A 56,233-nucleotide genomic window follows, 5' to 3' on the forward strand; every position below is an offset into this window, starting at 1 on the left:
AAAAATGATTTAGATGGGTCGTTAGCTCAGTCGGTAGAGCAGTTGACTTTTAATCAATTGGTCGCTGGTTCGAATCCAGCACGACCCACCATCATTTCAAGAATCCCAGGTCGTTTAGCTCAGCTGGGAGAGCACCTCCCTTACAAGGAGGGGGTCACTGGTTCGATCCCAGTAACGACCACCAGTTTGTAAAAAATGATTTAGATGGGTCGTTAGCTCAGTCGGTAGAGCAGTTGACTTTTAATCAATTGGTCGCTGGTTCGAATCCAGCACGACCCACCATCATTTCAGAATCCCAGGTCGTTTAGCTCAGCTGGGAGAGCACCTCCCTTACAAGGAGGGGGTCACTGGTTCGATCCCAGTAACGACCACCATATTCGCAAGCGAGGCTGAGATATCAGCTGCAATTGCAGAGAAAGTCCCCATTCAGATGGGGATTTTTTTTGCCCGCAATTCAGTACTTCAACTTCTTCTATTGCTGGTGTGGCGAGCCGAACGCCACCTCTTATTGCGCCACTCTGCCACTCCGATCCTTCTTCATCCTGCTCTTCCGAGATTGTTCGACGGCCACTGACTTCACTCCTGTCCATCGTGATGCTGCTTATATGAACGCCTGTTAAAGCAAACGCTAGCAATAAAAAGGGCAGGCCAAAGCCTGCCCGCACGGATGCGCAAGGTGTTACATGATCCCGCGGATCAGGATCCCGCTGATCAGCAGCGGCGCCACCACGCGCCAGCACCAGAGCAGCGCCAGACGCAGGGCGGGTGACAGGCCCGCAGGCAATATGGCATCACCCAATCGCCAGCCCAGCAGCAGGGTCAGTACCAGACCAAACAGCGGCATCATCAGGTTGGAGGTCAGATAGTCGAGCAACTCGAAGATGGTCTTGCCAAACAGGGTCAGATAGCTCCATGGGCCGAACGACAGGCTCACCGGAATGCCGGAGACCATGATAAGCAGGGTCAACACCCGGCAGGCACCACGGCGCGACCAGCCCCACTCCTCGGTGGTGAAGCGCACCAGATGCTCAAGCATGGAGATGGAGGAGGAGAGGGCGGCGACCAGCAGCAACAGGAAGAAGACTACCCCCAGCCCCTGACCGAGCGGCAGATGACTGAACACGGCTGGCATGGTCATAAAGGTGAGTCCTGGGCCTGCGGTAGGGTCGATACCGGTGGAGGCCAGTGCCGGGAAGATCATCAAGCCCGCCAGCACCGAGATAAGGCTTGCCAGTGTGACCACCCAGACCCCGGAGCGCAGCACCCCTTCGCTATTGGGCAGGTAGGCGCCATAGGTCGTGTGTACCCCGAGCCCGATGGAGAGGGAGAAGAAGGCCAGTCCCAACGCGTCCAGCACGCTCTGGCCGGTCAGCATGGAGAAGTCCGGCAGCAGCAGCTGGCGTACACCCGCCATGGAGCCCGGCATGGAGAGGCCAACCCCCACCAGCAGCAGCATCATGATGAAGAGCGCGGGCATCATCCAGCGCAGTGCCCGCTCAACCCCTTTCTGAATACCCCCCTGCACGAACCACCAGGTCAGGCCTGCGAAGATCAGATGGGTCAGCACCGGCCACCAGGGGTTGCTGACATAGCCGTTGAACAGGGCGGTGAGGGCGCTCCCCTCGCTCAGGTTGAGCTTGCCAGCCATCGCCAGCGCGGCGTAACCCACGGTCCAGCCGCCCACCACGCTGTAGAAGCTGTAGATAAAGAAGCCGCAGGCGATCCCCATATACCCCATCCAGCGCCAGTTCGGCCCCACCAGTTTGCGAAAAGCGCCTAGCACCCCGCGCTGGCTATGGCTGCCGAGCAGGGTTTCGCCGACCTGTACCGCTGCCCCCAGGGTGAAGCTGAACAACAGAAACACCAGCAGAAAAGCGCCACCGCCATTGGTGGCGGTCACATAGGGAAACTTCCAGATGGCACCAAGGCCAATCGCTGTGCCTGCTGCGGCCAGCACATGACCGAGACGGGAAGACCACTGAACCTGGCTCATACAACCTCCGGGTAACACGACATCGAAGCAATACTCCTGAGTAGCAATAAACGACAGACCATAAAAAAGGCCGCCTGAGGCGACCTTTGCAATGAACATTCAGAAAAACTGTGCGTGCAAGGTCACCTCTCTTGCGAGCTAAAAAATCGACCAAACAGCACGAGGATGGCAGACATGAGGTGACAACCTGACTAATGAATGGGGAAACAGCCTAAACCATGGAAAGAATAATTGACACATAAAATCAAAATTTTTTATGTGTGCCGCTGTCACCACTCTGGCTATACGTACAACTCAGTGGGGGAAAACCTCGCCGGGCCGTATCTTTTCTACCTTGTGGCTATTTACTGGGCGATAATCGACGTAGCTTCTTCTGGAACTAGTGGCCGCGACATGGCGCCGACGGGAACAACGATGAGACAGGATGTCGTATGAGATGGATGGTGCTGCCCTGGTTACTGATCAGCCTGAGTGTGTCGGCGCAGCCCGGATTAACCCTGCTGAGTCACGACTTACCCCCCTTTACCGAATACCGCGACGGCAAGCTCGACGGATTTGCCATTCGCCTGATCGATGAGGTGCAGGAGGAGCTTGGCACCCGTTATCCGGTGCGGATTTACCCGCTCAAGCGGGCGCTGGCGCTGGCACGGGTCGAGCCCGGCTATGGACTGTTCGTGGTACAGCGGCTCCCGGAGCGGGAGTCCCATTTCAAATGGGTTGGCCCGCTTTTTATCAATAGGGTCTTTATCTATCAGGCGCCGGATAGTCGCCACCCGCTGACCTCGCTGGCACAGCTGCGAGATCTGCCCAGAGTGGGGGTAGTGCTGGGCAATGCCGATGATGTGCGGTTGACCCATGAGGGCTACACCAATCTGGTGCGCTACAAGACAGTCGGGGAGGCGATAGAGCGGCTGATGCTGGGCAAGATCGATGCCTTGCCGATGGCGGAGCTGGTGATGGAGGCCACCCTCGACAAGATGGGGTTATCCCGGCGCAGCATTGTCAGCAGTGGTGTACTGCTCCATCAGGCCGGTCTTTATATCGTCTTCTCCAAGGGAACGGATGATGCCGAGATCACCCGCTGGCAGCATGCCCTGGAGGCCGTCAGAGCCGCACAGGGGCGGGCCGATGAGCCCACCCGCGAAGAGTAACCGTCACACCAGACCGCGAATCAAGATCCCGCCGATCAGCAAGGGGGCAATCCAGCGCCAGCAGTTCATCAGCAGGTGATGCCAATGGCTGGCAATCCCCTGCGGCAACGCCTTGCGTCCCAGCTTCCAGCCCAGCAGCAGCGTCAGCATCAGGCCGAACAGCGGCATCATCAGGTTGGAGGTGACAAAGTCCAGCAACTCGAAAATGGTTTTGCCAAACAGGGTGGCGTGTTGCAGCGGGCCAAACGACAGGCTGACCGGAACACCGCTAACCATGACGAATCCAGTGATGGCGCTGCAGGCCGTGCGCCGGGACCAGCCCCAAGTCTCGCACAGGAAGCATTGCAAATGCTCCAGCAGAGAGATGGCGGAGGAGAGCGCCGCAAAGACCAGCAGGGCGAAGAAGATCACCTCAAGCACCTGACCGAAGGGCAGCAGCTGAAATACCGCCGGCATGGTCATAAAGGTGAGACCGGGGCCGGAGGCCGGGTCGATACCGGTCGAGGCCAGCACCGGGAAGATCATCAAACCCGCCAGCACAGCCACCATGCTGGCCAGCAGCACCACCCAGAGGCTGGAGCGACCAACCCCTTCGCTGGTCGGCAGATAGGCGCCGTAGGTGGTGTGGATGCCAAGACCGATGGAGAGGGAGAAGAAGGCCAGCCCCATGGCATCGAGCACGCCGGACATCCCCAGCTTGCTGAAGTCGGGCATCAGGAAGTGACGTACTCCCGCCATCGCATTGGGCAGGGTGAGGCCAAAGGCGACCAGCATCAGGATCATCAGGAACAGGGCTGGCATCATCCATCGCAGGGTGCGCTCCACCCCTTTCTGAATGCCCCCTTGCACCACCATCCAGGTGAGGACGGCAAACAGCAGGTGAGTGAGGATTGGCCAGACGTCGCCGCTGACATAGTCATTGAAGCGGGCGGTGAGGGCCGCCGCATCCCCATGGTTGAGCTGGCCTGAGATGGCCATGCCGGTATAACCCAGGGTCCAGCCGCCCACCACGCTGTAGAAGCAGTAGATGAGCAGGGTAGAGATCACCCCCATTACCCCAACCCAGCGCCACTGTTTGCCGAGCAGATCGGAGAAGGCACCCACTACCCCGCGGCGACTCATGCTGCCGAGCAGGGTCTCCCCCATCAATACCGCCACCCCCAGGGTGAAGCTGAACAGCAGAAAGACCAGCAGGAAGGCGCCACCGCCGTTGACGGCGGTGACATAGGGGAATTTCCAGATTGCGCCGATACCGACCGCGGAACCCGCTGCGGCGAGGATGTAGCCGAGTCGGGATGACCATTGGGACTGCTTCATAAGAACTCCAATCGAGCGCCCCTTGGCAGGGGCAGAATGGCGCTCATGTTACGGAGGTCACGACGCAATCACTACGACGGTTATCAGGTGTAAATGCGATTTATTGGCATGATTGGCTAATTTAATTCTGTTTTTTGCCCAATCCTGCCACCAAATAAAAACCGGAGCGAGATTGCTCCGGTTTGGTCTCTGACAACTGCTCGTCGGCGGACTAGATCACCCCGAGCTCCCGCAGCCGCTCCATCAGGTAGCTGTGGGCGGTATGACGCTCGGAGAGCACTACATCCGGGCGCGGATGGAGGAACAGCGGCAGGGAGATACGCGACTTGCTGGCACTGCCACCGGTCGGGTTGATGACGCGGTGAGTGGTGGAGGGGTAGTAGCCGCGAGAGGCCTCCTGCAGCATGTCACCGATGTTGATGATGAGGGTGCCAAAGTCGCACGGCACGTCCATCCACTCGCCATCGGAACCCTTCACCTGAAGCCCTGGTTCGTTGGCGGCGGGCAGAATGGTAAGCAGGTTGATATCTTCGTGGGCGGCGGCGCGGATGGCGCCCGGCTCCTCGGTACCATCGAACGGCGGATAGTGCAGCACCCGCAGCAGGGTCTTCTGGCTCTCTTCGATCATCGAGGAGAGGGGGCTGCTGTAGTTGGCGGCGATATCGGCCGGGGTGTACTGCTCGACCCAGCCCAGCAGCTCGGCGGCCAGACCGTTGGCGAGGCGATAGTATTCCATCGCCTGCTCCTTCAGCTCTTCCGGCATCTGGCCCCAGGGGTAGATGTGGAAGTACTCCTTGATGTCTTTCTGGCTATGGCCTTTGGCCACCTCGGAGACCGAGGGTGGGAAGTAGCCATCCTGGGTCTCGCGGTTGAACAGGAAATCCTGCTTCTGCTCGCTCATGAAGAAGCGATACCAGTTGTCGTAGATGGACTGCACCAGCTCTTTCGGGATGGGGTGGTTGGTCAGCACGCCAAAGCCGGTGGTTCGCAGGGATTCGGTGAAGCGTTGGGCCGCATCGGGTGAGCGGTAATCGACGGTCAGGACTTTCATTGTTTTTGTTGCGCGCCAGTTAAAAGATGGGGCAGTTTACCTTGCGCCTGATAACAAGGAAAGCGGGTTGGCCGCCCGTCTGGCACGGCGTTTAATAGTGACAAAAACATCAAATAAACCGCGCCAGACCGCACGGGAGCGCATCCCTTGTTATGGCCTTTTATCCTCTCTAGAATGCCGGTCACTATCTTTTCCGGAGTCTGTTCATGTCCCCCAAAATCCTGTTGCTGACCCTGCCGGTATTGCTGGCGGGATGCAGTGCCCTGTCAGAAGATGAGTGCCGCACCATGAGCTGGTACAACCTGGGTTATCAGGATGGATCGGAAGGCAAAACCCGTCAGGCGACCCGCGATTACGTTTCGTCTTGCAGCGAATATGGCCTCAAAGTGGATGAAGCCGAGTGGAAACGGGGCTACGACAAGGGGCTGGAGCTCTACTGCATTCCCGAGCTGGCCTACAGCAAGGGCAAGGAGGGGCAGGCCTATCTGGGGGTATGCCCCAATAATGCCAGCTTCCTCAAGCAGTATCAGCGTGGCTACGAAGAGTACAAACTGGCTGCCCGCCTGCGGGAGATCAGCGACGAGCTGGAGCGTACCGAGCGGGATATCGATACGCTGGAGCGCAGCATCCGCAACGAAACCAACACGGAACAGCGCGACTACTACCGCGCCAAGCGCGATCGGGCCATTCGCCACTACGAATCCCTGCGTCGGGAGTACAACCGTCTGCGTTATCCGGATCGGGTGATTCAGTTCTCCTTCGGCGGTTAATCCCTCTCTTCATGGCCAGCCCGCGTGCTGGCCATGTTGCACCTTGTCAGCTCAGGGCAGTACCCAGCGCTGTAGCGCAAGTGCGATGCCATCTTCGTTGTGGTCGGCCGTGACCCGATGGGCATGGCTCTGGATCTGCGGCGCCGCATTGCCCATGGCCACCGCCAGCCCAACTTGCTCGAACATGCTGATGTCGTTGTTGTTATCCCCAAACGCCACCACCTGCTCCATCGCAATCCCTTCGCTGGCTGCCCACTGGGCAAGCCGGTTGCCCTTGCTGCAACCGGGCTGTACCAGCTCTACCGCATAGGGGGCCGCCCAGTCGCGGGTAAAGGGCATCTGCTCGACCACCTCGCCCATAAAGGTGTGCAGGCGTGCCGGATCCTGATTGAACAGCTCCAGCTTCCAGACCGGGTTGTCGAGCCAGCCTGCCAGCTCCTCAACCGGGTGGAGGGCGATCTTGAGGTGGTCCGGCTGATTGGCCGACCAGTGGCGGATGCGGGTGACATGCTCTTCGCAGCCGATGTAGCCGATCCCCTCGCTCAGGTGGAACAGGGCGCCCATCTGCTGCGCCTCGACCGCGGCCAGCAGCTCGGTAAGCGGGGCGGCCGCCAGCGGGTCGCCGCTGAGGATCCGGTTCTGCACCGGATCATAGAGATAGGCGCCGTTGCTGCAGATGAGGGGGGTATCGAGGGCCAGCTCGTGGTGGAAGGGACGCGCCGTCATGTAGTGGCGCCCCGTGACCAGCAGCACCTTGATACCGTGGGCGCGGGCCTGCGCCAGGGCTGCCCGGGTGGCCGACGAGATCTTGTGATCCCGGGTCAGCAGGGTGCCATCCATATCGAGCGCGATGGCCTTGTACTCACTCATAGCTCCTCCAGCATCGAACAAATCCGCAAAGAGCCTTACCGTCCCAGACCCGGCGCCCCGATGCAAGTCTTGCCCGCGGCCGAAGCGCCGAACTGTGATCCCTTCGTGGCTCAGGTGCAGCTTGCCAGCTGTTGACGACGGTCGGCACGGCGACGCAGCAGATAGAAACCGGCGGCACTGGCAAGGGAGCAGAGGGTGGCGAGATAGAAGGGCCACTCGGTACCGGCCAGCAGCACCAGACTGCCGAGCAGCACCGCCAGGATCTCGCTGCCCACGGCGAGGGCTCGGTAGAGCCCCATCGCCTGCCCCTGCTGCTTCGGGTGACTGCGGTTGGAGATCGCCACCGAAGTGGCCAGCTCTCCCAGACTCATTCCGATGCCAGCGGGAACGAAGGTAAGCGCCAGTCCCCACCAGTGCACGGGCAGGATAAAGAGCAGCATACCGCTCGCCATCACCAGATGGCCGACAATGCCGAGGGAGCTGCCGCGCCAGTGACGGGCGATGCGGGAGCCGAGCCAGGAGCCCGCCATCATGGGCAGGCTCACCAGCACCGCCGCCTGCGCCAGCTGGGCCGGATCCCAGGCCAGCCGCTCCACCAGCCAGATATTGAAGTAGGTGAAATAGAGCTGCACGGCGCCATAGCTGATCAGGGTGAGCGCGAAGTAGGGCAGCAGGGCCGGTTGCAACAACAGCTGGCGGCTGGAGAGGGTCGCTGCCTGACGGGTGGCCGCCACCGGCGGACGATAGGGGATCAGCCAGTAGACCAGCAACAGGTTGAGCAGGGTCATTCCTACCGCCAGCCAGGCGGCCAGACTGTAATCCCCCGAGATCACCGCGGCGTAGCCCCCGATCATCGGCCCCACTACCCAGCCCAGATTCATACCGATGTTGATCCAGGCGAAGCTGCGTGCCTTGTGCTCCTTGCCGGCGAGATCCGCCGCCATCGCCTGCACGATGGCTATGTTGCCGTTGCATAGCCCCTCCACAATCCGGCTGAGCAGCAGCAGGGGGAGGGAGCGCCAGGCGATACCGAGTGCCATCAGGGCATAGCCTGCCAGTACCCCCGCCAGCGAGAGCAACAGCAGTGGCTTGCGGCCATAGCGGTCGGAGAGGTGCCCGAGCCAGGGGCTGCCCACTAGCTGGAACAGGGGATAGAGCCCCATGATGACCCCCAGCCACACCTTGCGGCTCCAGTCGGAGGCTTCCGGCGTCAGCATGCCGTGGGCCGGATCCAGCAGCAAGGGTGCCAATACCGGGGAGGGGAGACTGAAGCCTGCAACTGCCAGCGTGACCGTCATGACCAGCACCCAGAGGGGATTTTTGTGCCCGTGTTTCTCCATGTTGCACCCATTAAGTAAAGTTATTGGTTTATTTATGCTGATTCATAGGCGGGATTAAGTAAAGTGAATTGTTGATTTAATAAAGGGCGATCCCCATAATGAGACCATGAACGCAAGCACCGACAAGATCCTGTTTCTGCTCAAGAGCCATGGCCCGCAGAGCGCCGCCGCGCTGGGGGAGCAGTTACAGATGACCTCCATGGGCGCCCGCCAGCACCTGCTCACGCTGGAGCAGGAGGGGTGGGTCACATTCAGCGACGAGGCCCGCGGGCGCGGTCGTCCCGTGCGGCTGTGGCAGCTCACCGAGCAGGCCTGGCAGCGCTTCCCCGATAGCCATAGCGACCTGACCGTGCAACTGATCGACAACGTGCGCGAGCTGTTTGGCGAGGAGGGGATGGAACGGCTGATCCAGCAGCGGGAGCAGCAGATGCTTGCTCGTTATCAGGAGGCGCTGGGGTCCCATGGTCTCTCTGGCCGGCTGGCGGCGCTCAAGGAGCTGCGCACTCGCGAGGGCTACATGGCGGAGATCCGCCGCGAAGAGGATGGCAGCTGGCTGCTGTGGGAGAGCCACTGCCCCATCTGTGCGGCGGCGCGCACCTGCCGCGGTTTCTGTCGCAGCGAACTGACGCTGTTTCGCCAGCTGCTGGCGCCGGCGACGGTGGAGCGGGAGCAATATCTGCTGGAGGGGGCGCATCGCTGCCTCTATCGCATCACGCCGCCCGCGCTCTGATTTCGTCAAACGCCCAAAAACAACAAAGCAGGCGCCGGGATGCCTGCTTTGTTGCCTTCGGGGAGGGGGTTCTCTCGTTCCAGCCCGTCGTTTCCCGATAAGGTAAGACGGCTGATGGGGCTCTTGACCCGGTAAGGTCCTTCACCGCAGAGACCCGGTCAGGTATCTGCTTTGCCACCGGAAGATGTAACCATAGTATCCCTCCCGTGCCGGTGAGTGGTTGCAAAGTAACCACTTATTTCGGTTGTTTTTGCAATAGTTCACCCTTAATCTAGAAAAAGTAGATTAGTCATTGCAACGAGGAAGGGTAAATGCTGAAACTTGATCGCATAGACAGACATATTCTCGAGCTGATGCAGGAGAATGGCCGCATCAGCAATCTGGAACTGGCCGAGTTGGTCGGGCTCTCCCCGTCCCCCTGCTCCCGCCGGGTCAAGGCGCTGGAGGATGCCGGTCTCATCGACACCCACGTTACTCTGCTCAACGCCCGCCAGCTTGGCCTCACCCTCACCGCCTACATTCACATTTCCATGGACAGACACACGCCCGAGCGGTTCGAAAACTTCGATCGTGCCATCAGCGAACTGCCCGAAGTGCTGGAGTGTGATCTCATCACCGGCAATGATGCCGACTACCAGCTCAAGGTGGTGGTGCGCGACATGGAGCACTATCAGCACTTCCTGCTGGACAAGCTGACCCATATTCCGGGGGTAACCGGGGTGCGCTCCAGCTTCGTGTTGCGCCGCATCAAGCACAAGACGGCGCTGCCGCTCAACCATCTGGGGTGAGCCCGCGCAAGCCGCTTATATAAACAGAAAGAGGAGGCCAGTGGCCTCCTCTTTTGCTATTCGCTCTTGGTTATTCGGTAGTGGTTATCGGGTCTGGATTAGCTGTCGCGGTGACGGGGAATGGCGACTGCCGTGGTCAGACGCTGACCTGGCTGATGTCTTCCACCTGCAGCAGCCAGCCGCTCTGCTCCTGCTGCGGTTCACCGCTGACTCGCAGCCGCTCGCCGGTCGGCACCCACTGCCCCTCGGGCAGGGAGACCAGCAGGCTCTCGCTGCCGTTATCGAACACCCAGCGATCTTCGCCAAGCGATTCAATCAGATAACCTTCCATCTCCACTCTGGACTCGGCTTGCCAGGATGGCGCAACGGAATCACGGCTCTCGATGAAATCCCCCTGAACACCAAAACTGGCTAGCCCCCACAGAATGGAGAGCCCAACGATGGATGTTTGCATCTTGTCTCTCCTCTTTTGGAACTGTAGGGCCAGTATGGGAACAGAAAACTGAGCGCACCATGAACAAGGTGGCAAAGTGCTGGCGAGATCGCGAAAAAATCCGGCCAATTGGCCGGCAGCGTCATTTTATGGTGCCTGGATCACACTATTTGGCGGCTTCTTCTGCCATCCGTTCAGCTCTTGGCTTATTCGTCCACATGGCTACCCCGCGATGATCCCCACAGATCCCCTCTGCCACCACGGCGCGAACCCGGGTGCCATCTTTGCAAATGGCCTGCCAGGCGTCGGCATCATCGATGGCGAGCGAGTTGGGAGGCGGCGTGGTTTGGCAAGCCGTGAGCAGCAGGGCGCACAGGGGGAGCAATTTTTTCATGGCGGACTCCTCGGGGTGATGGGGGACTGAGAGGATTGGAATGGCCTCTCCATCCGGGCTTCACTCCCCAGCATCAGTGATAACCGGTTAAGGGGCAAGGGGAGGGGCCACCGACAGGCGCAGGTGCCGTGCAGCCGGGGCTTGCCCTGTGCCCTCCTTGGGCCTAAGGTGGGGCCGTTTTATTGCCTGATTGAAGGAGCGTTTTCATGTCCACTCTCTATCCCCGCGTCGGGGTCGGCGTCATCCTGACCAACGCCCAAGGCCAGGTGCTGCTTGGCAAACGCAAGGGAAGCCATGCCCCCTACTGGTCGATCCCGGGTGGTCATCTGGAGTTGGGGGAGAGCTTCGAGTCGGCGGCGATCCGCGAGGTGGCCGAGGAGACCGGACTTGAGATCCATGGGCCCGAGGTGGTGGCGGTGACCAACAATCTGGAGACCTGGCGCGAGAGCGGGTTGCACTATATCTCGGTGACATTGTACGCCCAGGCCGATGGCGAACCGCAACTGCTGGAGCCGGAGAAGTGCGAAGGCTGGGTCTGGTGCGATCCGCGCGCGTTGCCCGAGCCCCATTTCGACGCCAGCCGTCAGTCCATCGCCTGCTGGCTGGCGGGACGCTGCTATCTGCCGGGTGATGTGCCCATGGTGTCGGCCTAATCAGTCTGATAGTCATAAAACGATCATCGCGCTGTCATAATATCCCCTCTCCATCGGGAGAAGAGGGATGAGGGAGAAGAGCGTGGGACAGGTATTTATTCAGTTTTTATGGCTGGGCTGCATCAGCTTTGGTGGTCCGGCCGCTCATATCGGCTATTTCCAGCGCACCTTCGTCCAGCGGCTCGGCTGGCTGACACAGGCCGAATTTGCCCGCTTGCTGGCGCTGTGCCAACTGCTGCCGGGGCCCGCCTCCAGCCAGCTTGGTTTCGCCATCGGTCGTCATCGCGCCGGTCTGGGCGGGGCGCTCTCTGCTTTTCTTGGCTTCACGCTGCCCTCATTTCTGCTGCTACTGGCGGCCGCGATCGGCATCGGCCAGCTGGGCAGCAATCTGTGGCTCGATGCGGCGCTGCACGGCCTCAAGCTGCTGGCGCTTATCGTGGTGGCCGATGCGGTGTTCACCATGAGTCGTCAGTTCTGTGCCACTGGAGTGACCCAAGGGATCATGGTGGTGACCGCTGCGGCACTCTGGTGGCAGCCCGGTCTGCTGACTCAACTGTTGATGCTGGCGGGAGCGGCGCTTATCTGCGCCCGCAGCCAGCGCGGAGCGGGTAGTCGCCCAGCCTCCGCCGAGTTGCTTTCTGCCGCCAGCAGTCAGCCTCATTGGCCGACCCTGCTGCTGTTTGGCATCCTTTTTATCGGTCTGCCGCTGCTCGGTAGTCCGCTTGGCCAGCTGGTTGCCGACTTCTATCGCGCCGGTAGTCTGGTGTTTGGTGGTGGCCATGTGGTGTTGCCGCTACTGCAAGAGAGCGTGGGCCACACTCTCAACGAGCAGCAGTTTCTGACCGGTTACAGCCTGGCCCAGTTGGTGCCGGGCCCCATGTTTACCCTCGCCACCTATCTTGGTGCCCAGTTGCAGCCCGAGATGCCGATGATCGGGGCCCTGTTGGCGACCCTGGCGCTGTTTGTGCCCGGTTTTCTGCTGCTCTGGGCGGTGGGCCCCTGCTGGCAACAGTGGCTGGCCCGGCCCCGTCTGGCGGGGGCTGTCACCGGCATCAATGCTGCCGTAGTGGGCTTGTTGCTGGCGGCCCTCTATCAGCCGGTGTGGCAGAGTGCGGTGCTGGCGCCGACCGATCTGGCGCTGGCGGCCATCGGCTTTTATCTGCTGCGGGTGTTGAAGTTGCCGGTGCCGGCCATCGCGGCCCTGTTGGTGATGGCTGCTATCCTGCTGGCGTGAAGCCGGTGAAATCCCGATAAAAACGGCGCCTCCGTGATGGAGGCGCCGGTTTTATTGCAATGGGTAAGCCGTTCAGACCTCGGGATCGAAATCCAGACTCAGGCTGTTGACGCAGTAGCGCTGGCCTGTCTCGGTCGGTCCGTCGGGGAAGACGTGACCGAGGTGAGAGCCGCACTGGCGGCAGGTGATCTCCACCCGCTTCATGCCGTGGCTGTTGTCTTCGGTGTACTCCACCGTCCCCTCGATGGCCTTGTCGAACGAGGGCCAGCCGCAGCCGGAATCAAACTTGGCTCCTGAGTGAAACAGCACGCTCTTGCAGCAGACACAGAGGTAGTCGCCGCTCTTGCGATTGTGGAGCAGGGCGCCGCTGTAGGGGCGCTCTGTGCCCTTCTCCCAGCAAACGTGAAACTGCTCGGGGGTCAGTTTGCTGCGCCACTGTTCCGGATTGTTACTGCTCATACCGACTCCTTGCCATCCATACCGGAGCCCAGCATAGCGGCTCCGTAAAGCTGACTCCAGCATGCCTCTTATGCTTTGCCTGTATCTGTGATCGAGGTGGCAACCATCTCCTCACCGGATGCAGGGAGAATTTCCTGCTGCGGTGGTTGGGCATCCTCCGCCGTGCTGGCCAGCGCCACCCGCTCCAGCAGTTTGAGGGAGTGGGCCCGGCCGACTGCCACCTGCCGTTTGATGTCATCCGGCAGGAAGGGCAGCCCATCGTTGGTGGCGGTGTCGATGGTCTGGATCCACTCCAGCCCTTCCCCCGGCGGCGGCAGGCGGAACTGGATATCGTAGTCGCTGGCGTTGAACAGCACGTACCAGCGCTCGCCGACACAGTTGATCATGCCGATATCCATGGCGAACGCCTGCCCCATGGGGGCGTGCCAATCCTGATCGGTGAGCTGGTGGCCGTCCGGGTGATACCAGTTGACCTGATGGCAGTTGGACGGGGTGCCATTCCAGCTGTCGTCGCTCAGCTGCAGGTTGGAGAAGACGCAGGACTCCGCCCGCAGCGCCATCATCTGCTGGGTGAAGGCGAACAGCCGCTCATCCTCCGGTCGCCACTGCCAGTTGACCCAGCTGATCTGGTTGTCCTGACAGTAGGCGTTGTTGTTGCCAAGTTGGCTGCGGCCCATCTCGTCCCCGGCGAGGAAGTGGGGAGTCCCTTGGGAGAGCAGCAGGGTGGCAATCAGATTGCGCTTCTGCTGCTGGCGCAGGCTGTTGACCCGCGGATCCAGAGTCGGCCCCTCTACCCCGTGGTTATAGGAGAGGTTGTTGCCGTGGCCGTCCCGATTGTCTTCACCGTTGGCCTGATTGTGGCGCTGGTTGTAGGAGACCAGATCCTCCAGGGTGAAACCGTCGTGATAGCAGAGGTAGTTGACGCTGCTGTGAGGCGAGCGCCAGTTCTTCGGGAAGATATCTCGCGAGCCGACCAGACGGGTGGCAAAGTCCCCCATCTTGCCCGCATCACCGCGCCAGAAGGCGCGCACAGTATCGCGGTAGCGGTCATTGATCTCCTGCCACTGGCTCGGGAATTGACCCAGCCGGTAGCCGAAGGGGCCGATATCCCAGGGTTCGGCGATGAGCTTGACCTGTGACAGCACAGGGTCGGCCATCACCGCCTTGAAGAAGGCTCCCATGGGCTCGAACTCTCCCGCTTCCCGCGCCAGCGTCACCGCCAGATCGAAACGGAAGCCGTCCACCTGCATCTCGGTGACCCAGTAGCGCAGGGCATCGAGCACCAGTCGCAGGGTGTTGGGGTGATCCAGATTGACGCTGTTGCCACAGCCGGTCACGTTGGCGTGACGGGTGTAGTCCGGGCCGTGGGGGCCTGCTTCGAAGGCGTAGTAACCGGCGTTGTCAAAGCCCTTGAACGAGAGGGTAGGGCCGTCGAAGCCAGAGGCGGCAGTGTGGTTGTAGACCACATCCAGGATCACCTCGAGCCCGGCCCGGTGCAGCTCGCGCACCATGGTCTTGAACTCGGTCACTGCCTCGTCTGCTCGGGTGCTGTAACGCGGCTCAGGGGCGAAGAAGGCGATGGGGTTGTAGCCCCAGTAGTTGGTCAGTCCCAGCTGCTCCAGTCGCGGTTCCGACATGAAGGCGGCCACCGGCATCAGCTGCACCGAGGTGATGCCGAGGTTCTTCATATGCTCGATAACCAGCGGGTGACTGATGCCAAGGTAGGTGCCCTGCAGCGCTTTTGGGATCCCCGGGTGCTGCTTGGTAAAGCCCTTGACGTGGGTCTCGTAGATAATGGTGCGGGCCGGGCTGATCCCGGGTTTGCCAACCCCTTGCCAGTCAAAACTGTCATCCACCACCACCGACTTGGCAATCATCCTAGCACTGTCCCCCTGATAGAGGGCTTCATCCCAGTAGGTGGGACGGCTGAGCGCCTTGGCGTAGGGGTCGATCAGCAGTTTTTGCGGATCGAACAGCATCCCCTCCTGCGGGGTACCATAGACCCGGTAGCCGTAGCGCTGACCGGCCTTTACGCCGCGTACGTAGCCAAAGCGATACTGGCCACGGCGGCCGGGCAGCTCGAGGCGCGCCAGCTCCTGCTCCTGCTCGTCGTACAGGCAGATCTCCACCTTGTCCGACTGGGGGGCCCAGACGCAGAAGTGGCAACCGTTCTCGTCAAGGCGGGACCCCAGTGGGTGGCCCACCCCTTTTTCCATTACAAGCATCAAGACTCCTGTTTGATAAACAAGGTCGCCAGCGGCGGCAGATCCAGCACTATGCTGTGTGCCATCCCCTGCCAGGGGGTCGGCTCGGCAGCGAACACCAGACCTACATCATAGTTACTGCCCCAGTAATACTCGCTGTCGGTGTTGAGCACCACCCGATAGTGGCCTGCCGCAGGGACGCCGATCCGATATTCGATACGGGGCACCGGGGTGAAGTTGCAAGCCACCACAATAGCCTGCTTGCCCTCTTTGTCCGCCCGCAGCCAGGCAAAGATGCTGTTGTCGGCATCGTTGTGATCCAGCCAGCGGAAGCCGGTCTGCTCATAATCGGCCTGATACAAGGCAGGCTCATGACGGTAGAGGTGGTTGAGATCGTGGATCAGCCGCTGCTGACCGGCATGCTTGGGATATTGCAGCAGGTGCCATGGCAGCTGGGCGTCGTGGTTCCACTCGTTGCTCTGAGCGATTTCGGTGCCCATGAAATTGAGCTTCTTGCCCGGGTGGGCGTACATGAAGCCCATATAGGCCCGCAGGTTGGCAGCCTGCTGCCACTCGTCACCCGGCATCTTGTAGAGCATGGAGTGCTTGCCGTGTACCACCTCGTCGTGGGAGAGCGACAGGATGAAGTTCTCGTCATAGTGGTAAACCATGGAGAAGGTCATGTCATTGTGGTGGTAGCGGCGGTGGATCGGCTCTTTCTGCATGTAGGTGAGGGTGTCGTGCATCCAGCCCATATTCCACTTGAAGCCAAAGCCGAGGCCGCCGAGGAAGGTGGGGCGGGAGACACCGGCAAAGGCGGTGGACTCTTCGGCGATGGTCATGGCGTGGGGATACTTACCGTAGACCTCCTCGTTGGTCCACTTGAGCAGGCTGATCGCCTCGTAGTTGTGGTTGCCGCCATCGACGTTCGGTACCCACTCACCAGCGTTGCGGGAGTAGTCCAGATAGAGCATGGAGGCGACCGCATCCACCCGCAGGCCGTCGATGTGGAACTTGTCGAGCCAGAACAGGGCGCTAGCTACCAGGAATTGGCGCACGGTGTCGCGGCCGAAGTCGTAGATGTAGGAGTTCCAGTCCGGGTGCCAGCCACGGCGCGGATCCTCGTACTCGTAGAGCGGGGTGCCATCGAAGCGGGCCAGGCCGTGGGCATCGGACGGGAAGTGGGCGGGTACCCAGTCCAGAATGATGCCGATGCCGGCCTGGTGGCACTGGTCGACGAAGTATTTGAAATCATCGGCGGTGCCGTAGCGGCTGGTGGGGGAGAACATGCCCACCGGCTGGTAGCCCCAGGAGCCGCTGAAGGGGTGCTCGGAGACCGGCAGCAGCTCGATGTGGGTGTACTCCATCTCCTTGACGTAGGCGACCAGCTCCACTGCCAGCTCGCGCCAGCTCAGGCTGTCGCCGTTGGGGTGGCGCTTCCAGGAGCCGACATGGAGCTCATAGATGGAGAGGGGTTGCTCACGCTTGTCGTTGTGCTGGCTGGCAATCCACTCGGCATCCTGCCACTGATACTGGGCGTGGTCATAGACCACGGAGGCGAACGACGGATACTGCTCGCAGTAAAAGCCGACCGGATCGCTCTTGTGGGGCAGCCGGTTGCCCATGGGATCCTTGAGCTCGAACTTGTAGCGATCCCCAGCCTTGAGGCCCGGCACAAACAGCACCCAGTGACCGCAGAGGCTGCGCTGCATCGGGTGGCGGCGGCCATCCCAGAAGTTGAAATCGCCGATGAGGCTCACGGCGGTGGCGCTCGGCGCATAGACCGCAAAACGCACCCCTTCCACCTGCTGGCCAAGATGCTCCACGGTGCGCAGCTGGGCGCCAAGGGTGTGGTAGAGGTTTTCCGGCTGGGCGGTCAGTTCGGCCAGGCCTGCCCAGGCGGCATCCTGAAACTGATAGGGGTCGATGACCTCGGTGGTGGCATCTTGGTAGCTGGCGATCAGCTGATAGGGGAAGGAGTTTTTGCGGCGGGTGAAAACAGTTTCAAAAAGACCCGATTCATCGGTGGGCGCCAGGGTGGCAACGACTTTGCCCGACTTGAGATCCTTGACGCGAACTTCGAGGGCATCAGGCAACCAGGCGGTCAGTTTGAGGCCGGGTCCATCCGGATTGGCCTGCAGGCCTAAGTGAGAGAAGGGATCGGAACAGCGGGCAGCAACCAAACGTTCAACGAGCATCGAGATTTCCTTTCATGACAGAGCATCCACTCCGGCCGAAGCCGGAGTGGATTTAGGTGAGTGCGCTGTGGGAGACAGCGTCTCAACGACTGGCCTCATCACGGGCTTGGCTCATCTTGCCAGCCAGTGCCTTGAGTGCCTCATTGGCAAAAATATCTTCCAGATCAGCGGAGAGCTTGCGGCGCCAGTTGGGGTATTCGTAACTGGTGCCCGGTACGTTGACCGGCTTGTCCATCTCCAGCCAGTCTTCCAGCTGGGTACTGAATAGGGCGCAGCTGCCGCGGGACATGTGGATCTGCAGACCGTGGTTGAGTTCGGTGTTCATGCCGACCCAGTTCACGTCATGACTGATGTTGTCAGAGATGACCTTGTGGGCATGCAAGCTGTCGAGGATCCGCTGTTTGGCCTGGTGGCGATCAGCATACAGAGTCTTCAAAACATCTTCATCCGGATACAGCCCCAGTTGACGACCGAGCGCCAGGTCGTCGCAATGCCAGAAGCCCTTGAGGGTCGGCATGTCGTGGGTGGTCAGGGCCGACATCGCCTGCTCGGTGTAGTGCGCCGGAGAGATAAAGCCGCCATCTTCCTTGGAGCGCTCGAAGAAGAACACCTTGTAGGAGTGGACGCCGTTCTCTTTCAGAGTCACGTCGATCCCCTCCGGCACGGTGCCCAGATCCTCGCCGATCAGCAGGCACTGATTACGGTGGGATTCGAGGGCCAGAATGCCCAGCAGATCGTTGACCGGATAGTAGATGTAGGCGCCCTTGGCGGCGGACGCTCCGGGCGGTACCCACCACAGGCGCAGCAAGGCCATCACGTGGTCGATGCGCAGAGCGCCACAGGAGCGCATGTTGGCACGGAACAAGTCCACCATCGGCTGGTAGGCCGCTTCAAACAGCTTGTTCGGGTTCATCGGGGGCAGGCCCCAGTTCTGACCAAGCGGGCCGAGGATATCGGGCGGCGCACCGACCGAGGCTTTCGGGCAGTAGAGATCCTGGTTGGCCCAGATCTCGGTGGAGCCTTCGGAGACGCCCACTGCCAGATCCCGGTAGATCCCCATCACCATGCCGGCAGCCTTGGCACGGGCATCGGCTTGCGCCAGCTGCTCGTCGGCCAGGAACTGCAGATAGAGGTAGAAGTTGACATCTTGCGGGTGCGCGGCCATCCAGGCGGCAACGGCAGGATTGTGGTAATCGCGCAGCTCCTGCGGCCATACCGGCCAGCCCCAGGCATTTTCGCCTTTGGCATAGAAGTGGGCCTGCAGGGCATCAAATGCTGCCTGCTGTTGCAGGCTGTCGCCACCGGCGGCCACGAAGGCATCAAAGGCGGCCTGACGCTCGGCGCTCAGGGTGGCTTCATCGAACACCTGACGCAGCATGCCGAGTTTGGTCTGGATCACGCCGGTGTAATCGACGTTCTCTTTGGCTCGCAGATCGGCCAGATGTTGCTGGAAGGCTGGGCTTGCCACTTCCGCTTTCAGGCGATCGCTCTGCTGGAATTCGGGCACCGCTTCCACATTGATATAGGCTACGTTGAGCCAGCGACGGGAAGAGGGGCTATAGGGACTGGCGCTCTCCGGATTGGCCGGATAGAGGGCATGGATAGGGTTGAGGCCGACGAAGTGGGCACCCCAGGCGGCGGCTTTCTCAACCAGTTGGCCCAGATCGCTGAAGTCACCGATACCCCAGTTGTGGCGGCTGCGCAGGCAGTAGAGCTGCACGCTCGGGCCCCATACCTTGCGGCCATCGGCAATTGGCGCCTGCTTGTAGCAGGCCTTGGGGGCGACGATGAGGCGCATGGTGGCCAGCGGCTCGTCATTGCCCTCTTCCAGCAGCACCAGCTGGTGATAACCCAGCTCAGGGGCCATATCCAGCGTGACGCGATAGGCCTGGCACTCCATCTCTTCAAATTCGGCCACGCCGACCAGCTCACCCTCGATGGGGGTGAATTGACCGGACAGCACAGCACCCTGCTCCTGCTGGAGCTGCCAGGTGAGGGCGTCGTTGACGAATTCGATGGGGAGGCGAACCTCAAGGGTAACGGCGTCGCCGGTGCGAACCACCATCACAGGATCCAGCGCCCGCAGCCAGTGCTGGCGATGCTCCTCTTCCAGCTGCTGCACCAGTGCGGCCTCGTCATCGACGCGGTAGCCCATGGCGCCCAGCATGGCGGCCTTGCTCTCTTCTGATACCTGGGCCGGGTGGCCCCAGGCATCGACATACTCGCTGGCGATACCTTTTGCGGCAGCCAGCTGTTCAATCAGGGTGGTCATAGTTTGAGAATTCCCGCTGTGGATTCTATCTATACTATTTTGTTTGATTTTTATGGGGTGGTACTTGAACAGTGGCTCTTTGGCCATGCTAAACCGCGCACATTTTTACATATCTCTGTGAATGGTTGTGTGACCGAGTAGGCACTATTGTTGATATCTGCGCGATGCCACGATCTGGCACTTTTTTCGTCAAAACGTGGTAATCAGTTACATAAACAGAAAATTAATTTCACAGTTTTTCATGATATAGCGCAATTTCAGACAGAATGTTGGTTGACTCACCGGAGAGTTCTAGTAAATTTACAAGCGGAATTTTCTTTGACTACTGAACAGTTAGGTAACTAAATATGACTATCAAAGTAGGTATTAACGGTTTTGGCCGTATCGGTCGTTTCGTATTCCGTCTGGCTTGCGAGCGTGCAGACATCGAAGTTGTTGGTATTAACGACCTGATCGATGTTGACTACATGGCTTACATGCTGAAGTACGATTCAACTCACGGTCGTTTCAACGGTACCGTTGAAGTTAAAGACGGCAACCTGGTTGTAAACGGCAAAACCGTACGTGTTACCGCTGAGCGTGACCCGGCCAACCTGAAGTGGGGCGAAATCGGTGTTGACGTTGTTGCTGAAGCTACCGGTCTGTTCCTGACCGACGAGACTGCTCGTAAGCACATCGCTGCTGGTGCCAAGAAAGTTGTTCTGACTGGCCCGTCCAAAGACGCCACCCCGATGTTCGTAATGGGTGTTAACGACTCTACCTACGCTGGCCAGGACATCGTTTCCAACGCTTCCTGCACCACCAACTGCCTGGCACCGATCGCCAAGGTTCTGAACGATACCTTCGGTATCGAGTCTGGCCTGATGACCACCGTTCACGCTACCACTGCTACCCAGAAGACCGTTGATGGTCCGTCTGCCAAAGACTGGCGCGGTGGCCGCGGTGCGGCTCAGAACATCATCCCGTCCTCTACCGGTGCAGCCAAAGCTGTTGGCGTAGTTATCCCGGAACTGAAAGGCAAGCTGACCGGTATGGCTTTCCGTGTTCCGACTCCGGACGTGTCTGTTGTTGACCTGACCGTTAACCTGAAGAAAGCTGCCACCTACGCAGAAATCTGCGAAGCGATGAAAGCTGCTTCCGAAGGCGCTATGAAAGGCGTTCTGGGCTACACCGAAGACGAAGTTGTATCTACCGACTTCCTGGGTGAGCGTCAGACCTCCGTATTCGACGCCAAGGCTGGTATCCAGCTGAACGACAAATTCGTTAAAGTTGTATCCTGGTACGACAACGAAATGGGCTACTCCAGCAAAGTGCTGGACCTGATCGCTCACATCTCCAAGTAATTTGGGATGCGCAATCGCGTAGCTTGAAAAAGGCGGCCATTGGCCGCCTTTTTGTTTTTCGGTTTCCCCTGATGACAGGAGTCCACATGCAATCCATTCGTCCCCTGACAGCCAATTGCAAGCTTGCCAACAATGCGGCCGGCCTGCCGGTTCTCACCATTAATAACGACTATGCCAAGGCCGAGATCAGCCTGTTTGGCGCCCATGTGCTGAGCTATCAGCGTCATGGCGAGCCGGCCTCTATCTGGCTGAGCGACAAAGCGGTGCTGGATGGCAGCAAGCCTGTTCGTGGTGGTATCCCGATCTGCTGGCCCTGGTTTGGCCCGGCGCCCGCCCGCGTCGGTAGCGGCAAGCCCTCCCACGGTTTTGCCCGTACCACCCTCTGGATGCTGGATGGGGTCTCCGATCACGCTGACGGCACGCTTGTTCATCTTTCCCTGCGCGACAGCGATGCAACCCGCGCCCTGTGGGATCACTCCTTCGAGCTGGAACTGGACGTGCTGGTGGGCAAAGAGCTTTCGCTGGTGCTGACCACTCGCAACACAGGTGCTCAGCCATTGACCTATAGCGGTGCGCTGCACACCTATTTGCAGATCAGCGCACCAGAGGCGGTAAGCGTCACCGGCCTGGGCGAGCCCTATGCCGACAAGCTGACCGGACAGGATGCCAAGCAGCAGGGGGCATTGACCCTGAGCGGGCCGCTGGATCGGGTCTACTGGCAGCCAGAGGCGCTGGTGAGCGTGCAGGATGGTGAGCGCGAGATCCGGGTTGTCAGTGGCAACCACGACAGCGTGGTGGTCTGGACCCCCTGGCTGGAAGGGGCCACCGCCATGGCCGACATGAGCGACGATGGCTATCGCACCATGCTCTGCGTCGAAGCAGCCATCGCTGGCGAGGCGGGTGTGACCGTTGCGCCGGATGAAGAGCACAGCCTCTCCACCGTGATCATCTGAGCAGGATGAGGTTCAGATAAATAAAGAGGGCTCCCGCGGGAGCCCTCTTTGCATCTCGTGACGGTGGCAATCAGGCGTTGCCCTGGGTCTTGAGCTTGAGTTCGGCGGCGAAATTGAGCATCCGGTCGAGGGGGATCAAGGCTTTGACCCGCAGCGCTTCATCGACATGGATCTCGTGGCGCTCGGCACCGTCGGTGAGCGCTTCCTTGATCGCCACCAGACCGTTCATCGCCATCCAGGGGCAGTGGGCGCAGCTGCGGCAGGTAGCGCCATCGCCACCGGTCGGTGCTTCCACCATCTCTTTCTCCGGACAGGCCTGCTGCATCTTGTAGAAGATGCCCCGATCGGTCGCCACGATCAGCTTTTGCTGGGGCAGCTCTTTGGCGGCCTTGATCAGCTGACTGGTTGAGCCGACCGCATCGGCCAGCTCGATCACCGAGGCGGGGGACTCCGGATGAACCAGCACGGCGGCATCCGGATTCTGCTCTTTCAGCTCGCGCAGGGCGCGGGCCTTGAATTCGTCGTGGACGATGCAGTGGCCCTGCCAGCGCAGCATCTGCGCGCCGGTCTTCTTCTCGATATAGGCACCCAGATGGCGATCCGGGCCCCAGATGATCTTGTGACCCAGACTGTCGAGGTGCTCGACGATCTCCAGCGCAATGCTGGAGGTCACCACCCAGTCAGCCCGCGCTTTGACCGCAGCCGAGGTATTGGCATAGACCACCACGGTGTGGTCGGGATTGGCATCGCAGAAGGCGGAGAACTGCTCGATGGGACAGCCCAGATCGAGGGAGCATTCGGCCTCCAGAGTCGGCATCAGCACCCGCTTGTGGGGGCTCAGGATCTTGGAGGTTTCCCCCATGAAACGTACCCCGGCGACGATCAGGGTTTGTGCCTCATGATCGCGGCCAAAACGGGCCATCTCCAGCGAGTCACCGACGAAACCGCCGGTGGCTTCGGCCAGCGCCTGGATCTCGGGATCCGTGTAGTAGTGGGCAACCAGTACCGCCTTGCGCTCCTTGAGCAGCGCCTTGATTTCTGTGGTCAAGGTCATTCTCTGCTCGTCACTCAGGGGAAGAGGTTTGGCCGGAAAGGGGTAGTCCATTGCGACTACCGGCGGGACACTGCTCAGTGCATTGCTCATTGCGACTGTTCCATCAACGCTCGGGAAGGCAAAAATTATAACCAGAAGCCTGCCACAAACCCATCAACAAATCGGGTGAAGCGCAAGTGGGCGAATATACTCAAGTAATTCGTTGTTATTCTGCCATAAGGAGTTGTCGCATGAAGCAACGTTCCCTCAAGTTCAAGTTGTTGTGCCTTACCATGGGGCTCTTTCTGCTGACCGGGCTGGCCATGACCCTGTTGCAATCGGCCTCTTTCAGCTCCCTTCGCAATATGGTGATGACCCAGACCAGCGATGCACTGGAAGAGGAGGTCTCCCGCAGCCTGCAGTATCAGGCAGAGCGCTATGCCATCCAGATTGCCTCGCTGATGCAGAACTCCTATCAGATCCCCCTGACCGTGACCGCCCAGATTGAAGCCGGGATGGTCAAACCGGAACTGCGCTTGTCGCGGCCCCAAGTGGAGTCTCTGCTCGGCAGCAGCCTACAGCAGGCGAGCGGGATCAGCTCCATTTATGCCCAGTTTGAACCGGATGGCTATGATGGCGAGGATGGCAACTGGCTGGGCGGGGCCAGCCACTCGGTGGCAAGCAAGGGGAGTCTGGAGGTCTATTTCACCAAGGATCAGGGAGGGGCCGTCGCCCAGCAAGCGGTGGACGCCGCTGCCAGCGAGGCCAAGTTTGATACCTCCCTCAACGAGTTCGGCATTCGCAACAGCGAGTGGTATCTCTGTGGCCGCGATACCCGCCAGCCCTGCCTGATGGAGCCCTACCTCTACGAAATCAGCCCGGGCAACAAGATGCTGATGACCAGCCTGACGGTGCCCGTGCTGCGTGACGGCAAGTTTGTCGGGCTGGCCGGAGTGGATATGAACCTGCCCATCTTCCAGCAACTAGCTGAAAACCTTGGCAAGAGCCTCTATGACAACAAGGCGGATGTGACTCTGGTCAGCAAGATGGGGCTGATTGTGGGCAGCAACCGCTATGCCGACAAGCTGGGCCGTCCACTCAAGGAGGTGGGCCTGACCCTGCCTGACGGTCAGCCGGTCAGCAGCGACAGTGACTTCATTCTTCATCAGCCCATCCGGGTTGAGGCAGCCAATACCCAGTGGTGGTTGATGATCAAGGTGCCCAAGGCGCTGGCGCTGAGCAAGGCGCACGCCATCAGCAATGAACTGGGCACCCTGCTGGTGGATGCCCAGCGGCAGCAGATCATCGCCATGGGCGGGATTACCCTGTTGGTGTTGGGGTTGCTGGTCTGGTTTATCCAGACCATCACAGCGCCACTTTCTCTTATCAGCCGCCATGTGGGCCACCTCTCCAGCAACGAGGGGGACCTGACCCAGCAGATGGAGATCGACACCCATCAGGAGCTGATCGATCTGGGGGCCCAGCTCAATGCCTTCCTCGGCAAGCTGCGGGGCATGGTGCAAATGAGCAAGGGGATTGGCCAGCAGGTCTACCAGCAGGCGCGGGAGATGAAACATACCGCCGACACCATGCGCAGTAGTCTGGACGAGCAGAATCTGGAGCTGGAGAGCGTGGTAAGCGCCATGCATCAGATGAGCACCACGGCAGTCAGCGTGGCGGGTTATGCCGAGCAGGCGGCGCAGGAGTCGGAAGCGGCGACCCACCACATCAATACCGCCCAGCAGACCCTCAGCAATGCCCGCAACGAGATCCATACTCTGGTCGGCGATATGCATGAGGCGGACAAGGCGGTGGCGCTGGTGGCCCAGCGCAGCACCAATATCAGCCGGATCCTCGATGTGATCCGCGCCATTGCCGAGCAGACCAATCTGCTGGCCCTCAACGCCGCCATCGAGGCAGCACGGGCAGGTGATATGGGCCGCGGCTTTGCAGTGGTGGCAGACGAGGTGCGGGCGCTGGCCAACAAGACCCGTGAATCGACCGACGAGATCGGCCAGCTGATTGGTAGCCTGCAAACAGAGGTGAGCAGCAGTCAACGTCTGATGAATACCGGCATCGAGCGCTCCACCACCACGGTGCAGGGCACCGAGCAGGCGTTCGAGGCGCTCAATCGGGTGGTGGCGCAGATCCAGCAGATCCACGACCACATCAGTCAGGTGGCTACCGCCGCCGAGCAGCAGAGCGCCGTCAGTGACGATATCAACAAGAATTTGATGCGGATTGGTGATACCGCCAACGTGATCGGGCAGGAGGCCAGCTCCAGCCATCAACTGAGCGAGGCGCTGGAGCAAGCGGCCACGGCTCTCGCCAGTCAGCTCGATCGGCTGCGTACCTGAGTGGCCGCCAGAGAGACAAAAGCCCGCGAGCGATCGCGGGCTTTTTTATGACTCGATGGCAGAGTTGCGTTAGTTGCGGGGTTCAACCAGCAGGATGTGGGAGTCGGCCCCGACCACCCTGACCTTGCTGCCCGCAGGCAGCGACTCGTCACAGCGCACCGTCCAGACCGTGTCGTCCAGATGCACCCGGCTGGTGCCCTGGGTCACATCATCCAGAAGGGTCAGCTCGCGGCCCATATAACTCTGCATCCGCTCGTTGATGGTGCTGGCGGCATCCTGACCCGAGTTGTCACGCTGGTGCTGCCAGCGCCACCAGGCCCAGGTGGTGAGCAGGGATTGCACCGCAAACAGCAGCAACTGCGCCTGCCAGCCAAAGGGCCAGATCAGCAGCAGCAGGCCCACTTCCAGCGCAGCGATGCCGGTCCAGAGCAAAAAGCCCACCGAGCCGAGCACCTCGATGGCCAGCAGAATAAAGCCGAGCCCCAGCCAGTGCCAGTGGGTCAGCCCCTCTAACAGGGCTGTCATGACTTGCTGCCCTTGCCATCTTTGTTGAACAGCTCGGCCATGCCAGCCACAGAGCCAATCAGGCTGCCTGCTTCCAGCGGCATCATGATGATCTTGCTGTTGGGGCCTTCACCGATGCGGGCCAGTGCTTCGGTATATTTCTGAGCCACGAAGTAGTTGATGGCCTGCAGGTCTCCTTCCGCAATCGCCTGGGAAACCATGTGGGTTGCCTTGGCTTCCGCCTCGGCAGCCCGCTCCCGCGCTTCGGCGGCGAGGAAGGCGGCCTGACGCTCACCTTCGGCTTTGAGGATCTGGGACTGCTTCTCCCCTTCCGCTTTCAGGATCTTGGACTGGCGCACCCCTTCGGCCTCCAGTACCTCGGCCCGTTTCTGGCGCTCGGCCTTCATCTGGGCGTTCATCGCTTCGACCAGCGCCAGCGGCGGGCGCACATCTTTAATCTCGATGCGGGTCACCTTGATGCCCCAGGGGGCGGTGGCGGCATCCATGGTGCGCAGCAGTTTCTCGTTGATGGTGTCGCGCTGGGAGAGCATCTCGTCCAGCTCCATGGCGCCGAGCACGGTCCGCATATTGGTCATGGTGAGATTGCGGATAGCGCTGGTGAGATCGTTGACCTCGTAGCCCGCTTTGCGGGCATCCACCACCTGCACAAAGCTGATGGCGTCGATGGTGACGTTGGCGTTATCGCGGGAGATCACCTCTTGTGCCGGGATATCCAGCACCTGCTCCATCATGATGATCTTGTGGCCGACCCGATCCACGTAGGGGATCAGCAGGTTGAGACCCGGGGTCAGGGTGCGGGTGTAGCGGCCGAAGCGCTCCACCGTCCAGTTGTAGCCCTGGGGCACTATCTTGATGCCCGCACTCAGGGTGGCGAGCACCAGGAACACGAAAATCCCTAGCACAATCAATGATTCATTCATCATTTAGCTCCTTATGAAACACAGTCCCTAGCCTATGGTGTGGCGTCAGGTACCACAAGTGACTTTGTACGCCTTTGTCATGAATTGGCTTTTCTAATTACCAAAACGCATTAAAAAGCATTTTTTATTATTTTGAGGGATAAGCTGCCCTGCCTATAGTCGCCCCATATTAGTCGTGTTCCGAGGGATGGGCCGAAATGGATTATTTACCTATGTTTGCCAAGTTGGAAGGCCGCCCGGTACTGCTGGTGGGCGGGGGCGAGGTTGCCCTGCGCAAGGCGCGCCTGCTGCTGGCGGCCGGTGCCAGACTGACCATCGTCTCCCCAGAGCTTGAACCCGAATTTGCGGAATTTGCCGGTCGTTTTACCCATCTGGCGGAGCGCTTCACCCCGGCCCATCTGGCTGGTCAGATTTTGGTGGTGGCGGCGACCGACAACCTCGAAGTCAACGCACTGGTTTATCAAAGTGCCAATCAGCTGGGCCTGTTCGTCAATGTGGTGGATGACCCCAAGCGCTCCAGCTTTATCTTCCCCTCGATCATCGATCGCTCGCCGCTAATGGTGGCGGTCTCCAGCGGCGGCAAGGCGCCGGTGCTGGTGCGCCTGTTGCGCGAGCGGCTGGAGAGCCTGCTGCCGCGCCATCTAGGCGGGCTGACCGAGCTCTCCGGCCGGGTCCGTGACAAGGCCAAGCGGGTGCTCTCCTCGATTTCCGATCGCCGCCGCTTCTGGGAGCGCGCCTTTGCCTCCAACACCCTCGCCAGCCTGATTGAAAAAGAGGATTGGCAAGGAGCCGAGCAGTGGCTGAGCGATGGCCTCGATCAGGCGAAAAGCGAAGTGGGCGAAGTGGTCTTGGTCGGCGCGGGTCCCGGCGATCCGGGCCTGTTGACCCTCAAGGCGCTGCAACAAATTCAACAGGCTGAAGTGGTGCTCTACGACCAGCTGGTCTCCGCCGAGATCCTCGATCTGGTGCGCCGCGATGCCACTCTGGTGTCGGTTGGCAAGAAGGCGGGTGCCCACAGCGTGCCGCAGGAGGAGACCAATCGCCTGCTGGTGGAATACGCCAAGGCGGGCAATCGGGTAGTGCGGCTGAAAGGGGGCGATCCCTTTATGTTTGGCCGGGGTGGCGAGGAGCTGGAAGTGCTGGCCGACGAAGGTATCCCCTTCTCTGTGGTGCCCGGCATCACGGCCGCTGCCGGTGCCACCGCCTATGCCGGCATTCCGCTCACTCACCGTGATTACGCCCAGAGCGCCGTCTTTATCACGGGTCATTGCCAGAAAGAGGGCAAAGAGCCCGACTGGCAACAGCTCGCCGCCACCAGTCAGACCCTGGTCATCTACATGGGGCTGATGCGCTCCGAGCATATCCAGCAGCAGTTGGCGGATCACGGCCGAAGCCAAGCCACCCCCATCGCCATCATCGAGCGCGGCACCACATCCCGTCAGCGGGTGCTGACCGGCACGCTGGCCGACTTGGCTGAGCTGGCCAAACAGGCGGTGAGCCCGTCGCTTATCGTCATCGGCGAAGTGGTCGCCCTGCGCGATCGGCTCGCCTGGTTTGGAGAGCTGGGCTGCGAGCAGCAGCGCGCTAACCCGGATCTCGATGGCTGCGACCTCAAGCTGGTGCAGCTGGCCTGACCGAGAAAGAGATATTTGATGCGGCTGCCGATGCGGCCGCGCACTGAACCACCCAGCGCCCCGAGCAGGCGCATAAGCAATGACCCGAGGACCAACATGGACCGTGAAAGATTGACGCACTTGCAGCAGCTGGAAGCCGAGAGCATCCACATCATCCGCGAGGTGGCTGCCGAATTTGAAAACCCGGTGATGATGTACTCCATCGGCAAGGACTCCTCCGTCATGCTGCATCTGGCCCGCAAGGCCTTCTATCCGGGCAAGATCCCCTTCCCCTTGCTCCACGTCGACACCGACTGGAAGTTCAAGGAGATGATCAAATTCCGCGACGAGACCGCCAAAAAGTACGGGCTGGATCTGATCGTCCACAAGAACCCGGAAGGGCTCGCCATGGGCATCAACCCCTTCGTCCACGGCAGTGGCAAGCACACCGACATCATGAAGACCGAGGGGCTCAAGCAGGCGCTCAACAAATACGGCTTCGACGCAGCCTTCGGTGGCGCCCGTCGCGACGAGGAGAAGTCCCGCGCCAAGGAGCGTGTCTACTCCTTCCGTGACAAGTCCCACCGCTGGGATCCGAAGAACCAGCGTCCGGAGCTGTGGCGGGTTTACAACAGCCAGGTCAACAAGGGGGAGAGTATCCGGGTGTTCCCGCTCTCCAACTGGACTGAGCTGGATATCTGGCAATACATCTATCTGGAAAAGATCGACATAGTGCCGCTCTACTTCGCCGCTTACCGTCCGGTGGTGGAGCGCAACGGCATCAAGATCATGGTGGATGACGAGCGTATGCCCATCGGCCCGGAAGACGAAGTGAAGCAGGAGCTGGTGCGCTTCCGCACCCTCGGTTGCTACCCGTTGACCGGGGCCATCGAATCCGATGCCACCACCTTGCCGGAAATTATTGAAGAGATGCTGCTCACCACCTCGAGCGAGCGGCAAGGGCGGCTGATTGACCACGATCAGGCCGGCTCCATGGAGCAGAAGAAGCGTCAGGGATATTTCTAAGGAGTCGTCAGCATGAACAGCCATATTCAGACCGCCATCACCGAACAGGGCATCGAAGCCTATCTGCATGCCCAGCAGCACAAGAGTCTGCTGCGTTTTCTCACCTGCGGCAGCGTGGATGACGGCAAGAGCACCCTTATCGGTCGCCTGCTGCACGACTCCCAGCAGATTTATGAAGATCAGCTAAAAGCGCTGGAGTCCGACAGCCAGAAGCTCGGTACCACCGGCGAGAAGCTGGACCTGGCACTGCTGGTCGACGGTCTGCAGGCGGAGCGCGAGCAGGGCATCACCATCGACGTGGCCTACCGCTATTTCTCCACCGCCAAGCGCAAATTTATCATCTCGGATACCCCGGGCCACGAGCAGTACACCCGCAACATGGCCACCGGCGCCTCCACCTGCGATCTGGCCATCATATTGATCGACGCCCGCAAAGGCGTGCTGGATCAGACCCGCCGCCACAGCTTTATTGCGAGCCTGCTCGGCATCAAGCAGTTCGTGGTGGCGGTCAACAAGATGGATTTAGTGGAGTTCAGCCAGGAGGTGTTCGATCGTATCAGCGCCGATTATCGCGAGTTCGCCAAGAAGCTCAGCGTCGACACCATCCATATCGTACCGGTTTCGGCGCTGGACGGTGACAACGTAGTCAACCAGAGCGACAAGCTGGCTTGGTATCAGGGCGAAACCCTGCTTGCGCTGCTGGAGTCTGCCGAGGTTGAGCGCGAGCTGGAACGCCATCCGGTACGCCTGCCGGTGCAGTATGTGAACCGCCCCAACCTCGATTTTCGCGGCTTCGCGGGCACGCTCGCCTCCGGCATCCTGCGGGTGGGCGACAAGCTGGCGGTGCTGCCGTCGGGCAAGGAGAGCACAGTCACCCGCATCGTCACCTTCGACGGGGATCTGGAGCACGCCCTGCCGGGTCAGGCCATCACCGTCACCTTCGCGGATGAAATCGACATCAGCCGCGGCGACCTGCTGGTGGATGCCGCCAACCGTCCGCAAGTGACCCAGAACCTGCTGGCCCATATCGTCTGGATGGGGGAGGAGTCCCTGCAACCGGGCCGGGTCTACGACGTCAAGCTGGCCACCAAGAAGAGTCGCGGTCAGGTGGAGGCCATCCGTCACCGCATCGAGATCAACAAGCTCGACGAGCTGCCCGCCAGCGAACTCAAGCTCAACGAGATCGGCCTGTGCGAGCTGAGCCTCACCGACCCGGTGGCGTTCGACCCGTATCAGGAGATCCGCGATACCGGCAGCTTTATCCTTATCGACCGGCTGACCAACGTCACCGTCGGCGCTGGCATGATAGTGGAAGGCTTGGCCTCCAAAGCGGTAAAAGGGCACTACAGCGAGTTTGAGATCGAGCTCAACGCCCTGGTGCGCAAGCACTTCCCGCACTGGCAAGCCCTTGCCATCGGTAACGACACAAACAAGGAGTAAGCCCATGACCTGGCAACAATTCCTGGTGCTGGGTCTGCTGGCTGCTCTCGTGGCCCTGCTGATCCAGGGCAAACTCCGCCCGGCGCTGCTCTTCTCGGGCGCCGTGCTCATCACCTACCTGAGCGGGTTGGCGGATATCAACGCCGTGGCGGCGGGCTACACCAACAGTGCCCTGCTGACGCTGGTGCTGTTGCTGCTGGTGTCGCTGGCGGTGGAGAAGACCCGCATCATGAGCTGGTTCGCCAATCTGGTGGGCACGGGTTCATTCAACAAGGTGCTGGTGAAGGTGTGGTTCTCCACCGCCTTCCTGTCTGCCTTCGTCAACAACACCGCCGTGGTGGCCTCCATGCTGGGAGCGGTCAAACGCAACCCCAACCATGCGCCATCGCGGCTGCTGTTGCCCATGTGCTTCGCGGCCACCTTCGGCGGGGTGCTGACCCTGATCGGCACCTCCACCAACCTGATCGTCAACAGCTTCCTCATCAAGATGGGGGCGCCGCCGCTCGGCATGTTCGACTTCTTTATGGTGGGGGCGGGCACCTTGCTGACCGGTCTGGTGGCCGTGCTGCTGTTTGCCCGTCACCTGCCGGTGCAGGATACCGAGATGAGCCGCGAATCCGGCTACTTTCTCGAGGCCAAGGTGGGCGCCGGTTCGCCGCTGGCGGGGCGCAGCGTCAAGGAGAACGGCCTGCGCAGCCTGAAAAGCCTCTATCTGGCGGAAATCATTCGCGGCGATGAGGTGATCTGCCCGGTGCAGCCGGAACACGAGCTGCACGAAGGGGACGTACTGCTGTTTTGCGGCGATGTGGAGAGCGTCGGTGTGTTGCAGGAGATGAAGGGGCTGGATCTCTACGGCCAGCACCGCCTCAACGGCCAGCATCTGGTGGAGGTGATCGTCAGCCACAGCTCGCGGCTGGTGGGTCAGACCATCAAGGATGCCGAGTTTCGCACCCACTTCGATGCGGTGGTACTGGCGGTGCGCCGCGGTGAAACCCAGCTTACCGGTGGCCTCGGCCAGATTGAGCTGCATGCCGGTGATACCCTGCTGCTGGCCCCCGGCCCCCAGTTTGCCCGCAACAAATCGCTGGGACGGGAGTTTGTGGTGGTGAGCGGGCTGGAAGCTTCCACCCGTCTCGATGGCAAGCGTAGCGCCGCCGTGGTGCTGGGCTTTCTCGGGGTGTTGGCGCTCTCGGTATTCGATCTGGTGCCGCTGTTCAAGGGCTTGCTGCTGATGCTGGTGGCGCTGCTGCTCACCCGCATTCTGACCCTGGACGAGATCCGCCGCCGCTTCCCGCTGGATATCTGGCTGGTGGTGGGCGGGGCGCTGGCCATCGCCGATCAGCTGGAAAAGAGCGGACTGGCCAAGCTTATCGCCGACTGGCTGATGGGAGAGTTTAACGGTGCCAGCCCCATCATCGCCTTTATCGGTATCTATGTGTTTACGCTGGTGTTGACCGAGCTGATGAGCAACAACGCCGCCGCCGCGCTGGCCTTCCCCATGGGTTACCAGCTGGCGCTCAGCATGGATGTCTCGACCATGCCGTTTATTCTGGCGGTGCTGTTCGGGGCGAGTTCCAGCTTTATCCTGCCCTACGGCTACCAGACCAACCTGATGGTCTATGCCGCGGGCAACTACAAGATGCCGGACTACCTCAAGCTGGCCCTGCCGGTCTCGCTGGCCTATAGCCTCGGGGTGATTGTGATGGTGCCCCTGCTGTTTCCGTTTTAAGGCGTAAGCGCCAAGCAAGGAGTGTTGGATGAGCAATACCATGGCATCAGCACATTGGCGGCTGGTAGTTCGAGGTGGCTCCCCGTGGTGCCGGACCGTTTAAGTTTTGAGGCGTGAGCGCCAATCAAGGAGTGTGGGATGAGCAATATCGTGTGGCACAAACATGCCGTGGACAAACAGAGCCGGGCCGAGCTTAAAGGGCAAAAACCGCTGGTGATCTGGTTTACCGGGCTCTCCGGGGCGGGCAAATCGACCCTGGCGGGGGCGCTGGAGCAGGCGCTGGCGGCACAAGGCAAGCACACCTATCTGCTCGATGGGGACAATGTACGCCACGGCCTCTGCGGCGATCTCGGTTTCGATGACGCCGCGCGGCAGGAGAATATCCGCCGGGTCGGCGAGGTGGCAAAACTGATGGTGGACGCGGGCCTGATCGTGCTCACCGCCTTTATCTCGCCATTTCGTGCCGAGCGGGCGCTGGTGCGGAGCCTCTTGGGTGAAGGGGAGTTTGTCGAGGTGTTTGTCGATGCGCCGCTCGCCGTCTGTGAAGAGCGCGACCCCAAGGGGCTCTACAAGAAGGCTAGGGCAGGGGAAATTCGCAATTTCACCGGTATCGACTCCGCTTACGAGGCGCCGGAGCAGCCGGAAATCCATCTGCTGAATGCCGGTAAACCGGTGGATACGCTGGTGGATGAGCTGCTGACCGCCCTGCGGCAGGGGAACTATCTGTAATTGGATCGGAAGAACCTAAAACAAGCGCCCAGTGGTCTGCCACTTGGCTACCACAGGCGCAGCTGGGTTGGCAGCAGCCACTATAAGCAAAACTTGGGTCATTATCGGAAAACCTATAAATCCAGATTATAGTGGCACCAATGAGCCTTGAGCTGTTCCAAGGCGGCAGATAGCAATCCCGCAAGGGGATCTTCCGATCCTTGCGTATATCGCGGCGGGGTTATTCGCGATTATCCAAATACGCTGCGCTATTCGAACCTACGGGCTATATTGCGCCCAGGACTATGGGGCGAAAATCAGTTATTTTTTGAGTTTTTTTGTAATGCTTTGAGATATCTCAGTCATTTCAAATACAAATTCTGTCTCAAGAAAATCATTTACAAACGAGGGTTTGATATTATCTAATTTCCTCCATTCCTCATGTTTATAGATGAAGTCAAGATAATTTTTAAGTAAAGCCTGGTTTGTTGTTTTTCTTGATAACTGCTTTTTTAGTGACTCAGCCGTCAGCTTTGATTTATATGAGTGATACTTATCGTACTCTATAACGAAATCATTAAGGCTCCAGCCGATTTTTGACATTTCCGTCTTGATTGTTATGGCAAAATTATCTGGTTTCATTTTTGTCCCCAAATGTCCCCCCAATTATCGCTAACCTTTACATGTCCAGACTGATTCTGGATATGTTAACTAATATATGGAGTGTTGAAAATGGCAAAAGGTAGTGCTTCTAATTCAAGTAATTCAGGTAAGGGCGGTAGTAGTCGAGGTCCTTCTTCACACACTGGGACCGGTGGTAACTGGCCGTCAACGACTGGGAATCCCTCTGGGGGAGGAAGAGGAAACGCCCCTTCAAAAGGTGGCAAATAACTCTAAATAAAAATGGGCGGTGAAGCTAGCCTTCCCGCCTTATACACTCATTAGTATTTTTTTGAAAAGCTGATAAAAAACTTTTTTTATCAACATTGTATCTAATGTATGAAATTTCATTCATGGTATCTTTCATTGCGCATAAACAAACATCTTTTCTGTGAAGGTAAATGGTTTTACTTACCAACTCCGGATCTGCATTCGTGCATGCATCAACAATAGAATACTCGACTGACATAGGGTAGCGATTATCAAGTAAAGCATAGTCAGCAACTTGCCCACTTATAATTCCAATCGCTAGTATCGTGCCGCCTGACATAATCTTTTTTTTGAAAGTGTGCCCTGTTAGTTCCTCTTGGCAATGGCCACATTTTACTTTTGCCTCTATATGTAAATCATTTTTTTTAGAACACTTTGGGCATTCAATTATCATATCTGTTCCATGATAAATAATTAATGTTATTGGATCCGTAGTAAGTTCAGGCTGTCACTATTTTCATTCAGATGGGCTTTTTGCTGCCAGCCATTGTTGGCTCGTATAAGCCGAATGGAGGTCACAAGACAGTGCCACCATTGGCAATGACACCTTCGCCAAGTCAGAGAAAACTGACGGATTTAGTTGACCATCATAACAGGCGCTTGTGAGATGGCGGAAGCAACTATAAGCAAAAATGGGGTCATTATCGGAAAACTCATAAATTTAGCTTATAGTGACACCGGCGAGCCTTGAGCCAACCCAAAGCGGTCGATAGCAACCCCGCAAGGGGATCTTCCGATCCTTGCTTATATCGCGGCGGGGTTATTCGCGATTGTCCGAATACGCTGCGCTATTCGAACCTACGGGCTAACGCTCGCATTAACAGCTTGCTTGATTCCCTGCGTATGCACGTCTGACCATAGCCGATGGTTAAATTTATCACTGCTCGTTGAGGCGGATTCTATCCAATATAAAATCGGCTATCTGCTCGGGTCTAAATCTATTCATGTCAATATATCCATCGTGTGAAAATACTCCTGGTATTTGTGCGTTATCTGATCTAATGAACATAACAGAATGATCGCTTTTATTGTTAATGATTCCCCGAATAGCTCGCCATTCAATGCCGCACCACATTTTTCTTTCATAGTCTCCTGAAAGAAAAACTACGATCAAATCTGAATTTTTGAGGTAAACAGTTTGAAGTAGGCTATCGAGATTTGGACGCGCAAGTTGAGCTGTAAAGTCATCATCGTAGAAAATACTGCCTGCTGGTAAAGCGCTTTTCAATCTATTTACAATAGAAAGAACGGATTTTCTAACTTCACCCGGGAATGAAAAGGCAACCTTAAATCTAAGTTCTTCCAGCTTACCCGTTCGTCCTACTGGGTTAATGAATTTCCGATCAATGAGCCCAGCTGAATGCAACCGACCAAACAAGTCTTCATCCTTTACTGCCCAGTGAGTTCGATTCATTTCCCATTCGCCAATATCTAGCAAGTTGCTAATTGGTGCAATTTCTGAAAATGGAATTGGAGGAATTTCGTTCTCAAATTCATACTCGATCATAATCGAACGGCTTCTTTCTTTGAGAGAACGAATGTATCCGACTCTCACCGGTTCGCTCTTACCTTCATAAGCAAATAGGCAAGGGAACGATTTCAACAACTCAATGTGCTCAGCGGTGAGAACCTTAAATAAAGTTTTTTCTTTGTCGTTAGTATGCTCAAGAAATCTATCTCTAGTGTACTCATAGGCTGGAAGGTCCCATGCACCATCATGGGCAGTAACTAAAAGGTTGTACATTACTAACAGTCCCCTTGAAAAATATAAAAATGACTCGGTGTAAGGTGGTATTCACATCTTAATACCGCCTTTAATCTAACTTATCTCGTATTTTTGGCTAAAAATCGTAGGTTGGTGCTAAACGAAGTGAAGCCCAACATTTACCGCAGAAACGTATCTGCAAATTTGTGAGCAACCCAATCCATGTTTATCCGGCTCTGGTTGGCATAATGATGCTTGTCTGTTGGACTTCCTGCGCTCTGCACCAACCAGCAAAAACCACGCTACCGCCCCTGAATTTCAGCCTCCAGCTTGCTGCTTTTACCTGTGATTTGGCACTGGTTTGGCTCATGGCTGACTCCGACGAGGGGTTGCCAAGCGGCTATGTTACCGAACGGGGCTGGGGTGAAAAGCGCAAGCGGGTGGTTTTCTGAGCAAGATCAATAAATTAATAAATAACGGACGGTGATATAACCGCAGCACCGCAGCAGCCTATCCGCGCAGAGTGAGATTGGAAGGTGAAAGCGAGAGTGCCGCCCTCTTGTTGGCGGGCATTAAAAAACCCTATGGACCCTAAGGCCCATAGGGTTTTGCTGAGGTGATTGTTTGGGTAGTGGTTATCTGGCTTGGCGAACCGGCACGGCGCGGGTGGTGGCCACTTCGTAGCGGCTCTGGGTTGCCGGAGCGCCCTTCTGGAACTGGCGTACCAGCCGGTCTAGATCGCTCAACTGGTTTACCAGCTGGGTGATGCCGTGCACGGCGTGCTGGCTGCCGACGCTGGAGTCATCGGCCAGGGTCTTGATGCTGAGCACGTTGCGGTTGATCTCGGCGGTGACGTGGAACTGCTCCTGCACCGCCTGGGCAATCTGGCCGCTGCCGGAGGCGACCTGCTGCAGCATATCGTTGATCTGCTGGAGAATGGTGCCGGTTGCCGAGGCTTTTTGCTGGCAGCTCTCGGAGAGTTGGCAGCCCTTCTCCATCGCCTGTTCTGCATCCCCGGCGCTGGTTTGCAGCTCGGTGATCATCTTCTGGATCTCGCTGGTCGAGGATTGGGTCTTGATGGCGAGGGTGCGGATCTCGTCGGCGACCACCGAGAAACCCCGACCCGCTTCGCCAGCCCGGGCCGCTTCGATGGCGGCATTGAGGGCCAGCAGGTTGGTCTGGTTGGCGATGTTGTTGATCACATCAAGGATGCCGTCGATATCGCGGCAGTGGCCGACCAGCGCACTGATCACGCTCTTGGAGGTGATAAGTTCGCTGTTCATGCCCGCCACGGCGGCCACGGTTTCGGCCACGCTGTGGTTGCCGCTCTTGAACAGCACGGCCGTTTCATCCAGCAGGCTGGAGGAGTCTGTCGAACTTTGCGACACCTCGCGAATGGATTCCGACATCTCGGTCACGGCGGTCGCTACCTGATTGGTCTCGGCCTGCTGCTGTTGCAGGTTGTCAGTGATGGATTCGGCGTTGCGCAGATCCCCCTCGGCGGCTTGCAGGATCTTGCTGCAAGTCTGTTGGGTACGGGCCAGCACGGCGTTGAACTCGGCCTGATTCATCACCATCAAGAGTTCGATGGCGGCGATGTTGTCCACCTTGTTGGTGTAGAGCAGCTGCATCAGCGGGTTGTCAAAGCGGCTGCGGGCCATCTTGTTGAGCTTGCCGAGGCGGCGGGAGAGGGCATTCAGGGTGATGGCCGCTATCGCCAGCGGCAGGGCGACCAGCGCCAGTTGCCAGTTCATGTCGTGGTTGTAGCCCAGGGCAAACATGACGAGCAGGCTCAGCAGCAGGCAGAGGTTGATGGTCAGGGTATGGGAGAAGGTGGGCAGCTTGAGCGCCAGCGGCAGCTTGTTGTTGCGAAGGTCGGCATAGACCTTCTCGGCCCGCTGTTTGATCTCCTCGCTCGGGGCGGTGCGCACCGACTGATACTCCACCACCCGGCCGCTGGCATCCTTGATGGGGGTGACAAAGGCGCTGACCCAGTAGTGATCGCCACTCTTGCAGCGGTTCTTCACCGGCCCCATCCAGCTCTTGCCTTCGCGGATATGGTTCCACAGATCGGCAAAGGCCTGTTTCGGCATGTCAGGATGACGTACCAGATTGTGGTGTTCCCCCAGCAGCTCGTCGAGCTGGAAGCCTGCTATCTCGCAGAACTCATCGTTGGCGTAGGTGATGCGGCTCTCCAGATCCGTGGTGGAGATCAGGCTCTGGTGGTCTGGATAGAGACGTTCTCTTTGGGTAACCGGTTGATTGATTCTCATAGCCATGCTTCCGGGCTGTGGTGGTTGAAAATTGATCTGCACCAAGCTTCAAAGCAAAGGGCGGGCCATCAATCACGTTAAGTGATTTTTGTGTCAATAAAGGGGCGCAGCCACTGAATGTGGCGCTGCTGTCGTTGCAATGTGCAAAAAGCGGCGGCAAGGTGCGAGGGGAGCTGCATTTTGCACCTCACTTTGCTGAGTGAGGTGCTGTGAGCGGGATCTGTGGCGCGTCGGTGGGCGTGTTCCCCCATCGACGATCAGGGCGCGGCGTCAGGGGGGGGCGGTGTGGTCTCACTGACCTGATGCTGGACCTCGATCTGGATACTCTGCACCAGCACGGTTTTCAGATCCTGCAGGTACTCCTCCAGCGGCGACTCTTGCAGCAGCTGGGCGAGCTCGTTGCCCACCGGGGTGAGGCGGTAGTAGAGCAGGGTGATGTTGTGCTGCTTGCACTGCAGCCGCCAGCGCTGGTTGCCGAACTCCAGCTCGACCCCATCGGCGGGCAGCGGGCCGGACTCCAGCTCCGCGCGATGCAGCAGCCCGAGCTCAAACAGTTGCAGCAGGGCGTTGTAGGGGAGGCGGTATTTGCCAAGGCCGAGCCGCGTTGCCTTGGCGCGGCTCAGCAAGCTGGCCCCCTTGTGCAGCCCCAGCAGCAGTCGCTGCTCGTCGCTGCCGGTGTAGTGGCAAGTCAGTGAACAGATGCGCTGGAACAGCTGGGCCTCGCGCTGAGTCATCTCTTTGAGGGTGGCGAGCGCCCGGATGGAGAAGCGGCCCGGGGTGGCTACTTCCAGCGCGAAGATCCGCCCCCACAGCTGCTGCATCGGCACCATGCTGATATCTTCCGCCAGTTGCAGGAAGCGGGTCAGCCAGTCGCTGTCCATCTCGCCGCCAGCCGCGGTCTCTTCGCAGTGGCGGGAGGCCATCACCATGATGGCTTCCAGATTGCGCTGGCGGGCAGCCTGATCCGCCAGATGGCGAAAGGTGGCGCGCTGTTCGAAGGTGCTGTCGGTATTGCGGGTGAGCATGCCGTCGATGCCGCGACTGCGGGCCAGACGCAGGGTCTGCTCCTGGCTGCTCAGGATCGAACTCTCTTTTTTCGGGGGGGGGAGGTCTGCCATGCTGACTCCATTCGCACAGGTTCTGGAGCTGAATGTTACTCCAACCGGGATGCCAAGATAACAAAGCGGCCTCCGTGGAGGCCGCTTTTTTTGCAACGGGAGGATTACTCCTCGTAGACGCTCACCTCGACCGCTTCCATCGAATAGGAGGCGGTGGCCATCTCGTGGCTGGAGCTGATCGTGCGCATCTTGCCCTTCACCCAGATGGCATCCCACAGGTCATCCACCGGCGCACCCTTGGGGTAGCTCACATAGATCACCTGATTGGTGGGGGGCGGCGGTACATGGATGCAGGCGCCGAAGTAGGGCACCAGCAGGAAGGCGGTGATCTTCTTGGCATCCCCCTCCAGCGGCACCACGAAGCCCGGAATGCGCACATCCTGGTTGTCCAGCTTCTTGTTTACCCCGCCCACCGGTTGCGGCACGGAGGCGAGATCCCCATCGTGGTTCACCTGCGGAGGTGGCAGCAGTTTCTCCCCTTCCGGGATGAGCACATCCCAGTCGATGGTCTTGTAATCGGCGGCTAGGGCGGGCAGCACCAGCAGGCTGGCGAGCAGCGCCACAATTTTCCACTTCATCATCTGTCCTTCTGTTTCTATTTAGGGCGTCTCGCTAGACGCGAATGCTCATGCCATCGCTCAGGCTGTAGCGGTAAGCGCGGGCAGCAGGGAGCAGGCCGATCACCATGCCTGCCAGCCAGACCACCCCCAGCAACTGCCACTCGTAGGTGCTCGGCAGCCCCAGACTCAGTTGCAGGCCATAGTGGCTGAGCAGCCAGGGCGAGGCAAGCCCCTGCCCCAGATAGAGCACGGCGACCCCGAGGGCGATGCCGACCGTGGTCAGCGCCATGGCTTCCAGCGCCAGCAGCAGGAACAGGTGGGCAGGGCCCGCACCGAGGGATCGCAAGATGGCGAGCTCCCGGCGTCGCTCGTTAAGCCCCGCCAGCAGGGTAGTCAGCATGCCGATCAGGCCCGCCACCACCACAAAACCGGCGATCACCGACAGGGCCGTTTCCGCCACGCTCATCAGGCTCCACAGCTCCTGCAGGGCGGCCCCCGGCAGGATCGCCATCAGCGGCTCTTTGGGATAGGTGTTGACGCTGCGTTGTAGCTGGAACGCCAGGATCCGGTTGCTCAGCCCCACCATAAAGGCGGTGATGGTTTTCGGGGTGAGATCCTGCGCCAGCGCCTGCTCCGGTGTCACGTTCTTGCTGTGGCGGCCGGTATCCCAACCCAGATGGATCGCCTCGATCCCCGCCAGCGGCACATGGATGGTGCGGTCGATGGGCGTACCGGTTGGCGCCAGAATGCCCACCACCTTGAACGGCAGGTTGTCGTGCTGGCTGAACGAGGTGTTGCCAGCACCGTGGGCGATAACGATGGATTGGTCAAGGTGATAGCCGAGCTTCTCGGCCACCTGGGCACCGAGTACCGCTTCAAACGGCGTGTCGAATGGCCGCCCTTCCCGCAATTGCAGCGACTGCTGCTGACCGTATTTCAGGTGAGTGAAGTAGTCGCCATTGGTGCCGAGCACCCTAAATCCCTTGTGGGAGTCACCAAGGGAAAGCGGGATGGTCCAGGCGACGCCCGGTTTCTGTTTGATGGCCTGATAGGAGTCCCACCCCACGTTGTTGGTGGGGTTGCCGATGCGAAACACCGAGTAGAGCAGCAGGTTCACCTGACCGGAGCGGGCGCCGACGATGAGATCGGTCCCCGAGACGGTGTTGGAGAAGCTTTCACGGGCCTGGGTGCGCACCCGTTCCACCCCGAGCAACAGGGTGACGCTGATGGCAACGGCCAGCAGGGTGAGCCCGGCGGTGAGGCGACGGGCCCAGAGACTTTGCAGGGCGAGCTTTAGCACGTAGCCCTCCGGTTAAGTTGTTGCAGGTTTTCCACCCGTGGGAACAGGGGTTCGAGGTAAGGATCGTGACTGACGAAGATCAGGGTCGAGCCCTGCTTGTCGCACTCCTCGAACAACAGCTTGATAAAGGCCGCCCGGTTGTCGGTGTCGAGGGCCGAGGTGGGCTCGTCGGCGATCACCAGTGGCGGCGAGCCGATCAGCGCCCGTGCCGCAGCAACCCGCTGCTGCTGGCCAATGCTGAGGGCATGGACGGGGCGATGCAGCGCCTCATCCGGCAGTTGCAGCTCCGCCAGCAGACGGCGCGCCTCCTGCTCCGGACTCCCTTGCAGGCGAGCCCGTTTGGCGGGCGAAAAGGTGAGTGCAGCGGTCACGTTGTCCTGCACCGAGAGAAAAGGCAGCAGATTGAACTGCTGGAAGATATAACCCAGATTGGCCGCCCGGAAGTGGTCACGGGCACGGCCAGAGAGCCGGGCCAATGGTTGGCCCAGCACCTCCAGGGTGCCGTGGTTGGCGGTCTGGATCCCGGCCAGCAACCCGAGCAGGGTCGACTTGCCGGAGCCCGACGGGCCCTTGATAAAGACCCGCTCACCCTCGCGGATGGTGAGGGCGGGCAGATCGAGTACAGCGTCGCCACCTGGCCAGGCAAAGGCCAGATCGCGGATCTCAACCACGGCTTTTTTCATGGCGTTACCAGCTCAGCTTGTTGGCGGACGGGGTCAGTTCTGCTGCGGTCTGGCCGGTGGGCAGGATCCCCTGCACGCTCAGCTTCTCAAGGCTTGGATAGACGCTGAACAGGGTCGCTTCAAGGCCGGTGAGTTTGGCCGGGGTGGCACAGGTGTAGGTGTACATGGCGCCCATGTCGGCGTGACCCGCTTCGTCATGATCATGGTGGTCTTCATGTTTGTCGCTGGCAGCCTTGTCATGGTCATGGTCATGGTCATGGTCATGGTCATGGTCATGGTCATGGTCGTGATCATGCTCTTCTTTGGCGGCCTGCAGCTCCTGCTGGGTCAGTTTGCAGCCAGCGGCCGGGTCGAAGCGGAACAGGGCATCAGGTTGCTGGAGGCGGGCGACCGCTTTGGCATACTGCGCCTTCTCTTCATCGCTCTTGGCCGCGTGCTCGAAGCCCACCAGATCGGCTGCGGGTGCCTGCAGCTCGATCATCAATTGGTCGCCATCGACCACCAGATTGAGGTGGCCGTGGCCATGCTCGTGGGCGCCGTGGCTGTGGCTCTCGTGTTCGTCGTGATTTGCGTGTGCGCCAAAGGCCGCTGCGGCCAGCAACAGAGTAACTGCTTTCATCTTTAATCCTTTTTCAAAACAAATAGCGAAATTAAACAAAGGGATAGAGAAAAGCAGAGGCGGGCGGCGCACGGATGGCATAGCTGTGAAGCGTGGTTGTATCCGCCGAGCGTTGCATGGTTGCAACAGCGGGCAGAACAGAGGTCGAACTGGGGAAACAATAGGGGGTGGCGGTGATGACCTGTTTGCCATCCAGATGGAGGGCGCAAACCAGGCAGTGATGGTCGTCGTGGCCGGGCAGGACGGATTCAAATTGGTGCCGGGCAAGGGCAGGCTGCAGCCATAACCAGCCCAGCAGCAAGATCCAGATTTTCAGCTTGATACGACCCATAGACCCTTATGGAAAGGGCGCCATCAGCGCCCTTTCTCTCTGACTTAGAGATGGGACTTGATGAGCCCCATCACGGTAGCAATGTTGTTGGCATCGAGCTGGCCATCTTTGGCAAACAGCACCTTGCCCTCTTTATCCAGCAGTATGATCGCCGAGCTTTCCGGCGTCAGATCCCAGGCGTTGCGCGCCATGCCCTTGGCATCCAGCACCATGGCGGACCAGGGGAACTCTTTCTTGCTGTCCTCGGCACTGCTCTTCACGAAGCCGGAGGTGCCCCAGATGGCGTCATTGCTGTTGATGACGGTAACGGTCTGGTACTTGTCTTGCGGCAACTTGGCGGCCTTGATCGCCTCGATCATCGGGGCGTTCAGCTCCTTGGCACTGGAGCGACCGGCAATATGCTGGATCAGGAACACCTTGCCGGTGAGCGAGGTGCTCTGCCACGGCTGGTAGCCGATCTCCTTGCCATTCAGTACCAGCTCACCCTTGTCGCTGACATTGACCAGCGGCACCGGGTTGCCATCTTTGAAGTTGTGAGCAAAGACCAGAGATGGCAGCAGCGCCAAAGTAAGTACGAGATGTTTCATCCTGATGACACTCCATTTGTTATGTTATAACGAGTTTCGGATTGAGGGAATGGGCGAGCTTCATCCTAAACTGATCGGATCTGTTTAAAAAGTGTTAAATAAGATCGCAATTCAGAAGCGTCGGCGCCCCGCCAGTCAGGTGGTTGGCTGGCAAGGGCGGCTAGGATGGCATGACATCGATAAAAATCAATGAATTGGCTGCTGGTCTGAGCTGTCTGCGTCAGTAGAGCGACTCGCTGATGAGGGGGATCTTGGCCATGGTCATCTGCTGGGCCAGCAGGGACGAGCCGGTCAGCAGCACATGGCGCTGATTGTTGATCACCACAACATCACCGGGTACGCCACTGTCTGCCGTAATGGCCAGCCAGGCAGGAGAGACGCTGCCGATGCTGATATCCGGATAGATGATGCTGAGCACATATTGCGGGGCCAGCTCCGCCAGCAGGCTGGCCATCAACAGCGCCTTCTCGTCGCTGTCGGCCTTGTTATCCTGCAGTGCCTGTAGCGGCGGCGCGAAGTGATCCAGCTGCTCCGGCTGGGTGGGGATGGCGTTCAGCCACTCCTGCAGCAGGCTGACGCTGGTGGCGAGATCCTTGGCGGCAAACTGCTGTGCCAGCGGCTTGAGATGCCCTTTGAAGTGGTAGAAGAGCTGGGAGTAATCGGGTCGCACGCAAGGCAGTTTGCGATTGGCAGGATGGACGCAGGGTATCACCCTCATCTGGTAGAAGGCATCCTCCTGATACTGCTGGTAGGCTTGCCAGAACAGCAGCGACTCCATGCTGTCGTCCCGCAGGGTGAAGGCCTGCTCAAGATTGCGAAATTTGGTAGCGGTCTCGGGGCTGCTCTGATTGATCAGGTTGATGCTGTTGTAGAGCCGCGGGCTGATGTAAGCGTAAAGGGTCTCCAGCGGATTGGTGAGAGAGGCCTTCAGCAGGCTCATCTCGTGGCGACTGGCGGCCATCACCTGATCGTCGGTGGTCAGCTGGAAGTGCTTGCGCTGGCCATCGCTGGATTGCCACTGCCAGCTCATGTTGATTTCGCTGGCGTTGCTTGTGGCGCCAAGGGTGGTGCTGAGAGTGAGGCTGAGCAACAGCGCGGGGGTCAGCTTCATGGTGGTGCTTCCTGCCGTGGACGATAATTAACAACTAGGTGAGCCGGCACCACTTTGGTGATGTTTCGTTTTGTGATCTGGATAACAGATTGATGTGACTTTTAATTTAATTGTGAAATTAAGTCACTCTGGAGGGGTTATGAAGCCTTGGATCATAGTGCTGTTTGGGCTGCTCAGCCTGCCAGCCATGGCGGGTCAGGTGATCGTCAACAAGGGGATGTCCATTGCGGATACCTTTGCCCTGCGCGATCAGCTGGCGCGAGAACACGAATGGCAGGAGTGGCTGCGCTACCAGCAGGCCATCAAGTGGCTGGAGGTATTGCCGGTCAACTGCGAGCTGATGAGCCAGCCGGGCGGCGGCTATCGCTGTGGCGGTGATTACTATCGTCCCTACCAGAAAGATGGTCGTGAAATATACATTCAGGGCAATCCTGCCGGAGATGCGGCCGGTCAGCTGCCGCAAACACCGACAAAAAAGGCGCCATAAGGCGCCTTTCTCATTCCGGGTGACGCTTACTTGGCAGCGTAACGCTCGGCAGAGGTCTTGATCTCGGCTTCGGCAGCAGCCTTGTCGCCCCAGCCTTCCACCTTGACCCATTTGCCCGCTTCCAGCTCTTTGTAGCGCTCGAAGAAGTGCTGGATCTGGGCTTTCAGCAGTTCCGGCAGATCGTTCACATCCTGGATGTGGTCGTACTGCTTGGTCAGCTTGGAGTGCGGTACAGCAACGATCTTGGCATCTTCGCCAGATTCGTCGGTCATCTTCAGCACGCCAACCGGACGGCAGCGAATGACGGAACCGGCCAGCAGCGGGTAGGGGGTCGGAACCAGTACGTCGACGGGGTCACCATCCAGAGAGAGGGTCGCGTTCACGTAGCCGTAGTTGCACGGATAGAACATCGGGGTAGACATGAAGCGATCGACGAAAATAGCGCCGCTGTCCTTGTCGACTTCGTATTTGATCGGGTCGGCATTCTGCGGGATTTCGATGATGACATAGATATCGTCGGGCAGGCTCTTGCCGGCCGGTACCAGGTTCAGGCTCATGATATTTCCTTCGTTGTTAGTATCAGGATTGCAGGCCGATATTATAGCGATGTGATGTTAAATGACCATATTTCAGCGGATATCGCAGCCAAAGAAGGGTGATGTTTCCGGTTTGCGGCGCGTTGATGCGTGCAGGATGCAACAAAACAGCTGTTTTGATGCCTTGCCGGTGACCTTGGTCATCGGCAAGGGATGTTGAGTTGCAAGTGCAGAGAGTCAGAGCGAGTAGGGGAGTCTCGACTCGTTGACCAGTCGCGACAGTGCTGTTACGACATGAGGATCAAACTGGGTGCCGGAGCGGGACTGGATATACTCCATGGTCTGCGCCAGCGTCCAGGGCTCCTTGTAGGGGCGTTTGCTGAGCAGGGCATCGAATACATCGACCACCGCCACTATCCTCGCCGACAGCGGGATCTGCTGGCCAGTCAGCTGCAGCGGGTAGCCCTTGCCATCGAAGTGCTCGTGGTGGCCCCGAGCGATTTCGGCGCCGAGAGAGAGGTAGCTGGTGCCCTCCACCATCTCGCCCGCCTTGTGCAAGATATTGGCGCCGATTCCTGCGTGCTGCTCCATGATGGCCCGCTCTTCCGGGTCGAACCGCCCCGGTTTGTGCAGGATATGATCGGGGGTACCGACCTTGCCCACATCGTGCAGGATGGAAGCCATGCCGATCATTTCGACAAACTCCGGGGTCAATTGCTCCGGATAAACCGCCATCTGCTGCAACTCTTCCACCAGTGCGTCGGAGAGTTTTTGCACCCGCAGTACATGTTCGCCAGTATCGGAGTCGCGAAACTCTGCCAGCGCCGCCAGCGCCACCACTGTGGCCTCTTGGGCGCGCAGCAACTGGTTGTAGAGATAGAGGTTGTCGTAGGCCGCCGAGATGCGCTGGCAGAAGACATCCAGCAGATCGCACTCGAGGGGATCCAGGGGTTGGGTAGGGGTAAAGCTCAACACGAACTCGCGGCCATTCTGGGCGGCGATATAGAGGGAATCCTGAGGGTGTTCAAAGCGGTTGCAGCGTGCCGCCAATGCCTTCATGACCGAGTCGTTGAGGGTAGGAAAATCGGTTAGCTTGCCCTCGTCCAACAGGGTCTCGTAGTCGCCGGTGGCAGCCAGGATCTCCAGCGTCTCTTCGCCGGGGCGGCGTTCGGCGCAGATAGCCCCTTCGGTGCCCACATCGAGAATGGCGCTGATCTGTTTGAGCACACCAGAGGCAAATTCTTTGAGCGAATGAAGATGGTAGAGATCACCGGCACCTTCGAGAATTTTTCCGAGCCCCTGACGGCTCTTGTCGATGGCGCTGAGGGTTTCGTATGAGCGCAGAGAGGCGATGACGGTGGTGTAGAGTTTTTGTACCGTCAGCTCGGTCTTGGTCTTGTAGTCGTTGATGTCGTAATCGAGGATCACCCGCTGTTCGGGGGCCTGACCGGGCTGGCCGGTACGCAGCACGATCCGTACCAGCGAGTTGCGCATTTCGTTGCGGATCCGGTGAACCAGCCGCAAACCGGCATCTTCGGTTTCCATCACCACATCGAGCAGGATCAGGGCAATTCTGGGATTGGCTTCCAGCATGCGACCCGCTTCGGCGCCGCTGTAGGCATTAAGCAATTCAAGCGGGCGCGACTTGTAGTGAATATTGGAGAGGGCCAAGCGTGTAGCATGATGAATATCCGGCTCATCATCCACGATCAGCACTTGCCATGGGTTGAGTGCCTTGGGGACCACGACCTCTTCTTCATCGAGTTCGATGATGTCGTCGTCCAGCAAGATGTCGTCCTTGTCTTGGGCACTGCTCATATCGGTTACGCCTCCGGCGCTCAATGAGTATGTGGACAGTATGCACGATCACATCTGCTCGGATCATCAGGATAAGTGTATATCGTGAGCTGGCTCCGCCTCTTTATCTCTACTCGAAAGGCTCCAGATATCCCTGGATCGACTTTTTCAACCAGGCCAACACCTTGCCGTGATAGGCGTTTTCCGCCAGATAGACACCATAATCACGCCACTGCAGGCTGAACTTGTGTTTCAGGGTCAGCAGGGTGCCTTGTCGCAGCTGGCTCTGGATCAGTGGCGAGGGGAGCACCGCCCAACCCAGTCCGTCCAGCACCGCATTGCGCATCAACTCGAAGCTGGAGAGGCCGATATGCTGGCCCCCTACTGGCAACAGGCTTTTTACCGAAAATTCATCGATATAAGAGAGGGTAACCTGAGTGTGATCAGTCAGATCCTGCTGTTTCACCCGTCGCAGGTCGGCCAGTGGATGGCTGGGCGCTACCACCATCAGGGTGCGAATGGGGTTGAGCACGTCGATGTTGAGGCCGCTGCGCTCCTGATCCTCGGTGATGAGGCCAAATGCTGCATCGACAAAGCCCTCTTCCACCAGTGCGGGCAGTTCGGGTGGGGAGGCGAGCACCAGCGAGATACTGGTACCGGGAAACTGGCTGCGCAAGGCAGCCAGCATCTCGCGCCACACCTGTTCCGGGATAGCGTCATCGCGCGCAACCCGCAGTGCTACCTCGGCGCCGGAGGCGTAGTGTTCACACTTTAGCTTGAGGCTGTTGGCCGCTTGCAGGAGTCGCTTGCAGTCATCCAGTACCAGCTCGCCGATGTCGGTCAAGCGACTCTGATTGGCACCGCGTTCAAAAAGTTCGACGCCAAGCTCCACTTCAAGAGAGGCGATGGATGTGCTGACGGCGCTGCGGCTTTTGCCAAGTCGCCTGGCGGTGTTGGCAAGAGAGCCACTGTTTGCGGACTCTACGAAGAGTTCTATCTGATAGAGCTTCATGATGATGTGCAATAAGGAGGGATCTAGCACCACCTTAGCCCGACCTCTGATAGCAAGGCAAACCGTCAGCGTCTGATAACTCGACGCTCAGCGATTCCTGCCCCTGCCGTGACTGCGGCTATCATCTCTACCGTCGCAGCAACAGAAGGAAAATTCTATGTTAATCAGTCGCATGCTTTTAGCGCGCATATTTTTGACGGGGGCCATCCTCACCGAAGTAGCGGGGACATCCAGTATGGCGATGATCCCAGAGGATGCTGCGGGATGGATGAACTACCTGCCGATGTGGGTTCTGATCTCGATCTCTTACCTGTTACTGGCCAAAGCCGCCAAAACAATCTCCATTGGTATTGCGTTCGCATTATGGGAGGGTCTGGGGATTGCACTGATCACCGTCGTCTCCGTGTTGTTTCTCGATTACAACCTGAACGTTCAGGAGCTGATCGGTCTTGCGCTGGCAATAGTGGGCATTGTTATGGTGACCATGGGGGAAACCCATGACGACCCGGTGACAGGAAGTGATACGAGTCATGCGAAGGAGGCGGTATGCACCCGTTAATTATCGTGTTTGGCGCCGCACTGCTGGATATCGGCGCCAATATGGCGATCAACCGCTCGCGGGGATTCCGCTATAAAGGGTGGGGAATGCTGGGAATTATGCTGGTATTGGGTGCCTTTACCCTGCTCTCCGAAGCGGTGAGCAGTGGCAAGATTGATCTTGCTGTGGCCTATGCCACCTGGGGCGCCATCGGTATTCTGGGTACAGCCCTCGGTGGTTTGCTCATCTTCCGTGAGCGACTCAAGCCCATCGGCTGGGCAGGAATGATGGTGATGGCGCTGGCCGTCGCCATGCTGACCACCGCCTGATAACGCTTTATCAATGACCAAGCCGCCCGGTTCGCCGGGCGGCTTTTTGTTTGGCCGATGCAGGCTCAGCACGGCGCTTCGTAGAGCTCCAGCGGCAGACCATCCGGGTCGGCGAAGAAGGTGAAGCGCTTGTCGGTCAGCTCGTCCACCCGCACCGGCTCAACATCGACTTGATGAGCATGCAGATGGGTGATGACCCGGTCGAGGTCGCTGACCCGAAAAGCGAGATGGCGCAGGCCGCATGCCTCGGGGCGGGAGGGGCGCTCGGGGGACGAGGGGAAGCTGAACAGCTCAAGCTGGCTGCCGTCTGGCAGGGCCAGATCCAGTTTCCACGACTGGCGCGCCTCGCGCAGGGTCTCCGCAATGATGGGCAGCCCCAGCACCTCGTGATAGAAGTGGCGCGAGCGTTGGTAGTCGCTGGCGATGATGGCCACATGGTGGATGGCGTCAAACAGCGGAAAGGTCATGGTGTTTCCTTGTCAGCAGCATAGTGAACGGGCAGCCTGCGCTGCCCGTGTTGTTGATCTAGTTGAAGAAACCGCCGAACCAGTCATCCAGTGCACTGCGTGGTGTCGTACTGCTGGCGCAGCTGGTCGGGGAGCCCATAGTCGAAGTTTTGGCCGGAACCTGCAGGCTGCCCGGGCAGTCGCTGGTGACGCGGGTGCCGCTGGCACGGGAGAAGTTGGCCCAGGTGACCCCCTCCGGCATCTGCAGGCTTAGGCTGTTGACGCCGCGCTGGCTCATGTAGCCGCTAAAGAGCTGCAGTGCCCCGCTGGCGCCGGTCAATCCTGCCGGGGTGTTGTCGTCGCGACCGACCCAGATACTGACCAGCTCGTTGTTGTCCATCCCGGTAAACCAGGAGTCGCGCAGCTCGTTGGTGGTGCCTGTCTTGGCCGCCATGGTAGCGCCGGGGAACTTGGCACTGAGCGCGCGGGCCGTGCCCTGGCTCACCGTCTTGGTCATGGCGAACAGGGTCAGCCAGCTTGCCTGACTGTCGGTGACCCGTTTGGCGGTCTGATCATGCTGATAGAGCAGGCTGCCATCCCCCTTGACCACGGCACGAATGGCCGACAGCGGCTGGGTCAGCCCCTGATTGGCGATGGGAAGATACATCTGGTTCACCTCCATCGGCGAGAGGGCCACCGCCCCCAGCACCAGCGATGGATAAGGTTGGATCTCCTGCTGCACCCCCAGCTTGTGCAGTGTGTCGACTACCTTCTCCAGCCCCACCTGCAGACCCAGATTGACAGTCGGCACGTTGAGGGAGCCGGCCAGCGCATCCATCAGCGGTACGCTCTGGCGGAACTTGCGATCGTAGTTTTGCGGCGTCCAGACCTGACCATCCTGACCACGAATGCGGATCGGCTGATCTTTGAGCGGGGTCGCCAGGGTCAGCCCATTGGAGAGGGCGGTGAGGTAGACAGCCGGTTTCACCAGCGAGCCGATCTGGCGGCGGGCATCCAGCGCCCGGTTGAACCCGGCGTAACGGGGATCGCGGCCACCCACCAGCGCCACCACTTCGCCCTTATGCCAGTCGGAGACCACCATGGCCGCCTCCAACTTTTTCTTGCCGCGCTGTTTCTCGATCTGGGCAAGCCCGGAAGAGACGGCCTGCTCGGCGGCATGCTGGGCGATGGGGTCGAGGCTGGTGAAGATCTTGAGGCCAGACTGCTTGAGCAGATCGGCGCCGAAGCGGCTCTGGATCTCTCGCTTGAGCAGTCCCATAAAGGCCGGAGTGCGGCCATAACTCATCTGGCCACGGGCGATGATGCCGAGGGGCTGACGGCTGGCCAGCTCATATTCGGCCTGGGTCAGGCTGCCGTGATCCATTAGCAGCTTCAGCACCAGATCCCGGCGAGTCTTGGCCCGCTCTGGGAAGCGCCATGGGTCGTAATAGGAGGGGCCCTTCACCAGACCGACCAGCAGGGCGACCTGATCGATATCCAGCTCGTTGACCGGAATGCCGAAGTAGAAGTAGGAGGCAAGCCCGAAACCATAGACCCCTTGCGAGAAGTTTTGCCCCAGATAGACCTCGTTGAGGTAGGACTCCAGGATCTCGTCCTTGCTGTAGCGATAGTCGATCAGCACCGCCATATAGGCTTCCTGCAGTTTTCGCCACAGGCTGCGCTCACGGGTCAGGAAAAAGTTTTTGGCCAGCTGCTGGGTCAGGGTACTGCCCCCCTGCACGGTACGACCCGCGATCAGGTTGGCGAACATGGCGCGCATGATGGCCACCGGCGAGACGCCGCCATGCTGGTAGAAGTCGCGATCTTCGGTGGTGAGCAGGGTCACCAGCAGGCTGTCGGGCACTTCGGCGATACGCACCAGCAGGCGATCTTCCCGATCTTCGGTATTGAGGCGATCGAGCAGCACCGGGTCCATCTGGGCGTAACCGAGCTGGCGCTGGTTCTCCAGCGACTGGATCCCCTCAAGGCGCGGGCCGTTGAAGGTGAGTCTCAGGCCACGGGCTCCGTCGGCGCCGTCATAGAACTCGAACGGACGGCGAATCAGCTCGATGCGATTGCCGTTGATGGTGTATTCACCCGGCGTGTGAGGCTGGCGCACCTGCTTGTAGCTCAGCATGTTGAGCTCGCGCAGCATCTGGTCCCGCGACAGGCGCTGGCTGGGGTAGAGCTCCAGCGGACGGCTGTAGACCATCACCGGCAGCTGCCACTTCTCGCCATCGAAGCGCTCGCGCACCTTGGTATCGAGGTAGATGCCAAACACCACCATAAAAGCCGCCACCACCAGGGAGAGCTTGAAGCCAAGCCAGAACAGCTTGCGCCAGATGGTGCGTTTGGGCGCTGCCTTCTTGGGGGCACGCTTGCGTCGTTGGGTTGCCATAAATCCTCTTTGCTTTCCTTTCTACTTGTTATGTCGCATTCGCGAACGTCCGAGCGGGATTAACCCATCGAACCTAGATGCCCATCTTCTTCTTGGTGACCTTGGTCGGCATCGCCTCCAGCGGATTATCCGGCCAGTAGTGGCGGGGATAGCGCCCCTTCATCTCTTTTTTCACCTGTTCGTAGGAGCCTGCCCAGAAGGCGGCCAGATCGGCGGTGATCTGCAGCGGCCGCTGGGCGGGGGAGAGCAGCTCCACCACCAGCGGTACCCGGCCATCGGCCACGCAGGGGGTCGAACCTTGCCCGAACATCTCCTGAATACGTACCGGGATCACCGGTGCCTGCCCTGGCTGATAGCGGATCCGCACCCGGCTGCCGGTCGGTGCCGCAAAGTGGCTCGGCAGTGCCTCGTCCAGCCGTTTGGGCAACGGCCAGGGCAGGGATTGGCGCAGGATGTCGCTCATATTGAGCCTCTTCAGCTGCTCCAGCCGGGTCATACCGCTCACCGCTGGCAGCAGCCACTGTTCCAGCGTGGCCAGCAGGCTCTCGTCATCCATCGCGGGCCACCCCTCATCAGGCAGCCAGTCGCGGGCACAGCGCAGACGAGCCAGCAGCCCTTCGCTACTCTCGTCCCACGGCAGCACATGCAGCCCCTTGCGGCGAATGCCTTGCAGCAGGCAGCGCCCTTTCTGCTCGTCAGAGAGTTCGGTCAGCGGTCGCTGGCTCAGCACCAGCTCGCCGATCACCTGCTGGCGTTCGGCGCGCACCCGCTCCTCCCGCTCGTCCCAGTCGAACCACTGGCGCTCGCTCACCAGCTCCGGCAGCAGACGCGCCAGCTCATCCAGCTCTATCGGTTCGGCGATAAAGATACGGCTGCCGCGATCGTTCTGCCCCATCTCGATGGCGATAAGGGCCCCTTGTCCCTGACAGGGATGACCTTCTACCAGATCGCAGCTCACCCCACCACTGAGTTGATAGCGACTGCCGCTACGCAGTTTGCCGATGCGATCCGGCCAGGCGAGGGCACAGAGCAGCCCCAGCCACTGGCCCTGCGCAGTGGCAGGGCGGGCGCCAAGCCGTTCAAACCAGCGGGCAGCGTTCTGGCGCAGGGCGTTTTGACGGCGGTGGAACAGCACAGAGAGGCGCTCCGATCCTCGCAGATCTTCTTCCTGCAACGCCACCAGATAAGCGGCATCGGCGACAATCCCTGTCAGACCTTCAGCTTCCAGCTCGCGGGCGCGCAGCAGCATGCGGGCGAGACGAGGGTGGGTACCGAAGGCCGCCATGGCGCGGCCAGCGGCAGTGAGTTGTTGCTCACCCTCCGGCTTCATGGCGCCAAGAGCCACCAGCAGCCGCTGGGCGCTGGCCACCGCAGCGGCGGGGGGCATGTCCAGCAGCGGCAGATCTTCCACCTTGGCGCCCCACTGGGCGGCGTCCAGCAGCAGGCCGGTCAGCTCCTGAGTGAGAATATCTGGCGGGCTCTGCTCGGCGAGCCGCTCCTGCACCTCGCTGTTCCAGAGCCGGTAGCAGGCGCCGGGGCCGAGACGGCCAGCACGGCCTGCCCGCTGGGTGGCGGAGGATTTGGCTATCTGGCGTGTCTCCAGTCGGGTGACACCGCTTTTCAGATCATAGGAGGCCCGTCGTTCCAGCCCGCTATCGATCACCACCGAAATCCCCTCGATGGTGAGGGAGGTCTCCGCCACATTGGTGGTGAGCACCAGCTTACGGCGGCCCGCAGGCGCCGGTTCGATGGCCGCCTGCTGGGCCGCCATATCGAGGCGGCCGTAGAGGGGGGCGAGGGTCACGTCGTCCGGCAGTTTGTCTGCCAACCACTGCGCCAACTGCTCGATCTCACCCTGTCCCGGCAGAAAGACCAGCAGGCTGCCATCTTGCTCGGCCAGCGCTTCGAGTACCACGGCGCCGACCTGCGGCTCCAGCCACTGCTGGCGATTGGCGGGGCGGTAGTGATAGTCGATGGGAAAACCACGCCCCTCGGAGCGAACCACAGGGGCATCCGGCAGCAAGGTCTCGAGTGCCATGCCATCCAGGGTAGCGGACATCACCAGGAGCTTGAGATCATCGCGCAATCCCTGCTGGCTCTCGATAGCGAAGGCCAGCGCGGTATCGGCGTGCAGGCTGCGTTCATGGAACTCATCGAAGATCACCAGCGAAACGCCAGTAAGCTCGGGATCCTGCTGCAACATCCGGGTCAGCACCCCTTCGGTGACGATCTCGAGCCGGGTTGCTGCGCTGGTGCGGCTCTCGCCACGCACTCGCAGGCCGATGCGCTCGCCCACCTTCTCCCCCAGCTGACGGGCCAGAAAAGTGGCGATATTGCGCGCAGCCAGCCGCCTTGGTTCCAGCATGATGATGCGGCCGGGCAGCCGGTTCTGACGCACCAGCTCCAGCGGCAGCAGGGTCGATTTGCCCGCGCCGGGGGGCGCCTGCAGGATCACGCGGGTGTGGCTGTCGAGGGCGGCAAAGAGTTCGGGCAATACCGAAACGATGGGGAGCTGGGACAAAGCGATGAGCACCTTCTGTGGCAACCGGTAAAACGGCGCCTATTCTGCCACAGCCGCCCGCGCCACCGTGAGTGGATGTGCGGATATGGCCACTCGGGCGGGAGGCTGGCGAGACATGGCCGGATAGCTGCCATAGAATGGGCCCATCCAATGAGCGTGAAAAAGGCATTATCACCACATGGCCAAACTCTTCTTTGCCCTGCCCGTCAAGGAGCTCGCTCCCGAGCTCATCGCCTGGCGCGATCAGCTGCCCTGGCCCGGTCAGCCGGTGCCGCAAGCCAACCTTCATCTGACCCTCGCCTTTCTGGGGGAAGCGGACGAGTTGACCACCCGCCGCCTGATCGCCGCCGTGGAGCGTCAGCACTGTCCGCCGCTCTCCATCAGGCTGGATGAGACCGGCTGGTTCAGCCGGGCCAAGGCTGCCTGGATTGGCCCGAAGGAGTGGCCCAACGAGCTGACCGTGCTGGCAAAGGCGCTGCGCCGCCACGGCGAGAAGTTGCGTCTTGGCAATGGCGAGCAGGGTTATCGCCCCCACGTCACCCTGTCGCGCAAGGCGGGTGAGGCCCCTGCACCACTGCCTGCCCCCGATTTTCTGCTGCAGGCCGATGAGTTCTGCCTCTATCAATCCGTCTCGACCCCGGACGGGGTGCGCTACGAGCCGCTTGCCTGCTGGCCGCTGCGTGCCCGGGTAAAAGAAGACGCGCGGAGGGCTAACCCGTGATCTTTGATCCCCCCCTGCAATCGGGCCAGCTGGTGGCCCGCTACAAGCGCTTTCTGACCGATGTGCAACTCGATAACGGCGAGGTCATTACCATCCACTGCGCCAACACCGGTGCCATGACCGGTTGTGCCGATCCGGGCACCCGGGTCTGGTACTCCACCTCCGATAACCCCAAGCGCAAGCTGCCCAACAGCTGGGAGATCGCCGAGAGCCCGGCGGGCCACTTTATCTGCGTCAACACGGCGCGCGCCAACCAGATCGCCCGGGAGTTGATCGAGCAGGAGGCTATCGCTCCGCTGGCGGGTTACAGCCGGTTGCGCACCGAGGTGAAGTATGGCGAAGAGAACAGTCGCATCGATCTGTTGCTGGAAGATGACGAGAAGGGCAATTGTTACATCGAGGTAAAATCGGTCACCCTGCTCGACGAACGTGAACATCCGGGTATGGGCTACTTCCCCGATGCAGTCACCGCCCGTGGTGCCAAGCATTTGCGCGAGTTGATGGCGATGAAAGCGGCGGGCCACAGGGCCGTGCTGCTATTTATGGTGTTGCACTCCGGAATAAGCCGGATGCGCCCTGCAACCCATATAGATCCGCACTATAGTCTGCTAATTGAGCAGGCAATCGCGGCGGGGGTTGAAATTTTATGCTATCGGCCCCATGTTGGGGTGCAAGGCATGGTGGCTCAAGGGTTTATCCCGTTTGAATCTGGTCACCTGTTACCCGA

The 56,233-nt window shown here is 59.6% G+C and carries 51 protein-coding genes and 4 tRNA genes (1 of these 55 cut by a window edge); 23 read left to right on the top strand and 32 right to left on the bottom strand.

Annotated elements, in window-relative coordinates; all coding sequences use genetic code 11:
* The first annotated feature begins 15 nt into the window (after positions 1 to 15).
* The 4 genes from G5367_RS15675 (at position 16) to G5367_RS15690 (ending at position 374) form a co-directional block, all read left to right on the top strand.
* Positions 16 to 91: transfer RNA gene (locus G5367_RS15675), tRNA-Lys, on the top strand.
* A 17-nt stretch (positions 92 to 108) separates the two neighbouring features.
* Positions 109 to 184: transfer RNA gene (locus G5367_RS15680), tRNA-Val, on the top strand.
* 22 nt (positions 185 to 206) lie between these two features.
* Positions 207 to 282, top strand: a tRNA-Lys gene (locus G5367_RS15685).
* Positions 283 to 298: 16 nt separating this feature from the next.
* Positions 299 to 374: transfer RNA gene (locus G5367_RS15690), tRNA-Val, on the top strand.
* A gap of 305 nt (positions 375 to 679) precedes the next feature.
* On the opposite strand, the gene G5367_RS15695 is transcribed toward G5367_RS15690, so the two are convergent.
* Positions 680 to 1,993, bottom strand: a complete 1,314-nt coding sequence (locus tag G5367_RS15695; protein ID WP_421244583.1) for a sodium-dependent transporter — start codon at positions 1,991 to 1,993, stop codon at positions 680 to 682.
* 431 nt (positions 1,994 to 2,424) lie between these two features.
* Between G5367_RS15695 and G5367_RS15700 the strand changes: the two genes are divergently transcribed.
* Positions 2,425 to 3,144 carry a substrate-binding periplasmic protein gene (locus G5367_RS15700; RefSeq protein ID WP_058059681.1) on the top strand — a complete coding sequence of 240 codons (720 nt, stop codon included), beginning with the start codon at positions 2,425 to 2,427 and terminating at the stop codon, positions 3,142 to 3,144.
* A gap of 3 nt (positions 3,145 to 3,147) precedes the next feature.
* On the opposite strand, the gene G5367_RS15705 is transcribed toward G5367_RS15700, so the two are convergent.
* Positions 3,148 to 4,461: a sodium-dependent transporter gene (locus G5367_RS15705; protein WP_421244581.1), complete on the bottom strand. Its 1,314-nt coding sequence runs from the start codon at positions 4,459 to 4,461 to the stop codon at positions 3,148 to 3,150.
* A 211-nt stretch (positions 4,462 to 4,672) separates the two neighbouring features.
* Entirely contained in the window at positions 4,673 to 5,512 is an 840-nt protein-coding gene (locus G5367_RS15710) for an isopenicillin N synthase family dioxygenase (RefSeq protein WP_021229588.1), read from the bottom strand.
* Between the two features lie 206 nt (positions 5,513 to 5,718).
* Here G5367_RS15710 and G5367_RS15715 point away from each other — a divergent pair, with 206 nt between their 5' ends.
* Positions 5,719 to 6,282, top strand: a complete 564-nt coding sequence (locus G5367_RS15715; RefSeq protein WP_421244580.1) for a DUF2799 domain-containing protein — start codon at positions 5,719 to 5,721, stop codon at positions 6,280 to 6,282.
* 51 nt (positions 6,283 to 6,333) lie between these two features.
* Here G5367_RS15715 and G5367_RS15720 read toward each other — a convergent pair whose 3' ends face one another.
* Both G5367_RS15720 and G5367_RS15725 read right to left on the bottom strand, forming a co-directional pair.
* Positions 6,334 to 7,152, bottom strand: a complete 819-nt coding sequence (locus G5367_RS15720; protein WP_111900214.1) for a Cof-type HAD-IIB family hydrolase — start codon at positions 7,150 to 7,152, stop codon at positions 6,334 to 6,336.
* Between the two features lie 110 nt (positions 7,153 to 7,262).
* A complete protein-coding gene (locus G5367_RS15725; protein WP_421244579.1) occupies positions 7,263 to 8,492 on the bottom strand; it encodes an MFS transporter in 1,230 nt (409 codons plus the stop codon).
* Positions 8,493 to 8,598: 106 nt separating this feature from the next.
* On the opposite strand from G5367_RS15725, the gene G5367_RS15730 reads away from it, so the two are divergent.
* Positions 8,599 to 9,222 (top strand): helix-turn-helix transcriptional regulator, encoded by a 624-nt coding sequence (locus G5367_RS15730; RefSeq protein WP_236351056.1) that lies wholly within the window; start codon positions 8,599 to 8,601, stop codon positions 9,220 to 9,222.
* Positions 9,223 to 9,533: 311 nt separating this feature from the next.
* On the top strand, positions 9,534 to 10,010 hold the full coding sequence (locus G5367_RS15735; RefSeq protein WP_005304871.1) for an Lrp/AsnC family transcriptional regulator: 477 nt from the start codon (positions 9,534 to 9,536) through the stop codon (positions 10,008 to 10,010).
* 136 nt (positions 10,011 to 10,146) lie between these two features.
* Here the strand turns inward: G5367_RS15735 and G5367_RS15740 are convergent, their stop codons facing one another.
* Complete coding sequence (locus G5367_RS15740) at positions 10,147 to 10,464, bottom strand: hypothetical protein (RefSeq protein WP_201958292.1); 318 nt, start codon at positions 10,462 to 10,464, stop codon at positions 10,147 to 10,149.
* A gap of 145 nt (positions 10,465 to 10,609) precedes the next feature.
* A complete protein-coding gene (locus G5367_RS15745; protein ID WP_005335715.1) occupies positions 10,610 to 10,837 on the bottom strand; it encodes a hypothetical protein in 228 nt (75 codons plus the stop codon).
* Positions 10,838 to 11,043: 206 nt separating this feature from the next.
* Here G5367_RS15745 and G5367_RS15750 point away from each other — a divergent pair, with 206 nt between their 5' ends.
* Both G5367_RS15750 and chrA read left to right on the top strand, forming a co-directional pair.
* The gene (locus G5367_RS15750) at positions 11,044 to 11,490 is read left to right on the top strand and encodes a nucleotide triphosphate diphosphatase NUDT15 (protein WP_164536081.1); all 447 of its coding nucleotides are present in this window, start codon (positions 11,044 to 11,046) and stop codon (positions 11,488 to 11,490) included.
* Positions 11,491 to 11,572: 82 nt separating this feature from the next.
* Positions 11,573 to 12,724, top strand: a complete 1,152-nt coding sequence (gene chrA / locus G5367_RS15755) for a chromate efflux transporter (RefSeq protein ID WP_421244586.1) — start codon at positions 11,573 to 11,575, stop codon at positions 12,722 to 12,724.
* Between the two features lie 72 nt (positions 12,725 to 12,796).
* Here chrA and msrB read toward each other — a convergent pair whose 3' ends face one another.
* The 4 genes from msrB to malQ form a co-directional block, all read right to left on the bottom strand.
* Positions 12,797 to 13,183, bottom strand: a complete 387-nt coding sequence (gene msrB, locus G5367_RS15760; protein ID WP_005362957.1) for a peptide-methionine (R)-S-oxide reductase MsrB — start codon at positions 13,181 to 13,183, stop codon at positions 12,797 to 12,799.
* 68 nt (positions 13,184 to 13,251) lie between these two features.
* Positions 13,252 to 15,408: a glycogen debranching protein GlgX gene (gene glgX, locus G5367_RS15765; protein WP_421294641.1), complete on the bottom strand. Its 2,157-nt coding sequence runs from the start codon at positions 15,406 to 15,408 to the stop codon at positions 13,252 to 13,254.
* Entirely contained in the window at positions 15,408 to 17,585 is a 2,178-nt protein-coding gene (glgB, locus tag G5367_RS15770) for a 1,4-alpha-glucan branching protein GlgB (protein WP_139478271.1), read from the bottom strand. The genes glgX and glgB overlap by 1 nt, the downstream gene beginning before the upstream one ends.
* 82 nt (positions 17,586 to 17,667) lie before the next feature.
* The gene (malQ, locus tag G5367_RS15775; RefSeq protein WP_040068254.1) at positions 17,668 to 19,857 is read right to left on the bottom strand and encodes a 4-alpha-glucanotransferase; all 2,190 of its coding nucleotides are present in this window, start codon (positions 19,855 to 19,857) and stop codon (positions 17,668 to 17,670) included.
* A 347-nt stretch (positions 19,858 to 20,204) separates the two neighbouring features.
* On the opposite strand from malQ, the gene gap reads away from it, so the two are divergent.
* Both gap and G5367_RS15785 read left to right on the top strand, forming a co-directional pair.
* Positions 20,205 to 21,200, top strand: a complete 996-nt coding sequence (gap, locus tag G5367_RS15780) for a type I glyceraldehyde-3-phosphate dehydrogenase (RefSeq protein ID WP_158112746.1) — start codon at positions 20,205 to 20,207, stop codon at positions 21,198 to 21,200.
* An 86-nt stretch (positions 21,201 to 21,286) separates the two neighbouring features.
* Entirely contained in the window at positions 21,287 to 22,153 is an 867-nt protein-coding gene (locus G5367_RS15785; protein WP_021229578.1) for a D-hexose-6-phosphate mutarotase, read from the top strand.
* Between the two features lie 70 nt (positions 22,154 to 22,223).
* Here the strand turns inward: G5367_RS15785 and nadA are convergent, their stop codons facing one another.
* Positions 22,224 to 23,297, bottom strand: coding sequence for a quinolinate synthase NadA (gene nadA / locus G5367_RS15790; RefSeq protein WP_268012058.1), 1,074 nt, complete (start codon positions 23,295 to 23,297; stop codon positions 22,224 to 22,226).
* A 140-nt stretch (positions 23,298 to 23,437) separates the two neighbouring features.
* Here nadA and G5367_RS15795 point away from each other — a divergent pair, with 140 nt between their 5' ends.
* The gene (locus G5367_RS15795; protein ID WP_265061493.1) at positions 23,438 to 25,543 is read left to right on the top strand and encodes a methyl-accepting chemotaxis protein; all 2,106 of its coding nucleotides are present in this window, start codon (positions 23,438 to 23,440) and stop codon (positions 25,541 to 25,543) included.
* Between the two features lie 69 nt (positions 25,544 to 25,612).
* Here the strand turns inward: G5367_RS15795 and G5367_RS15800 are convergent, their stop codons facing one another.
* The gene (locus tag G5367_RS15800) at positions 25,613 to 26,068 is read right to left on the bottom strand and encodes an NfeD family protein (RefSeq protein WP_005335704.1); all 456 of its coding nucleotides are present in this window, start codon (positions 26,066 to 26,068) and stop codon (positions 25,613 to 25,615) included.
* Positions 26,065 to 26,988 (bottom strand): SPFH domain-containing protein, encoded by a 924-nt coding sequence (locus G5367_RS15805; protein WP_005335703.1) that lies wholly within the window; start codon positions 26,986 to 26,988, stop codon positions 26,065 to 26,067. Before G5367_RS15805 ends, G5367_RS15800 begins: the two co-directional genes overlap by 4 nt.
* A gap of 197 nt (positions 26,989 to 27,185) precedes the next feature.
* On the opposite strand from G5367_RS15805, the gene cysG reads away from it, so the two are divergent.
* From cysG to cysC, 5 genes are all read left to right on the top strand, one after another.
* Positions 27,186 to 28,622, top strand: a complete 1,437-nt coding sequence (gene cysG / locus G5367_RS15810; RefSeq protein ID WP_421244576.1) for a siroheme synthase CysG — start codon at positions 27,186 to 27,188, stop codon at positions 28,620 to 28,622.
* Positions 28,623 to 28,652: 30 nt separating this feature from the next.
* Positions 28,653 to 29,627, top strand: coding sequence for a sulfate adenylyltransferase subunit CysD (gene cysD, locus G5367_RS15815; protein WP_421244585.1), 975 nt, complete (start codon positions 28,653 to 28,655; stop codon positions 29,625 to 29,627).
* Between the two features lie 12 nt (positions 29,628 to 29,639).
* Positions 29,640 to 31,067 (top strand): sulfate adenylyltransferase subunit CysN, encoded by a 1,428-nt coding sequence (gene cysN / locus G5367_RS15820; RefSeq protein ID WP_421244575.1) that lies wholly within the window; start codon positions 29,640 to 29,642, stop codon positions 31,065 to 31,067.
* 4 nt (positions 31,068 to 31,071) lie between these two features.
* The gene (locus G5367_RS15825; RefSeq protein WP_268012053.1) at positions 31,072 to 32,796 is read left to right on the top strand and encodes an SLC13 family permease; all 1,725 of its coding nucleotides are present in this window, start codon (positions 31,072 to 31,074) and stop codon (positions 32,794 to 32,796) included.
* A gap of 138 nt (positions 32,797 to 32,934) precedes the next feature.
* Positions 32,935 to 33,525, top strand: a complete 591-nt coding sequence (gene cysC / locus G5367_RS15830) for an adenylyl-sulfate kinase (protein ID WP_421223775.1) — start codon at positions 32,935 to 32,937, stop codon at positions 33,523 to 33,525.
* A gap of 300 nt (positions 33,526 to 33,825) precedes the next feature.
* On the opposite strand, the gene G5367_RS15835 is transcribed toward cysC, so the two are convergent.
* From G5367_RS15835 to G5367_RS15890, 12 genes are all read right to left on the bottom strand, one after another.
* Positions 33,826 to 34,146: a hypothetical protein gene (locus G5367_RS15835; RefSeq protein ID WP_421223922.1), complete on the bottom strand. Its 321-nt coding sequence runs from the start codon at positions 34,144 to 34,146 to the stop codon at positions 33,826 to 33,828.
* A gap of 274 nt (positions 34,147 to 34,420) precedes the next feature.
* Positions 34,421 to 34,828 carry a hypothetical protein gene (locus G5367_RS15840; RefSeq protein WP_421236405.1) on the bottom strand — a complete coding sequence of 136 codons (408 nt, stop codon included), beginning with the start codon at positions 34,826 to 34,828 and terminating at the stop codon, positions 34,421 to 34,423.
* Positions 34,829 to 35,311: 483 nt separating this feature from the next.
* Complete coding sequence (locus tag G5367_RS15845) at positions 35,312 to 36,178, bottom strand: TIR domain-containing protein (protein ID WP_421223918.1); 867 nt, start codon at positions 36,176 to 36,178, stop codon at positions 35,312 to 35,314.
* Between the two features lie 596 nt (positions 36,179 to 36,774).
* Positions 36,775 to 38,412: a PAS domain-containing methyl-accepting chemotaxis protein gene (locus G5367_RS15850; protein WP_421244572.1), complete on the bottom strand. Its 1,638-nt coding sequence runs from the start codon at positions 38,410 to 38,412 to the stop codon at positions 36,775 to 36,777.
* A 257-nt stretch (positions 38,413 to 38,669) separates the two neighbouring features.
* Positions 38,670 to 39,530, bottom strand: a complete 861-nt coding sequence (locus G5367_RS15855) for a TIGR03899 family protein (RefSeq protein ID WP_421244571.1) — start codon at positions 39,528 to 39,530, stop codon at positions 38,670 to 38,672.
* A gap of 104 nt (positions 39,531 to 39,634) precedes the next feature.
* A complete protein-coding gene (locus G5367_RS15860) occupies positions 39,635 to 40,111 on the bottom strand; it encodes a DUF3299 domain-containing protein (protein WP_041234071.1) in 477 nt (158 codons plus the stop codon).
* Positions 40,112 to 40,142: 31 nt separating this feature from the next.
* Entirely contained in the window at positions 40,143 to 41,390 is a 1,248-nt protein-coding gene (locus G5367_RS15865) for an ABC transporter permease (RefSeq protein WP_043821722.1), read from the bottom strand.
* Positions 41,384 to 42,073 (bottom strand): ABC transporter ATP-binding protein, encoded by a 690-nt coding sequence (locus G5367_RS15870; RefSeq protein WP_005354693.1) that lies wholly within the window; start codon positions 42,071 to 42,073, stop codon positions 41,384 to 41,386. The genes G5367_RS15865 and G5367_RS15870 overlap by 7 nt, the downstream gene beginning before the upstream one ends.
* Positions 42,074 to 42,077: 4 nt before the next feature.
* On the bottom strand, positions 42,078 to 42,692 hold the full coding sequence (locus G5367_RS15875) for a DUF2796 domain-containing protein (protein WP_421294648.1): 615 nt from the start codon (positions 42,690 to 42,692) through the stop codon (positions 42,078 to 42,080).
* 31 nt (positions 42,693 to 42,723) lie between these two features.
* Positions 42,724 to 43,023 (bottom strand): hypothetical protein, encoded by a 300-nt coding sequence (locus tag G5367_RS15880; protein WP_421244569.1) that lies wholly within the window; start codon positions 43,021 to 43,023, stop codon positions 42,724 to 42,726.
* A gap of 44 nt (positions 43,024 to 43,067) precedes the next feature.
* Positions 43,068 to 43,610 carry a YtfJ family protein gene (locus G5367_RS15885; RefSeq protein ID WP_005335681.1) on the bottom strand — a complete coding sequence of 181 codons (543 nt, stop codon included), beginning with the start codon at positions 43,608 to 43,610 and terminating at the stop codon, positions 43,068 to 43,070.
* Positions 43,611 to 43,830: 220 nt separating this feature from the next.
* Complete coding sequence (locus G5367_RS15890; RefSeq protein WP_416034812.1) at positions 43,831 to 44,721, bottom strand: hypothetical protein; 891 nt, start codon at positions 44,719 to 44,721, stop codon at positions 43,831 to 43,833.
* 139 nt (positions 44,722 to 44,860) lie between these two features.
* On the opposite strand from G5367_RS15890, the gene G5367_RS15895 reads away from it, so the two are divergent.
* On the top strand, positions 44,861 to 45,208 hold the full coding sequence (locus G5367_RS15895) for a hypothetical protein (protein WP_076492509.1): 348 nt from the start codon (positions 44,861 to 44,863) through the stop codon (positions 45,206 to 45,208).
* 26 nt (positions 45,209 to 45,234) lie between these two features.
* Here G5367_RS15895 and ppa read toward each other — a convergent pair whose 3' ends face one another.
* The 3 genes from ppa to G5367_RS15910 form a co-directional block, all read right to left on the bottom strand.
* A complete protein-coding gene (gene ppa, locus G5367_RS15900) occupies positions 45,235 to 45,765 on the bottom strand; it encodes an inorganic diphosphatase (RefSeq protein WP_005335667.1) in 531 nt (176 codons plus the stop codon).
* Positions 45,766 to 45,981: 216 nt separating this feature from the next.
* Positions 45,982 to 47,562, bottom strand: a complete 1,581-nt coding sequence (locus G5367_RS15905) for a DUF3369 domain-containing protein (protein WP_421244568.1) — start codon at positions 47,560 to 47,562, stop codon at positions 45,982 to 45,984.
* Positions 47,563 to 47,671: 109 nt separating this feature from the next.
* The gene (locus tag G5367_RS15910; protein WP_236347269.1) at positions 47,672 to 48,553 is read right to left on the bottom strand and encodes a LysR family transcriptional regulator; all 882 of its coding nucleotides are present in this window, start codon (positions 48,551 to 48,553) and stop codon (positions 47,672 to 47,674) included.
* Positions 48,554 to 48,710: 157 nt separating this feature from the next.
* Here G5367_RS15910 and G5367_RS15915 point away from each other — a divergent pair, with 157 nt between their 5' ends.
* Positions 48,711 to 49,112: an SMR family transporter gene (locus G5367_RS15915; RefSeq protein WP_337073484.1), complete on the top strand. Its 402-nt coding sequence runs from the start codon at positions 48,711 to 48,713 to the stop codon at positions 49,110 to 49,112.
* Entirely contained in the window at positions 49,100 to 49,420 is a 321-nt protein-coding gene (locus tag G5367_RS15920; RefSeq protein WP_005343259.1) for an SMR family transporter, read from the top strand. Before G5367_RS15915 ends, G5367_RS15920 begins: the two co-directional genes overlap by 13 nt.
* Before the next feature lie 65 nt (positions 49,421 to 49,485).
* On the opposite strand, the gene G5367_RS15925 is transcribed toward G5367_RS15920, so the two are convergent.
* The 3 genes from G5367_RS15925 to hrpB all read right to left on the bottom strand — a co-directional run bounded on the left by G5367_RS15925 (position 49,486) and on the right by hrpB (position 54,785).
* Positions 49,486 to 49,887 carry a VOC family protein gene (locus G5367_RS15925; RefSeq protein WP_005343260.1) on the bottom strand — a complete coding sequence of 134 codons (402 nt, stop codon included), beginning with the start codon at positions 49,885 to 49,887 and terminating at the stop codon, positions 49,486 to 49,488.
* Positions 49,888 to 49,945: 58 nt separating this feature from the next.
* A complete protein-coding gene (gene mrcB / locus G5367_RS15930; RefSeq protein WP_421244567.1) occupies positions 49,946 to 52,264 on the bottom strand; it encodes a penicillin-binding protein 1B in 2,319 nt (772 codons plus the stop codon).
* 73 nt (positions 52,265 to 52,337) lie between these two features.
* Entirely contained in the window at positions 52,338 to 54,785 is a 2,448-nt protein-coding gene (gene hrpB / locus G5367_RS15935; protein ID WP_421244566.1) for an ATP-dependent helicase HrpB, read from the bottom strand.
* A gap of 178 nt (positions 54,786 to 54,963) precedes the next feature.
* Between hrpB and thpR the strand changes: the two genes are divergently transcribed.
* Together thpR and sfsA are read left to right on the top strand one after the other, a co-directional pair.
* Positions 54,964 to 55,506, top strand: a complete 543-nt coding sequence (gene thpR / locus G5367_RS15940; protein WP_421244565.1) for an RNA 2',3'-cyclic phosphodiesterase — start codon at positions 54,964 to 54,966, stop codon at positions 55,504 to 55,506.
* Positions 55,503 to 56,233 carry the 5' portion of a DNA/RNA nuclease SfsA gene (sfsA, locus tag G5367_RS15945; protein WP_047437797.1) on the top strand. It continues 13 nt past the right edge of the window, so the window shows 731 of its 744 coding nt (coding positions 1-731); it begins with the start codon at positions 55,503 to 55,505; its stop codon lies beyond the right edge, outside the window. Before thpR ends, sfsA begins: the two co-directional genes overlap by 4 nt.

The organism is Aeromonas sp. 604282, assembly GCF_049170575.1.
In the GTDB taxonomy this organism is placed as follows: Bacteria; Pseudomonadota; Gammaproteobacteria; order Enterobacterales; family Aeromonadaceae; genus Aeromonas; species Aeromonas veronii_A.

Coding starts and splice junctions, on each gene's coding strand:
- G5367_RS15695 (WP_421244583.1), bottom strand. CDS start 1,993: ATGAGCCAGGTTCAGTGGTCTTCCCGTCTCGGTCATGTGCTGGCCGCA.
- G5367_RS15700 (WP_058059681.1), top strand. CDS start 2,425: ATGAGATGGATGGTGCTGCCCTGGTTACTGATCAGCCTGAGTGTGTCG.
- G5367_RS15705 (WP_421244581.1), bottom strand. CDS start 4,461: ATGAAGCAGTCCCAATGGTCATCCCGACTCGGCTACATCCTCGCCGCA.
- G5367_RS15710 (WP_021229588.1), bottom strand. CDS start 5,512: ATGAAAGTCCTGACCGTCGATTACCGCTCACCCGATGCGGCCCAACGC.
- G5367_RS15715 (WP_421244580.1), top strand. CDS start 5,719: ATGTCCCCCAAAATCCTGTTGCTGACCCTGCCGGTATTGCTGGCGGGA.
- G5367_RS15720 (WP_111900214.1), bottom strand. CDS start 7,152: ATGAGTGAGTACAAGGCCATCGCGCTCGATATGGATGGCACCCTGCTG.
- G5367_RS15725 (WP_421244579.1), bottom strand. CDS start 8,492: ATGGAGAAACACGGGCACAAAAATCCCCTCTGGGTGCTGGTCATGACG.
- G5367_RS15730 (WP_236351056.1), top strand. CDS start 8,599: ATGAACGCAAGCACCGACAAGATCCTGTTTCTGCTCAAGAGCCATGGC.
- G5367_RS15735 (WP_005304871.1), top strand. CDS start 9,534: ATGCTGAAACTTGATCGCATAGACAGACATATTCTCGAGCTGATGCAG.
- G5367_RS15740 (WP_201958292.1), bottom strand. CDS start 10,464: ATGCAAACATCCATCGTTGGGCTCTCCATTCTGTGGGGGCTAGCCAGT.
- G5367_RS15745 (WP_005335715.1), bottom strand. CDS start 10,837: ATGAAAAAATTGCTCCCCCTGTGCGCCCTGCTGCTCACGGCTTGCCAA.
- G5367_RS15750 (WP_164536081.1), top strand. CDS start 11,044: ATGTCCACTCTCTATCCCCGCGTCGGGGTCGGCGTCATCCTGACCAAC.
- msrB (WP_005362957.1), bottom strand. CDS start 13,183: ATGAGCAGTAACAATCCGGAACAGTGGCGCAGCAAACTGACCCCCGAG.
- glgX (WP_421294641.1), bottom strand. CDS start 15,408: ATGCTTGTAATGGAAAAAGGGGTGGGCCACCCACTGGGGTCCCGCCTT.
- glgB (WP_139478271.1), bottom strand. CDS start 17,585: ATGCTCGTTGAACGTTTGGTTGCTGCCCGCTGTTCCGATCCCTTCTCT.
- malQ (WP_040068254.1), bottom strand. CDS start 19,857: ATGACCACCCTGATTGAACAGCTGGCTGCCGCAAAAGGTATCGCCAGC.
- gap (WP_158112746.1), top strand. CDS start 20,205: ATGACTATCAAAGTAGGTATTAACGGTTTTGGCCGTATCGGTCGTTTC.
- G5367_RS15785 (WP_021229578.1), top strand. CDS start 21,287: ATGCAATCCATTCGTCCCCTGACAGCCAATTGCAAGCTTGCCAACAAT.
- nadA (WP_268012058.1), bottom strand. CDS start 23,297: ATGAGCAATGCACTGAGCAGTGTCCCGCCGGTAGTCGCAATGGACTAC.
- G5367_RS15795 (WP_265061493.1), top strand. CDS start 23,438: ATGAAGCAACGTTCCCTCAAGTTCAAGTTGTTGTGCCTTACCATGGGG.
- G5367_RS15800 (WP_005335704.1), bottom strand. CDS start 26,068: ATGACAGCCCTGTTAGAGGGGCTGACCCACTGGCACTGGCTGGGGCTC.
- G5367_RS15805 (WP_005335703.1), bottom strand. CDS start 26,988: ATGAATGAATCATTGATTGTGCTAGGGATTTTCGTGTTCCTGGTGCTC.
- cysG (WP_421244576.1), top strand. CDS start 27,186: ATGGATTATTTACCTATGTTTGCCAAGTTGGAAGGCCGCCCGGTACTG.
- cysD (WP_421244585.1), top strand. CDS start 28,653: ATGCGGCCGCGCACTGAACCACCCAGCGCCCCGAGCAGGCGCATAAGC.
- cysN (WP_421244575.1), top strand. CDS start 29,640: ATGAACAGCCATATTCAGACCGCCATCACCGAACAGGGCATCGAAGCC.
- G5367_RS15825 (WP_268012053.1), top strand. CDS start 31,072: ATGACCTGGCAACAATTCCTGGTGCTGGGTCTGCTGGCTGCTCTCGTG.
- cysC (WP_421223775.1), top strand. CDS start 32,935: ATGAGCAATATCGTGTGGCACAAACATGCCGTGGACAAACAGAGCCGG.
- G5367_RS15835 (WP_421223922.1), bottom strand. CDS start 34,146: ATGAAACCAGATAATTTTGCCATAACAATCAAGACGGAAATGTCAAAA.
- G5367_RS15840 (WP_421236405.1), bottom strand. CDS start 34,828: ATGATAATTGAATGCCCAAAGTGTTCTAAAAAAAATGATTTACATATA.
- G5367_RS15845 (WP_421223918.1), bottom strand. CDS start 36,178: ATGTACAACCTTTTAGTTACTGCCCATGATGGTGCATGGGACCTTCCA.
- G5367_RS15850 (WP_421244572.1), bottom strand. CDS start 38,412: ATGAGAATCAATCAACCGGTTACCCAAAGAGAACGTCTCTATCCAGAC.
- G5367_RS15855 (WP_421244571.1), bottom strand. CDS start 39,530: ATGGCAGACCTCCCCCCCCCGAAAAAAGAGAGTTCGATCCTGAGCAGC.
- G5367_RS15860 (WP_041234071.1), bottom strand. CDS start 40,111: ATGATGAAGTGGAAAATTGTGGCGCTGCTCGCCAGCCTGCTGGTGCTG.
- G5367_RS15870 (WP_005354693.1), bottom strand. CDS start 42,073: ATGAAAAAAGCCGTGGTTGAGATCCGCGATCTGGCCTTTGCCTGGCCA.
- G5367_RS15875 (WP_421294648.1), bottom strand. CDS start 42,692: ATGAAAGCAGTTACTCTGTTGCTGGCCGCAGCGGCCTTTGGCGCACAC.
- G5367_RS15880 (WP_421244569.1), bottom strand. CDS start 43,023: ATGGGTCGTATCAAGCTGAAAATCTGGATCTTGCTGCTGGGCTGGTTA.
- G5367_RS15885 (WP_005335681.1), bottom strand. CDS start 43,610: ATGAAACATCTCGTACTTACTTTGGCGCTGCTGCCATCTCTGGTCTTT.
- G5367_RS15890 (WP_416034812.1), bottom strand. CDS start 44,721: ATGAAGCTGACCCCCGCGCTGTTGCTCAGCCTCACTCTCAGCACCACC.
- G5367_RS15895 (WP_076492509.1), top strand. CDS start 44,861: ATGAAGCCTTGGATCATAGTGCTGTTTGGGCTGCTCAGCCTGCCAGCC.
- ppa (WP_005335667.1), bottom strand. CDS start 45,765: ATGAGCCTGAACCTGGTACCGGCCGGCAAGAGCCTGCCCGACGATATC.
- G5367_RS15905 (WP_421244568.1), bottom strand. CDS start 47,562: ATGAGCAGTGCCCAAGACAAGGACGACATCTTGCTGGACGACGACATC.
- G5367_RS15910 (WP_236347269.1), bottom strand. CDS start 48,553: ATGAAGCTCTATCAGATAGAACTCTTCGTAGAGTCCGCAAACAGTGGC.
- G5367_RS15915 (WP_337073484.1), top strand. CDS start 48,711: ATGTTAATCAGTCGCATGCTTTTAGCGCGCATATTTTTGACGGGGGCC.
- G5367_RS15920 (WP_005343259.1), top strand. CDS start 49,100: ATGCACCCGTTAATTATCGTGTTTGGCGCCGCACTGCTGGATATCGGC.
- G5367_RS15925 (WP_005343260.1), bottom strand. CDS start 49,887: ATGACCTTTCCGCTGTTTGACGCCATCCACCATGTGGCCATCATCGCC.
- mrcB (WP_421244567.1), bottom strand. CDS start 52,264: ATGGCAACCCAACGACGCAAGCGTGCCCCCAAGAAGGCAGCGCCCAAA.
- thpR (WP_421244565.1), top strand. CDS start 54,964: ATGGCCAAACTCTTCTTTGCCCTGCCCGTCAAGGAGCTCGCTCCCGAG.